At 38.7% G+C, this 57,671-nt stretch carries 50 protein-coding genes (2 of these 50 running past the window's edge); 33 read left to right on the forward strand and 17 right to left on the reverse strand.

Annotated elements, in window-relative coordinates; translation table 11 throughout:
- The 3 genes in view from DSM02_RS08490 to DSM02_RS08500 are tightly spaced (at most 3 nt apart) and all read right to left on the reverse strand, a layout consistent with a single transcriptional unit that may run on beyond the window.
- On the reverse strand, positions 1 to 946 hold the 5' portion of the coding sequence (locus DSM02_RS08490) for a succinylglutamate desuccinylase/aspartoacylase family protein (RefSeq protein ID WP_128765212.1). Its footprint begins 38 nt before the window's first position; 946 of the gene's 984 nt are visible here — the first part of the coding sequence; it begins with the start codon at positions 944 to 946; the stop codon falls past the left edge of the window.
- 3 nt (positions 947 to 949) lie between these two features.
- Entirely contained in the window at positions 950 to 1,822 is an 873-nt protein-coding gene (gene rimK, locus DSM02_RS08495; protein WP_128765213.1) for a 30S ribosomal protein S6--L-glutamate ligase, read from the reverse strand.
- A complete protein-coding gene (locus DSM02_RS08500) occupies positions 1,819 to 2,244 on the reverse strand; it encodes an ATP-dependent zinc protease family protein (RefSeq protein ID WP_128759719.1) in 426 nt (141 codons plus the stop codon). Before DSM02_RS08500 ends, rimK begins: the two co-directional genes overlap by 4 nt.
- A 192-nt stretch (positions 2,245 to 2,436) precedes the next feature.
- On the opposite strand from DSM02_RS08500, the gene uvrC reads away from it, so the two are divergent.
- From uvrC to DSM02_RS08560, 12 genes are all read left to right on the forward strand, one after another.
- Positions 2,437 to 4,233, forward strand: coding sequence for an excinuclease ABC subunit UvrC (uvrC, locus tag DSM02_RS08505; RefSeq protein WP_128765214.1), 1,797 nt, complete (start codon positions 2,437 to 2,439; stop codon positions 4,231 to 4,233).
- A complete protein-coding gene (locus DSM02_RS08510; RefSeq protein WP_128765215.1) occupies positions 4,230 to 6,494 on the forward strand; it encodes a patatin-like phospholipase family protein in 2,265 nt (754 codons plus the stop codon). The genes uvrC and DSM02_RS08510 overlap by 4 nt, the downstream gene beginning before the upstream one ends.
- Before the next feature lie 78 nt (positions 6,495 to 6,572).
- Positions 6,573 to 7,763, forward strand: a complete 1,191-nt coding sequence (locus DSM02_RS08515; protein ID WP_128765216.1) for a homogentisate 1,2-dioxygenase — start codon at positions 6,573 to 6,575, stop codon at positions 7,761 to 7,763.
- Between the two features lie 193 nt (positions 7,764 to 7,956).
- Positions 7,957 to 9,117, forward strand: coding sequence for a 4-hydroxyphenylpyruvate dioxygenase (gene hppD, locus DSM02_RS08520; RefSeq protein WP_128765217.1), 1,161 nt, complete (start codon positions 7,957 to 7,959; stop codon positions 9,115 to 9,117).
- A 135-nt stretch (positions 9,118 to 9,252) separates the two neighbouring features.
- A complete protein-coding gene (locus DSM02_RS08525) occupies positions 9,253 to 10,029 on the forward strand; it encodes a DUF3108 domain-containing protein (RefSeq protein ID WP_128765218.1) in 777 nt (258 codons plus the stop codon).
- Positions 10,029 to 10,982 carry a tryptophan 2,3-dioxygenase family protein gene (locus tag DSM02_RS08530; protein WP_128765219.1) on the forward strand — a complete coding sequence of 318 codons (954 nt, stop codon included), beginning with the start codon at positions 10,029 to 10,031 and terminating at the stop codon, positions 10,980 to 10,982. The genes DSM02_RS08525 and DSM02_RS08530 overlap by 1 nt, the downstream gene beginning before the upstream one ends.
- A 73-nt stretch (positions 10,983 to 11,055) precedes the next feature.
- Positions 11,056 to 12,255, forward strand: a complete 1,200-nt coding sequence (locus tag DSM02_RS08535; protein WP_128765269.1) for a peptidoglycan DD-metalloendopeptidase family protein — start codon at positions 11,056 to 11,058, stop codon at positions 12,253 to 12,255.
- Between the two features lies 1 nt (position 12,256).
- On the forward strand, positions 12,257 to 13,900 hold the full coding sequence (gene pgi / locus DSM02_RS08540) for a glucose-6-phosphate isomerase (protein ID WP_128765220.1): 1,644 nt from the start codon (positions 12,257 to 12,259) through the stop codon (positions 13,898 to 13,900).
- A gap of 168 nt (positions 13,901 to 14,068) precedes the next feature.
- A complete protein-coding gene (locus DSM02_RS08545; RefSeq protein WP_128765221.1) occupies positions 14,069 to 16,621 on the forward strand; it encodes a TonB-dependent receptor in 2,553 nt (850 codons plus the stop codon).
- Between the two features lie 12 nt (positions 16,622 to 16,633).
- Positions 16,634 to 18,334, forward strand: a complete 1,701-nt coding sequence (locus DSM02_RS08550) for a nuclear transport factor 2 family protein (RefSeq protein ID WP_128765222.1) — start codon at positions 16,634 to 16,636, stop codon at positions 18,332 to 18,334.
- Positions 18,335 to 18,420: 86 nt separating this feature from the next.
- Entirely contained in the window at positions 18,421 to 20,076 is a 1,656-nt protein-coding gene (locus DSM02_RS08555) for an Ig-like domain-containing protein (RefSeq protein WP_128765223.1), read from the forward strand.
- A 122-nt stretch (positions 20,077 to 20,198) separates the two neighbouring features.
- On the forward strand, positions 20,199 to 20,639 hold the full coding sequence (locus tag DSM02_RS08560) for a hypothetical protein (protein WP_128765224.1): 441 nt from the start codon (positions 20,199 to 20,201) through the stop codon (positions 20,637 to 20,639).
- Positions 20,640 to 20,728: 89 nt separating this feature from the next.
- On the opposite strand, the gene DSM02_RS08565 is transcribed toward DSM02_RS08560, so the two are convergent.
- The gene (locus DSM02_RS08565; RefSeq protein ID WP_128765225.1) at positions 20,729 to 22,021 is read right to left on the reverse strand and encodes an aminopeptidase P family protein; all 1,293 of its coding nucleotides are present in this window, start codon (positions 22,019 to 22,021) and stop codon (positions 20,729 to 20,731) included.
- 187 nt (positions 22,022 to 22,208) lie between these two features.
- On the opposite strand from DSM02_RS08565, the gene DSM02_RS08570 reads away from it, so the two are divergent.
- From DSM02_RS08570 to DSM02_RS08590, 5 genes are all read left to right on the forward strand, one after another.
- Positions 22,209 to 25,124: a beta propeller repeat protein gene (locus DSM02_RS08570; protein ID WP_128765226.1), complete on the forward strand. Its 2,916-nt coding sequence runs from the start codon at positions 22,209 to 22,211 to the stop codon at positions 25,122 to 25,124.
- A 5-nt stretch (positions 25,125 to 25,129) separates the two neighbouring features.
- Positions 25,130 to 25,519 (forward strand): DUF2721 domain-containing protein, encoded by a 390-nt coding sequence (locus DSM02_RS08575; protein WP_128765227.1) that lies wholly within the window; start codon positions 25,130 to 25,132, stop codon positions 25,517 to 25,519.
- A gap of 262 nt (positions 25,520 to 25,781) precedes the next feature.
- Positions 25,782 to 26,438, forward strand: coding sequence for a succinate dehydrogenase cytochrome b subunit (locus tag DSM02_RS08580; protein ID WP_128765228.1), 657 nt, complete (start codon positions 25,782 to 25,784; stop codon positions 26,436 to 26,438).
- A gap of 3 nt (positions 26,439 to 26,441) precedes the next feature.
- Positions 26,442 to 28,445 carry a fumarate reductase/succinate dehydrogenase flavoprotein subunit gene (locus DSM02_RS08585; RefSeq protein ID WP_128765229.1) on the forward strand — a complete coding sequence of 668 codons (2,004 nt, stop codon included), beginning with the start codon at positions 26,442 to 26,444 and terminating at the stop codon, positions 28,443 to 28,445.
- Between the two features lie 22 nt (positions 28,446 to 28,467).
- Entirely contained in the window at positions 28,468 to 29,214 is a 747-nt protein-coding gene (locus tag DSM02_RS08590) for a succinate dehydrogenase/fumarate reductase iron-sulfur subunit (RefSeq protein ID WP_128765230.1), read from the forward strand.
- Between the two features lie 201 nt (positions 29,215 to 29,415).
- On the opposite strand, the gene radA is transcribed toward DSM02_RS08590, so the two are convergent.
- The 5 genes from radA to panC all read right to left on the reverse strand — a co-directional run bounded on the left by radA (position 29,416) and on the right by panC (position 34,189).
- The gene (gene radA, locus DSM02_RS08595; protein WP_128765231.1) at positions 29,416 to 30,777 is read right to left on the reverse strand and encodes a DNA repair protein RadA; all 1,362 of its coding nucleotides are present in this window, start codon (positions 30,775 to 30,777) and stop codon (positions 29,416 to 29,418) included.
- Positions 30,777 to 31,913: an alpha/beta hydrolase gene (locus DSM02_RS08600; protein WP_128765232.1), complete on the reverse strand. Its 1,137-nt coding sequence runs from the start codon at positions 31,911 to 31,913 to the stop codon at positions 30,777 to 30,779. The genes radA and DSM02_RS08600 overlap by 1 nt, the downstream gene beginning before the upstream one ends.
- 88 nt (positions 31,914 to 32,001) lie before the next feature.
- Positions 32,002 to 32,970 carry a lysylphosphatidylglycerol synthase transmembrane domain-containing protein gene (locus DSM02_RS08605; RefSeq protein WP_128765233.1) on the reverse strand — a complete coding sequence of 323 codons (969 nt, stop codon included), beginning with the start codon at positions 32,968 to 32,970 and terminating at the stop codon, positions 32,002 to 32,004.
- A gap of 1 nt (position 32,971) precedes the next feature.
- Positions 32,972 to 33,322: an aspartate 1-decarboxylase gene (panD, locus tag DSM02_RS08610; RefSeq protein WP_128765234.1), complete on the reverse strand. Its 351-nt coding sequence runs from the start codon at positions 33,320 to 33,322 to the stop codon at positions 32,972 to 32,974.
- Between the two features lie 18 nt (positions 33,323 to 33,340).
- A complete protein-coding gene (panC, locus tag DSM02_RS08615; RefSeq protein ID WP_164918268.1) occupies positions 33,341 to 34,189 on the reverse strand; it encodes a pantoate--beta-alanine ligase in 849 nt (282 codons plus the stop codon).
- Between the two features lie 107 nt (positions 34,190 to 34,296).
- Between panC and DSM02_RS08620 the strand changes: the two genes are divergently transcribed.
- The 6 genes from DSM02_RS08620 (at position 34,297) to DSM02_RS08645 (ending at position 41,318) form a co-directional block, all read left to right on the forward strand.
- Entirely contained in the window at positions 34,297 to 35,106 is an 810-nt protein-coding gene (locus tag DSM02_RS08620) for a glycogen/starch synthase (protein WP_128759739.1), read from the forward strand.
- 18 nt (positions 35,107 to 35,124) lie between these two features.
- Entirely contained in the window at positions 35,125 to 36,726 is a 1,602-nt protein-coding gene (locus DSM02_RS08625) for a DUF4270 domain-containing protein (RefSeq protein WP_128765235.1), read from the forward strand.
- Positions 36,727 to 36,731: 5 nt separating this feature from the next.
- Positions 36,732 to 38,582 carry a glutamine--fructose-6-phosphate transaminase (isomerizing) gene (glmS, locus tag DSM02_RS08630; protein WP_128765236.1) on the forward strand — a complete coding sequence of 617 codons (1,851 nt, stop codon included), beginning with the start codon at positions 36,732 to 36,734 and terminating at the stop codon, positions 38,580 to 38,582.
- Between the two features lie 239 nt (positions 38,583 to 38,821).
- On the forward strand, positions 38,822 to 40,330 hold the full coding sequence (atpD, locus tag DSM02_RS08635) for a F0F1 ATP synthase subunit beta (RefSeq protein ID WP_073096162.1): 1,509 nt from the start codon (positions 38,822 to 38,824) through the stop codon (positions 40,328 to 40,330).
- A gap of 71 nt (positions 40,331 to 40,401) precedes the next feature.
- The gene (locus tag DSM02_RS08640) at positions 40,402 to 40,680 is read left to right on the forward strand and encodes a F0F1 ATP synthase subunit epsilon (protein ID WP_128765237.1); all 279 of its coding nucleotides are present in this window, start codon (positions 40,402 to 40,404) and stop codon (positions 40,678 to 40,680) included.
- A gap of 107 nt (positions 40,681 to 40,787) precedes the next feature.
- The gene (locus tag DSM02_RS08645) at positions 40,788 to 41,318 is read left to right on the forward strand and encodes a hypothetical protein (protein WP_128765238.1); all 531 of its coding nucleotides are present in this window, start codon (positions 40,788 to 40,790) and stop codon (positions 41,316 to 41,318) included.
- Positions 41,319 to 41,320: 2 nt separating this feature from the next.
- Here DSM02_RS08645 and DSM02_RS08650 read toward each other — a convergent pair whose 3' ends face one another.
- The 4 genes from DSM02_RS08650 to DSM02_RS08665 all read right to left on the reverse strand — a co-directional run bounded on the left by DSM02_RS08650 (position 41,321) and on the right by DSM02_RS08665 (position 44,586).
- Positions 41,321 to 42,016: a cyclase family protein gene (locus DSM02_RS08650; RefSeq protein WP_128765239.1), complete on the reverse strand. Its 696-nt coding sequence runs from the start codon at positions 42,014 to 42,016 to the stop codon at positions 41,321 to 41,323.
- Complete coding sequence (locus DSM02_RS08655) at positions 41,995 to 43,770, reverse strand: M61 family metallopeptidase (RefSeq protein ID WP_128765240.1); 1,776 nt, start codon at positions 43,768 to 43,770, stop codon at positions 41,995 to 41,997. The genes DSM02_RS08650 and DSM02_RS08655 overlap by 22 nt, the downstream gene beginning before the upstream one ends.
- A 70-nt stretch (positions 43,771 to 43,840) precedes the next feature.
- On the reverse strand, positions 43,841 to 44,068 hold the full coding sequence (locus DSM02_RS08660) for a helix-turn-helix domain-containing protein (RefSeq protein WP_128765241.1): 228 nt from the start codon (positions 44,066 to 44,068) through the stop codon (positions 43,841 to 43,843).
- A gap of 2 nt (positions 44,069 to 44,070) precedes the next feature.
- Positions 44,071 to 44,586 (reverse strand): DUF2975 domain-containing protein, encoded by a 516-nt coding sequence (locus tag DSM02_RS08665; protein WP_128765242.1) that lies wholly within the window; start codon positions 44,584 to 44,586, stop codon positions 44,071 to 44,073.
- Positions 44,587 to 44,859: 273 nt separating this feature from the next.
- On the opposite strand from DSM02_RS08665, the gene DSM02_RS08670 reads away from it, so the two are divergent.
- The 4 genes from DSM02_RS08670 (at position 44,860) to bioA (ending at position 48,484) form a co-directional block, all read left to right on the forward strand.
- A complete protein-coding gene (locus DSM02_RS08670; protein ID WP_128765243.1) occupies positions 44,860 to 46,128 on the forward strand; it encodes an aminotransferase class I/II-fold pyridoxal phosphate-dependent enzyme in 1,269 nt (422 codons plus the stop codon).
- A 27-nt stretch (positions 46,129 to 46,155) separates the two neighbouring features.
- Entirely contained in the window at positions 46,156 to 46,776 is a 621-nt protein-coding gene (gene bioD / locus DSM02_RS08675) for a dethiobiotin synthase (protein ID WP_128765244.1), read from the forward strand.
- Between the two features lie 91 nt (positions 46,777 to 46,867).
- A complete protein-coding gene (locus DSM02_RS08680; RefSeq protein WP_128765245.1) occupies positions 46,868 to 47,152 on the forward strand; it encodes a GIY-YIG nuclease family protein in 285 nt (94 codons plus the stop codon).
- Positions 47,153 to 47,218: 66 nt separating this feature from the next.
- Complete coding sequence (gene bioA, locus DSM02_RS08685) at positions 47,219 to 48,484, forward strand: adenosylmethionine--8-amino-7-oxononanoate transaminase (RefSeq protein ID WP_128765246.1); 1,266 nt, start codon at positions 47,219 to 47,221, stop codon at positions 48,482 to 48,484.
- On the opposite strand, the gene DSM02_RS08690 is transcribed toward bioA, so the two are convergent.
- Complete coding sequence (locus tag DSM02_RS08690; protein ID WP_128765247.1) at positions 48,481 to 48,927, reverse strand: cytochrome c oxidase assembly factor Coa1 family protein; 447 nt, start codon at positions 48,925 to 48,927, stop codon at positions 48,481 to 48,483. The two genes, bioA and DSM02_RS08690, sit on opposite strands and share 4 nt — an antisense overlap.
- Before the next feature lie 186 nt (positions 48,928 to 49,113).
- Here DSM02_RS08690 and DSM02_RS08695 point away from each other — a divergent pair, with 186 nt between their 5' ends.
- The 3 genes from DSM02_RS08695 to DSM02_RS08705 all read left to right on the forward strand — a co-directional run bounded on the left by DSM02_RS08695 (position 49,114) and on the right by DSM02_RS08705 (position 52,371).
- On the forward strand, positions 49,114 to 50,292 hold the full coding sequence (locus tag DSM02_RS08695; RefSeq protein WP_128765248.1) for a beta-ketoacyl synthase N-terminal-like domain-containing protein: 1,179 nt from the start codon (positions 49,114 to 49,116) through the stop codon (positions 50,290 to 50,292).
- A gap of 115 nt (positions 50,293 to 50,407) precedes the next feature.
- Positions 50,408 to 51,487: a biotin synthase BioB gene (gene bioB, locus DSM02_RS08700; RefSeq protein WP_128765249.1), complete on the forward strand. Its 1,080-nt coding sequence runs from the start codon at positions 50,408 to 50,410 to the stop codon at positions 51,485 to 51,487.
- 17 nt (positions 51,488 to 51,504) lie between these two features.
- Positions 51,505 to 52,371: a cupin-like domain-containing protein gene (locus tag DSM02_RS08705; protein WP_128765250.1), complete on the forward strand. Its 867-nt coding sequence runs from the start codon at positions 51,505 to 51,507 to the stop codon at positions 52,369 to 52,371.
- On the opposite strand, the gene DSM02_RS08710 is transcribed toward DSM02_RS08705, so the two are convergent.
- The 3 genes from DSM02_RS08710 to DSM02_RS08720 form a co-directional block, all read right to left on the reverse strand.
- Complete coding sequence (locus DSM02_RS08710) at positions 52,368 to 52,847, reverse strand: regulatory protein RecX (RefSeq protein WP_128765251.1); 480 nt, start codon at positions 52,845 to 52,847, stop codon at positions 52,368 to 52,370. The two genes, DSM02_RS08705 and DSM02_RS08710, sit on opposite strands and share 4 nt — an antisense overlap.
- A 460-nt stretch (positions 52,848 to 53,307) precedes the next feature.
- Positions 53,308 to 54,846, reverse strand: a complete 1,539-nt coding sequence (locus tag DSM02_RS08715) for an Rne/Rng family ribonuclease (RefSeq protein WP_128765252.1) — start codon at positions 54,844 to 54,846, stop codon at positions 53,308 to 53,310.
- Between the two features lie 300 nt (positions 54,847 to 55,146).
- A complete protein-coding gene (locus DSM02_RS08720) occupies positions 55,147 to 55,443 on the reverse strand; it encodes an HU family DNA-binding protein (RefSeq protein WP_028376886.1) in 297 nt (98 codons plus the stop codon).
- 128 nt (positions 55,444 to 55,571) lie between these two features.
- Here DSM02_RS08720 and mutY point away from each other — a divergent pair, with 128 nt between their 5' ends.
- The 3 genes from mutY to DSM02_RS08735 all read left to right on the forward strand — a co-directional run.
- Positions 55,572 to 56,666 (forward strand): A/G-specific adenine glycosylase, encoded by a 1,095-nt coding sequence (gene mutY, locus DSM02_RS08725; RefSeq protein WP_128765253.1) that lies wholly within the window; start codon positions 55,572 to 55,574, stop codon positions 56,664 to 56,666.
- A 142-nt stretch (positions 56,667 to 56,808) separates the two neighbouring features.
- Positions 56,809 to 57,276, forward strand: a complete 468-nt coding sequence (locus DSM02_RS08730; RefSeq protein ID WP_128765254.1) for a single-stranded DNA-binding protein — start codon at positions 56,809 to 56,811, stop codon at positions 57,274 to 57,276.
- Between the two features lie 27 nt (positions 57,277 to 57,303).
- Positions 57,304 to 57,671: the beginning of a gliding motility-associated protein GldE gene (locus DSM02_RS08735; RefSeq protein ID WP_128765255.1), read on the forward strand. 961 nt of this gene lie beyond the right edge of the window; only the first 368 of its 1,329 coding nucleotides appear in the window; it begins with the start codon at positions 57,304 to 57,306; its stop codon lies off the right edge, out of view.

Raw genomic sequence — 57,671 nt, forward strand, 5'->3', positions numbered from 1 at the left:
TAGCATCGCCTTGATAAACCAGTGAAGCTTCGTTTGTATTTATGATATAACCATCATTTGAAGCCTTAACCTTATGTCTGAAAAATCCATAAGGGTCTGTGATTGTTGCTATGATTTCATTTTTTTCTACAAAGTCGCCGCAGGTGGTTTTAAGATGCAACAAGCCGCTGTATTTAGCTCTAATCCACGTACTGCTTTCAATAGTGATAGTTTTATTATTGAATTCTGGCGGAGTGAAATCTTTAGAAAGCATATTAAGGTGTTCTAATATGCGCATCGCACCATGCACCCCTTCTCTGGCGATATCTTTATCGCTGATTTGAGATTTTCCGCCTTCAAAAAGCAGAACAGGAATATTCATCCTTGCGCAGGTAGAACGATATGATTTTGGGATATTTTTTGAATACACAATAAAGGGGGCTCCAAAAATCTTAGCCAATTCCATCAGTTCAGAATCGCTGGGATCTACGCGTATTTGAGCGACATTAAAACGACTCCCGCCACCAGTATGGAAATCGAGACAATAATTAGCAACCGGTAAAATTTTTGTTGAAAACTGATGCGCAAATCTACTTGCTAGCGACCCGTTTCGAGTCCCCGGAAAGACTCTGTTAAGATCCCGCCCGTCTGGAAATGCACGTTCCATATTGAGAAAGCCAAACACATTTATTACTGGAATACAAATGATAGTACCGCGTGCCGGTTTGTTTATTTTTTTTGAAATGACCTGTCGTACAATCTCTACCCCATTAATCTCATCACCGTGAATCCCTGCGGTTAGCAAAACACAAGGTCCTGGTTTTTTAGAGCGATTAATTATGATGGGCACTTCTACCGAAGTAGTTGTGTAGAGTTTTGCCAGATTAAAATTGAGCGTACGCTTTTCACCGGGTTTGATTTTTTCCCCCAGAATATGCAACACATTTTTATCATCAAATCCTGTCATAAATTAAATTCCGCGTTCTATATAACGTATTACGCTTTTTGCAATATCCTTTCCAGTAGCCTTCTCGATACCTTCAAGACCCGGTGAAGAATTTACCTCAAGAATAAGTGGTCCGCGAGCGCTTTGTAACATGTCAACACCTGCAACTCCCAGACCCATTGCTTTTGCAGCTTTTATCGCAGCATTTTCTTCTTCATCAGAAAGTGTAATAACTTCTGCAGTACCGCCGCGGTGAAGATTAGATCTAAACTCGCCTTCTTTTCCCTGGCGTTTCATAGCTCCCACAACCTGACCATCTATAATAAATGCTCTAATGTCTGCACCTTTAGCTTCTTTGATAAATTCTTGCACAATAACACGTGCTTGAAGTCCATTAAAAGCTTCAATAACAGATTCTGCCGCGTTTTTAGTTTCGGCTAAAACCACACCAAGGCCTTGTGTACCTTCTAGTAATTTTATGATTAAAGGAGCACCACCTACGTGATCTATGATTTCTGCCACGTCTCTGCTGTAGTTAGTAAAAACAGTTTTTGGCAAACCTAAACGTGCTCTTGATAAGATTTGCAAACTTCTCAGTTTATCACGGCTGCGTACGAGCGCTTGAGATTCGGTTGTGGTAAAACAGCCCATCATCTCAAACTGGCGCACAACTGCGGTGCCGTAATAAGTTATAGAAGCACCAATTCTAGGAATTATCGCATCGGTTTCAGAAAGGTATCTTCCTTTGTAATAAACCGATGGTTTTTTCTTTTCTATAATTAAATCACACTTAAGCGGATCTATAACTTCTACGTTGTGCTTGCGTTTTTTTGCTGCTTCAACAAGTCTTGCAGTTGAGTATAAGTTTCCGTTTCGGGATAATATTTTTATGTTCATAAGGCTTTCTGAGCGTGAGAGACATCGGTTAATTCGGTGTCTACAATAAATTTTTTAGTAAGGAATTTGCGACCTATTAATACCGGAAATCGCATATCTTCCCGAGAACTTAACGTCAGGGATATTTTAAAGAGTTTATCAAAAAGCCTGATGTTGCTTTGCACTACATACCGGTATTGTATCTCACCATTACTACTTTTTACAGCTGTAATATCATATGATTCAAAACGCATTTCTTTACCGTTATATTCCGGGTGTTTAGGGTCTAAAAATGTACAAAGTAAAATATTGTCTTCTTCGCGAATGTGGTTGCAGTGAATTGAAGAGGTGTAGGCGCCTGTATCAATTTTAATGTCGATATCATTTAAGCCAAGCGCAGGAAAATCTGCCCGGTCTGTGCGTCCTATTACTATCTTCTCCATGTGTTGCAATTTACTAAAAGCATATTTCTTTTTGAGTTGGGGATATTTAAAACTAGGTTAAACAATTTTAAAGGTAGTTGTAAAGTCTTACAATTACGGTGTAAATATAATACCATAACTCGTTAGCAATTTAATCTGATGCCTTGAGTTTATAATTTTTTAAGCGCGTAAGAAGGCGTAAATTTGGTTTGCATGAAAACCCCTGATTTAGAAATACAATTAAAAACCCTGCCTAACAGTCCTGGCGTTTATCAATACTATGATAAAAAGGGAAAGTTGCTTTATGTTGGGAAAGCTAAGAACTTAAAAAAAAGGGTTTCTTCTTACTTCAACAAGAAGCATGATAATGCCCGAACTCACCTGCTGGTAAAAAAGATTGCAAACATTAAACATATTGTGGTAAACAGTGAGACCGATGCGCTCTTACTGGAGAACAATATGATTAAAAATTACCAGCCGCGGTATAATGTGATGCTCAAGGATGATAAGAGTTATCCGTGGATTTGCATTAAAAATGAGCGATTTCCCAGAGTTTTCCCTACACGTAGATTAATTAAAGATGGGAGTGAATATTACGGTCCGTATACCAGCATGAAGACGGTGCATACTTTGCTCGATCTTATAAAGGGACTTTATCCGTTGCGTACCTGTAACTACGATTTATCTAAAGAGAAGATAGAATCGGGTAAGTATAAAGTTTGTTTAGAATATCATCTAGGCAACTGTCTGGGGCCTTGTGAGGATAAAATCTCTGCGGAAACCTACCACGATAATATTGATGCGATACGTGATATCGTAAAAGGGAACTTTAAAGATTCGCTGCACCGTTTTCGATCTCAAATGAAAGCTCATTCTGAAGCTATGGAATTTGAAGATGCCCAGCGTATCAAAGAAAAAATAGACATTTTAGAAGGCTATCAGGCAAAGAGTACAGTTGTTAATCCTTCGATAAATAATGTGGATGTTTTTAGTATCGTTTCTGATGAAGGTTACGGCTATGTCAATTTTTTACAGCTTTCTCACGGAGCGATTATTCGCTCGCACACGCTAGAACTCAAAAAGAAACTTGACGAGTCTGATGAAGAATTACTGGCAATAGGTGTCATAGAAATCAGACAGCGCTTTAACTCGCAATCTTCAGAAATTTATGTTCCGTTTAAGTTAGATCTGGGAGACGGCATACGGGTTACAGTGCCCAAACTTGGAGATAAAAAACGTATTGTAGAGTTGTCTGAACGCAATGCAAAATATTTCAGGATGGAACGTTTTAAGCAAACCAAAATCATAGATCCTGATCGTCATGTAAACCGACTTATGGCTCAGATGAAGTCTGACTTAAGGCTTTCGGTAGAGCCCAGACATATAGAATGTTTTGATAACTCAAACATACAGGGAACAAACCCTGTAGCAGCTTGTGTTGTGTTTAAAGACGGAAAACCCAGTAAGAAAGATTATCGTAAATTTAATATCAAGACTGTAACGGGACCCGATGATTTTGCGTCTATGGAAGAGGTGGTTTTTAGAAGATACAGGCGTTTGCTCAATGAAGATGAACCGTTACCACAGCTTATTATTGTAGATGGAGGAAAAGGTCAACTTTCTTCTGGTGTTAAAGCATTAGAAGCTTTAGGGCTGAGAGGTAAAATAGCCATTATAGGTATAGCAAAAAGATTGGAAGAGTTATTTTATCCGGGAGATTCTATTCCGTTGTATCTTGATAAAAAAAGTGAGACGCTTAAAGTGATACAGCAATTGCGGAATGAGGCGCACCGTTTTGGGATAACCTTCCATAGAAATAAAAGAAGTAGTGCCGCAATTACCACAGAGCTAGAGACGATAAGCGGGATTGGAGAAAAAACCGTGGTTGACCTGTTACGACATTTTAGATCAGTAAGTAAAGTAAAAGCTGCTACAGAGAAAGCTTTGGCAGAAGTTATAGGTCCGGCAAAGGCAAAAATTATTTTTACGCATTATCATCAGGAAGAATGAAAATATATAAAAGTCTACTCGTTTTAGTTTTATTAAACTGGGCAACTTATGCTCAGGACACTACAACGGTAGATTTTAGCAAGTTTCCAAAAGGTGAGAATCTTAAAGTAGGTTTAGTTTTAAGTGGAGGCGGAGCCAAAGGTCTTGCGCATATAGGTGTACTTAAAGAGATCGAAGCTGCCGGGATCAAAATAGATTATATAGGAGGTACGAGTATGGGTGCTATTATTGGCGGCTTGTATGCTGCGGGATATAATGCACATCAATTAGACTCTATTTTTGAAGCGGTAAATTTTGACAAGCTCATACAAGATGATTTACCCCGGAGTGCGCGATCTTTTTATGAGCGTGCAGACGCTGAGAAATATGCTATTAGCTTACCTTTTGATCATTTTAAGATCTCCTTTCCTTCAGCGTTGTCTAAAGGGCAAAACATTTATAATCTCTTTACCGAATTAACTCATCACGTTCAGGAAGTTGATGATTTCTCAAAATTAGACATTCCGTTTTTCTGTGTAGCAACAGATGCTGAAAAAGGTCAGGCTGTCGTTTTAGATAAGGGGTGTCTCCCGGAAGCTATCACGGCTAGTGGAGCTCTTCCTTCCTTGTTTAGTCCGGTGATTTTAGATGATAAAATTTTAATAGACGGGGGTGTTGTCAACAATTATCCTGTTGAGGAATTGCGCAGAAGAGGTGCTAATTTTATAATAGGGGTTGATGTACAAGATGATTTAAGAGGTAAAAATGAGCTAAAAAGCGCACCAGAAATGCTTATTCAGATCAACAATTACCGCACGATTGAAGCCATGAAAGATAAAGTAGCTCAAACCGATATTTATATCAAGCCAAACATTGCAGGGTACAGTGTTGTTGATTTTGATAAAGGAGCAGAAATAATAGAAGGCGGAGAAGAAAAAGCTAAAGAGTATAAGTCTGATTTTAAAAAGCTCGCAGATCTACAACATAAAGAATTTATAAAGCCTCCTTTAGAAATAAGTGATCAAGATACCCTGATGATCAGAAGTGTGAGTATTAATGGCAACAGGTATTATACGCGCTCGTATATTTTAGGAAAGCTCAAGATCAAAACTCCGGTAGAAACGACGTATGGGGCTTTGTTTGATGGAATCAATAATCTGGCGGCTTCGAATAACTTTCAACGGATTAATCATAAATTAGAGCGTTATGATAACGGGCAGTATCACTTAATTATCAACCTGAGTGAAAGCGAAGCGACCACCTATATTAAGGCCGGTATTCACTACGATGATATTTACAAAAGTGCTGCTTTAGTAAACCTTACTAAAAAGCGAGTTTTGTTTAAAAATGATATTGCCTCATTTGATCTCGCCTTGGGGGATAACATTCGTTATAATTTTGATTATTACAGCGATAATGGCTTTTATATTGGTTTTGGTGTGCGCTCACGATATAACAGTTTTGAGCGTAAAGTAGATGCGCGTTTTGTAGAGCAGGTGAGTGATTTACCTTTGGAGAGTTTTAATACCATTACAATAGATTATACAGATCTTACTAATCAAGTGTATTTGCAAACGTTGTTTCAAAAGCAATTCTCTTTAAATCTGGGATTAGAGCACAAATTTCTAAAGATTGATACAGAAAGTGTGCGCTTAATGGATGACCCAGATAGTAAAGTATATTTTGAAAACAGTCATTATTACAGCACTTACGGTAATTTGTTATTAGACACATTTGATAATAAATACTTTCCTACTTCAGGATGGTATTTTAATGGGGATTTTCATCTTTATTTATTTTCATCAGATTACAATGCCAATTTTGAAGAATTTTCTATAGCTCAGGCACATATCAAATACGCAAAGAAACTATTCCCAAAATTTTCTATGGTTCTTGATGCTGAAGGTGGTTTTAAAATAGGTGCAGCGACAAATTCAACGCTTAACTTTATTTTGGGTGGTTGGGGAAATGATTTTATCAATAACCTGATTTCTTTTTATGGTTATGATTTAATAAGCGTTTCTGGTGATGGTATGGTAAAATCTCAAATCAGTTTTGATTATAATTTCTACCGAAAAAATCATCTCAATTTTGGTGCAAATATCGCCAATCTTGAAGACGATCTTTTTACCTCAGGTAACTGGCTTAGTGCCCCAGATTACACTGGATATTATTTGGGGTACGGTTTAGAGACTTTGGTGGGACCTTTACAAACCAAACTTTCTTACTCTCCTGAGATCGACCGTGTATTTTGGAACTTTAGTTTAGGTTTTTGGTTTTAAGAAAATTTTAGCCCTAAAAGCAGCACTTTTTACGATATTTGCAACGAACGATAACGTTTTCGAAGAAAAATATAAACTATGCCTTTTTATCATAAACTTGGCGAAATACCTCACAAACGCCACACGCAATTTAGAAAGCCAGACGGTAGCCTGTATTATGAGCAGCTTTTTGGCACGATCGGTTTTGATGGGATGTACTGCAATATGTACCACGAGCAGCGTCCCACACAGGTTAAGGAGATTAAAGGCAGCAAAAACATAAAGCCTAAAGTTGCTAAGTCGAACCACATTCAGTCGTATCGTTTTAAAGGTTTTGAGATCAAGCCCGAAGCTGATTATCTTGACAGTCGCAAACCGGTTCTGACCAATAATGATTGTACTATTATTCTGGCTGCTCCGCAAAATAAAACTCAGGATTATTTTTATAAAAACAGCGATGCAGACGAACTCATTTTTGTACATCGAGGCAGTGGTAAATTCCGCAGTCATTTAGGAAATCTGGATTTCAAATACGGCGATTATATTGTGGTGCCACGCGGTACCATTTACAAGATGGATTTTGACGACAGCGACAACCGCCTGTTTATTGTAGAGTCACGACATCCTATGTATACTCCAAAAAGATACCGCAACTGGTTTGGACAACTTCTGGAACATTCCCCTTTTTGTGAACGGGATTTAAGAAGTCCTTATGAATTGGAGACTAACAATGAGACCGGTGAATTTTTGATGAAAATAAAAAAACAGGACGATCTGTTTGATATGATCTACGCCTCGCATCCTTTTGATGTGGTGGGCTATGATGGGTATAATTATCCATATGCATTCTCCATTCACGATTTTGAGCCCATTACCGGACGCATTCACCAGCCACCACCGGTACATCAGACTTTTGAAACCAGTGCATTTGTAGTTTGTAGCTTTTGCCCGCGTAAATACGATTACCATCCTAAAAGTATTCCCGCGCCGTATAATCACAGCAATATTGACAGCGATGAGGTGTTGTATTATGTAGATGGTGATTTTATGAGCCGTAACGATATTGAAGCGGGACACATTTCGCTGCATCCCGCAGGTATTCCACACGGGCCGCACCCGGGAGCAACCGAGCGCAGCATTGGCAAGACCGAAACTGAAGAATTAGCCGTAATGGTAGATACCTTTAAACCGTTACAAATTTGTGAAGATGCGATGTCTATAGCAGACGAGAGTTATTATAAATCGTGGTTATGCACCTCAATCCCCAAAGGGGAAGCAGATCACAAGTAGATTAATAGCAGTACGTCAATTTGATATAATGATGATTAGGAGCTGATACCTGCTTTACGCTGTATCTTTTTAATAGGGCTTCGATACGATTTGCTCTGCGAGCAAATCACTCAGCAACCCTTAAAAAGGATGCCGCTGCAATCAGGGCTAGAATGAATAACAAATACAGAATAAGAAATATAGAATATATATTATGAGTAAAGAATTGAAATCCGTTGATTACGGACTCGAAAAAATATTTGAAGGAGCACAGGATTTTCTCCCACTTATGGGTACCGACTATGTAGAATTTTATGTGGGCAACGCCAAGCAGGCTGCGCATTTCTATAAAACAGCATTTGGCTTTCAATCCTTTGCCTACAGCGGTTTGGAAACCGGTCAAAAAGATCGGGTGAGTTATGTTTTAAAGCAGGATAAGATACGTCTGGTGTTGACTTCGCCGTTAGGGAGTGATTCCCCCATCAATGACCATATAATAAAGCATGGCGATGGGGTAAAAGTGGTAGCACTCTGGGTAGAAGATGCACGTAGTGCTTTTGAAGAAACCACAAAACGCGGTGCAAAACCCTTTATGGAGCCCAAAGTAGAAACCGATGAGCAGGGCGAAGTCGTGTGCTCCGGGATTTACACTTATGGCGAGACAGTGCATATGTTTGTAGAGCGCAAGAATTATAACGGCCAGTTTATGCCCGGCTTTAGGAAATGGGAATCTGATTACAATCCGGAGCCTACCGGCTTAAAATATATTGACCATATGGTAGGTAATGTTGGTTGGGGCGAAATGAACACTTGGGTCAAATGGTATGAAGAGGTGATGGGCTTTGTAAACTTCCTCACTTTTGACGATAAGCAAATCACCACCGAGTATTCGGCTCTGATGAGTAAAGTGATGAGCAATGGCAACGGAAGAATCAAATTCCCTATCAACGAACCGGCAGAAGGCATTAAAAAATCACAGATTGAAGAATATTTGGATTTTTACGAAGGTCCGGGAGTGCAGCATCTTGCTGTAGCGACAGATGATATTGTTAAGACCGTTTCGGCTTTAAAGGCCAGAGGAGTAGAGTTTTTACCGCCACCTCCACAAGCCTATTATGATGATATCCCACGCAGATTAGGCGCGCATATGGATACGATGAAAGAAGATCTTAACAAATTGCAGGAACTTTCAATACTGGTAGATGCCGATGAAGAAGGCTATTTACTGCAGATTTTCACAAAACCGCTTCAGGATCGCCCGACTTTATTTTTTGAAATTATACAGCGTATGGGTGCCAAAGGTTTTGGTGCGGGTAATTTTAAAGCACTTTTTGAATCTATCGAGCGTGAGCAGGCTCAGCGAGGAACGCTTTAATTTAAGTATGTGATAATAAAATTTTAAAATCCCTGTTTGTATTCAAGCAGGGATTTTTAGCTTTTGGCTACTTTTGGAATAACTCTTGTAAAAGCATAAGTTACAACAGTGTTGTTGTGATTAAATCAGATCGCTATGAAAAAATATTATGTTTTATTTCTTATGCTGTTAGTGTTGGTTTCTACCAGTGCACAGGAGCCTGCTTTTGAAGATGGAGAGTGGTTCAAATTTCGTATAAGTTACAGTGGCTGGTGGAAAGCCGGTGAGGCAACTCTTGCAGTTACAAATGATACTTATAAAGGCAAATCGGTATATTATATAAAAGGAAAAGGCGTGACGACGGGTATGACCAAGCTTTTCTTTGGTGTTGAAGATTATTATGAAACTTACATTGATAAGCAATCCACTTTACCCTACCGTTTTATTCGTAAAATAGATGAAGGTGGGCATACAAAAGATAAGGTAATTGACTTTGATCAGAAAGCTCAAGTGGCTACTGTAAATGATAAAAAGCATAATGAGATCACTACCTATAAAACAGACCCGTCCATTCACGATATGGTATCCAGTTTTTACTACCTGCGTAATTCGATTGATACGAAAAACCTGAAAGAAGGTGATGAGACAGTGATCAATATGTTTTTTGATCAGGAAAACTTTAAGTTCAAACTCAAGTTTTTAGGACGTGAAGTTTTAAAAACGAAGTTTGGTAAGGTAAATACCTTAATATTTAGACCGTATGTGCAAGCCGGTCGTGTTTTTAAAGAGAAAGAAAGTCTTACGGTTTGGATTAGCGATGATCAAAATAAAATACCTTTGCAAATCAAAGCAGATTTAGCAGTAGGCTCGTTAAAAGCAGAGATTGAAGCATATAAAGGCCTTAAGCATCCATTCTATATTATACAAGATTAATGACGCATAAAAGCAGTCTGGAGACAGATCAACAATTAGAAGCGCTTAGAGAAAAATTTGATGCAATGGGTCAAAACCTGGACCATCAATTAGAAGGATTCGCACATAGTAAACCCATAAATTATTGGGACTATATTCAGGTTGATTCCCTATTAAGTATTCAAAACCAGCGTACTCTTCTTCCTGATGAAATGGTTTTTATTATGTATCATCAGATCAACGAACTGCTTTTTAAAATGATTTTATGGGAAATTGAGCAGGTCGCTTATGAGAAAGACTTGAATGTTGTTTTCTTTTCAGAAAAGTTAACTCGCATCAGCAGATACTTTGATATGCTTACTTCTTCTTTTAATATTATGCGAGAAGGGATGAATATGGAGCAGTATCTCAAATTTAGAAGAACCTTAAGTCCTGCAAGTGGTTTTCAAAGTGCGCAGTACCGCTTTGTAGAGTTTGGTTCTACTGAACTCATAAATCTTATAGATGCACGCATCCGCGAAAGCTTCAAAAATGAAGAAGTTACAGATGAGAGCTACTACGATAAGGTCTTTGAGCATTTATATTGGCAAGCAGCCGGAAAAGATTATGAGACCGGTGATAAAACGTATACGTTAAAAGCATTTGAATTAAAATATAAGGAAGCCTTCATTCGTTTTCTAAAACAATACAAAACCCTAAATTTGTGGGCCAGATTTAAAACCTTGCCACTTTCTGATCAAAAGGATGCAACATTGCTTGAAGCGATGCGTCACTATGATTATACAGTAAATATCAAGTGGGTTATGTCGCACTACCATACTGCCCTGCATTATTTAAATCAAGGTAAAGAGCCGTTAGAGGCAACAGGTGGTAGTGATTGGGTAAAATATATGCATCCCAAATATCAGAAACGCATATTTTTCCCTGATTTGTGGTCTGAAGAAGAACGCGCAAACTGGGGACAGAATATCTAAATAAAAACATTAAAATTTCAAATACCCTAAATTGAAAAAAATTAGTCTCGTATTGCTGGCCGTACTCACTTTAATGAGTTGCGCCGATGATAAAAAAGCAGAAATAAAACCGGAAGTAAAAGAAGTAAAGAAGCCTGTTAATAAGAAGTTTGGGTATGTGCTTGATGATTATGAGGTGATATCAGATACCGTACAGTCTGGTGATAGTTTTGGTCAGATTTTGTTTGAAAATGGTATTGATTACGGGACTATTCAACAAATTACAGACACGGTACAGTCTACTTTTGATACGCGTAAAATTCTTGTAGGTAAGCCATATACCTTACTTAAAAGTAAGGATTCTGCAAATCAGGCAAAGGTTTTTATATATGAGCAAAACAAGATAGATTATGTCGTGCTTGATTTTGCTGATGAGGTTGTAAAAGCTGCCGCTAAAAAAAGACCAGTTACGGTTAAGGAACGTGTGGTAAGCGGTGTGATAAATAGTAACCTTTCTTCTACTTTTGATGATCTTGGTGTAAATATTTTAGTAGCTTATAAAATGGCAGATATTTATGCCTGGACTATTGACTTCTTCCGTCTTCAAGAGGGGGATAGATTTAAAGTAATTTATACCGAGAAGTTTATCAATGATACCATTCCGGCAGGATTTGGAGAAATAAAAGCAAGTTGGTTTGAGCACAAAGGCAAACCCGTTTATGCTTTTGCGTATCAGAATGATTCGGTGAATGATGGTAACAGAGACTTTTACGATCAGCATGCAGATAACTTAAGAAGAGCTTTTTTAAAAAGTCCGCTTAAATTCGGACGTATTTCTTCTCGCTATAACTTAAAGCGCAGAATTGCATATTATGGTAATCGCATTCGTCCACATAAAGGAACCGATTTTGCCGCTCCTGTAGGAACTCCTATTATGGCGACTTCAGACGGTACGGTAATCGCTTCAGAATACAGAGGTGGTAATGGAAATTATGTGAAAGTTAGGCACAATAAAACTTATGACACGCAGTATTTGCACATGAGTAAACGTGCAGTTAGCAGAGGTGATTATGTGCGACAAGGAGAAGTAATAGGCTATATAGGTATGACTGGTAATACCAGCGGACCTCACGTTTGCTATCGTTTTTGGAAAAACGGCAAGCAAGTTAATCCATTTGCTATAGATTTACCTACTTCAGAGCCTTTAGCAGAAGAACTACAACCTCAGTATTTTGAATTTATAGCTCCATTGAGAGCGCAATTAGATGCAATAACCTTCCAAAAATCAACATAAAATGCAAAAAGTAAATCCTACTCAGACAAAAGCCTGGAAAGCGCTTCAGGCACATTTTGAAGACATTAAAGATGTCGAAATGAAGAACCTCTTTGAAGATCAATCAAGGGCAGCAGCTTTTACTTTGAAGTGGGAAGACTTTTATGTGGATTATAGTAAAAACAGAATCACTGAAGAGACAAAGTCTTTATTGTTGGATCTGGCTAAAGAAATGAATCTTAAGGAAGCTAAGGCAGCTTATTTTGGCGGAGCCGAAATAAATGAGACTGAAGGTCGTGCAGTGATGCATACAGCTCTTCGTCAGCCCAGTATAGCTAGTGTGAAGATCGATGGAGAAGATGTAATACCTGAAGTAAACGAAGTAAAAGCAAAAATCAAGAGTTTTTGCGACATGGTTATTAGTGGTGAACATAAAGGATATACTGGTAAAGCAATTACCGATGTGGTGAATATAGGTATTGGAGGTTCTGACCTTGGGCCTGTTATGGTTGCCGAAGCTTTAGCATATTACCACAACCATTTAAAAGTTCATTTCATTTCTAATGTAGATGGCGATCACGTTCACGAATCTCTAAAAAATTTAAATCCGGAAACAACCTTGTTTGTGATTGTATCTAAAACCTTTACAACTCAAGAAACCCTTTCTAATGCTAATACTGCACGTAAGTGGTTTTTAGATAAAGTTTCTGGTGCTGTAGCAGATGGTGAGGCTGTTGCAAAACACTTTGTTGCCGTTTCTACAAATGAGACTGCTGTTAAAGATTTTGGCATAGACCCTCATAATGTCTTTACAATGTGGGACTGGGTTGGTGGTCGTTTTTCATTATGGAGTTCGGTAGGGCTCTCTATCGCTTTGGCAGTGGGCTATAACAATTTTGAGAGTATGCTTGCTGGCGCTCATAAAGCTGATGAGCATTTCAAAAACACACCACTTGATGAGAATATTTCAGTTATACTGGCGCTTGTAACCGTATGGTACAACAATTTCTTTGGTGCAGAAAGTGAAGCGATTATTCCTTATACACAATATTTGCACCGTTTCCCTGCTTACCTGCAACAGGCAATTATGGAAAGTAACGGTAAAAGTGTAGACCGTAATGGAAAGCACGTAGATTATCAAACAGGACAAATTGTTTGGGGTGAACCGGGAACCAATTCACAACACGCATTTTTTCAGTTGATACATCAGGGAACTAAAATTATTCCGACTCATTTTATTGGCTATAAACATTCATTACATGGTGATGTAGATCATCATAATAAGTTGATGGCCAATTTCTTTGCGCAAACTGAAGCTTTAATGAATGGTAAAACAGAAGCTGAAGCTAAAGCAGAATTAGAAGCTTCAGGTATGGGTGCTGATGCAATTCAGAAACTGGTTCCATTCAAGGTTTTTGATGGAAATAAGCCTACTACAAGCATTCTTATTGATAAGCTAACACCTGAAAGTTTGGGTGCTCTGATCGCGTTATATGAGCATAAGATCTTTACTGAAGGTATTTTGTGGAACATATTTAGCTATGACCAGTGGGGTGTTGAGTTAGGAAAACAGTTGGCGAAAAATGTTTTAACTGATTTAAATTCAGAGGTTATAGCTGCCCACGATTCTTCAACCACAGCTTTAATTAAGGCATTTAAAGCGTAAGTTATACGCTTATTTGAATTTAGGTTTTTAACTGTTAAATATTAATTTAAAATACTTAGGGGTTAAAATAGCACATACGCTGTTGAGATGTTATTCTTAACATTGCGTTAATATTTAATTAGGTCTTTATTAAGACTTTTGCGCAAAATCTAAATTTAAACAAGCACAATGAAAAAAATTACAAGTTCACTAACACTTGTGTTTCTTCTGTTTGCAGCCTTTATGCAAGCACAAGGAACAATTCGTGGTACTGTAGTAGACGGTGAAAATGGTACGCCGCTACCTGGAGTAAACGTAGTTGTTGATGGAACAACTAACGGAGTATCAACTGATTTTGATGGGGTTTTCGAAATTCAGGTTGTTGACAATGCAGGTTCTTTACGTATTTCTTACGTAGGATTTAAGCCTTCTACTATTGCTTTTGATTTGTCTGGTAAAAAAGTAGTAAATCTTGGGACGGTTCAGTTGGAAATGGATTCTGATGCCCTTGATGAGGTAATAGTCAAAGCATATTCACTAGCAATTGATCGTAAAACACCGGTTGCAGTTTCTACAATTAAGGCTGAGACTATTCAGAATGAATTGGGTAGTCAGGAATTTCCTGAAATCTTAAAAACAACTCCTGGTGTTTATGTAACCCGAGGTGGTGGTGGTTTTGGAGATGCAGAATTGCGTGTACGTGGTTTTAACTCTGAAAACGTTGCGGTAATGATTAACGGTATTCCGGTAAACGATATGGAAAATGGTCGTGTATATTGGAGTAACTGGGCAGGTCTATCTGATGTAACTAGCTCTATGCAGGTACAAAGAGGTCTTGGTGCGGCAATGATAGGTCTTCCTTCTATTGGAGGTACTGTAAACATTGTTACAAAAGCTACTGACATCAATAAAGGTGGAAATGTAATCATGACCACAGGTAATGATGGTTATACAAAATATGGTTTTACACTTTCTACAGGGATGTTAGAAAATGATTGGGCGGCTACGGTAAGTCTTTCTAGAACTACTGGAGAGCAGTTTGTAGATGCTACTACAATTGATGCTTATTCTTACTTTTTAAACGTAGCAAAAAAAATAGGTGATAATCACGAATTGTCGTTTACTGCTTTTGGAGCGCCACAACGTCACGGCCAGCGTCAAAATCGATTGTTAATTGACGATTATAGAAGAAGTGATCGTGGTATACGTACCAATACAGATTATGGTTATAAAAATGGTCAGCTGGTAAATATTGAAGACAACTTTTACCATAAGCCACAGATGTCGTTAAACCATTATTGGACAATTAATGATATTTCATCATTAACTACTTCAGTTTACTATTCTATAGGTACTGGAGGTGGCGGAGGTACTGCGGGTACTAATAAATTCGGGAAATATGATACAAACTATCGTGATCAAGAATTTGGACCTGTAAATCTTGATAAGATCGTTGCAGAAAATAAAGCTTTAGGTCAGGCAACAAGTGCTGAAACTTTCTTGAGAGCTTCAAGAAACAACCACCAGTGGTATGGTGCTTTGTCAACATACAATACAGAGCTTTCTGAATATATAGATTTAACTGCAGGTGTAGATTTACGTTTTTACAGAGGGGATCACTATACAGAATTAACTGATCTTTTAGGAGCTGCTTTTTATTTAGATAATAGTGATGTAAATAATCCTAACAGAGTTGTTAGAGAAGGGGATAAGTATAACTATAATGACACCGGTTATACTAACTGGCAAGGGTTATTTGCTCAAGCTGAGTATAACAAAGATGCTATTTCTGCTGTGATTTCTGTTGCAGGTAACAACACTTCTTACAAAAGAGAAGATTATTATAAGTATACACCAGACGATCCGTTAAGAGAAACAGATTGGATAAACTTTACAGCTTTTAGTACTAAAGGAGGTATTAATTATCGTCTGGATGATGTAAATAATGTATTTGCAAATGTAGGGTATTTTGAACGAGCTCCATTTAATGAAGCGGTTTTTATAAACAATCGAAATGTTGTAAATGAGGATGCCGAAAACCAAAAGATATTTAGTGCAGAACTAGGTTATGGCTTAAGAACAGATAAGTTTAGAGCTGACTTGAATGTATATCGTACTCAATGGATGGATAGATCATATACTATAACAAGAACAGCTAACACTATTCAATACACCGCAAATATTTTAGGGGTAGACGCACTACACCAGGGTGTTGAATTAGAATTGCAATACCGTCCTATAGAGACTTTAACCTTGACCGGTATGGCATCTTTGGGAGACTGGCAATGGGATAATAATGTAACTAATGTTCAGGTTTTTGACGATCAACAAAATCCTATTGGAGACCCAATTGATATCTTTTTAGAGGGTGTTAAAGTGGGTAACTCGGCACAGACTACGTTTGCTTTAGGTGCAGATTATGCTGTGCTTGCTTCAACAACTGTAAGAGCTTCATTTAACTATGCAGGTAATTACTATGCCGATTATGACGTAACTGGTCGTAGCGTGGAAGGTTTGCCACAAACCTGGGAGATGCCAGATTACGGAGTATTTGACTTGGGCTTAACACACAGGTTTAATTTTGGTGGATTTAATGCACAAATAAATGCTAACGTGTTCAATGTATTAGGTACTGAGTATATTTCTGACGCGCAAGATGGTGATGGTTCTGTTGCTGAAACAGCATTAGTTTACTACGGTCCTGGTAGAACATACACTGTAGGAGCAAAAATTAATTTTTAATAAAAAATTGAAATGAAAAAATTTAACTATTTAATCGTTGCAATTACCATAGGCGTTATGTCTGTGGGTTGCGATCCTGTAGAGGATATAAATGATAGCCTGGCTGCAAATGAGCCTGGTATCAGCACTGTATTGGATTATACGTTAACTGATGATGACTACGAAGATTTAGAGCTTTCATTTGGTAACTTTAGTAGTCTTGACGATGCTAAGGCTTTAATACCTCAGGTGCTTACAAATAACTTTCCGGTACTAGGAGCTGGTTCATTGGCCAATGTTAGCTTTAATATTTATGATCCTATACGTGTTCAGGATTATGCTGTGAATGCGGCAGATTATGAAGAAGCTGGTCTTTCAGATTCTTATTTTTCTGGGTTGGGCGATATTCAGGATTTTCTTGATCTTAAATATCCTCAAGCTGAAAATGGAGACTATGTAAATCTTTCTTATAAAGTATTAGCTGATGAAATTCAGTATACTTTAGATGGAGATGACTTTGACTTAATTGGTGAAGAGTTAGCAGAAATATATCCTGCTCAGGCTGATCAAGCAGCTTTCCGTTCTAATTTTGAAAGAAGAACTACAAGTGATGCATATTGGACAGAAGAAATGATATTAGCTGCGCTAAATGTTGTATTAGCTGATAATTTTGATAATGTTTCAGGTCAAAAGTACAGTGTTTCTTATGCAATTTATGATGGAAGCGCTGGTGCTGAAAGTATGACTGTTCAGTTTGATGGTAACGCCTATGTTGCAGTTGGTGGTGTAGCTTACGAATTTGTTGATGCAGATTATGAATTGGCAGCTACAGAATTAGCTACAGCATATCCGGGACCTGCAGCTAATGCTAGTCAATTTGGTAGCTTTGATGTTCGTGAAGCTAGCGACAACTATTGGAGTCCTGCAATGTTGCTTGAAGCATTTAATATTGTTCTAGATGCTCAATATCCTAATTCTGTAGAAGGGGATAAATTTGAATTGACTTATGCGATTTACAACGGTGCAGTTTCAACACAAGTTTCTTCTGTAATTAAAGAAGGAGATACCTTTGTAATAGATGAGACTGCTTCAGTTTCTACTATTGAGGCAACTGTAGTTTATGCATATGCAAACAATACCTGGAATGAGCCCTTTACTTTAGAGTCTGAAGATTACACAGAGATGGGGCAAAGATTCCCTAATTTTGATGATGAGGACGAGGCTATCTATAAGCTACAAATTTTCTTAGGTAGAGAGTTTCCTTACGCAGAAGAGGGCGATTTTGTAGCTGTTGCTTACGCTTTTTATGATGGTTCTACATCTACAGAATATGCAAACTTTGTATTTAAAAATGGATCTTTTGTGAATATTCCTAGTGTGGTAGAGTCTTCTTTACAGTTTGGTAATGATGGTACAACTTGGGTGCCAGATAATACTATCGCTTATTCACTTGCAGGTGCAGATTACATATTAATAGCAGATGCTCTTGCTGCAGAATACCCTGCTCAAACAGCAAGTATGGCACAATATGGAAACTTAGATCGTCGTAGTGGTAATGCTGCTTACTGGAGTGATGGTATGATCGTAGAGGGAATGAATGTTCTTCTTGATGAAATTGCCCCTTCAGCTGCAGAAGGTCAGAAATATGCGGTTACATTTGACATTTACAACGGTTCTAATACTACTGAAACATTCTATCTGATCAAAACAGATGGGGCGTGGGTATTACAGTAATATATAAATTACTTTAAGTAAAACCTCCTACACTACTGTAGGAGGTTTTCTTTTCTATAGCTATATTGAAAACCAATATTTTATTTATGAAAAAGATAAACCTTAAAAGAAATGCGGTCCGCTTTTTTAATACCGCTTTTGTGCTTTTACTCTTAAGCTGTAGTGGCGGTGATGACTCTCCAGAAACTCCAGATCCAGAAACTGAAGTTGATAAACCCGTGGCGCAGGCTGATTCTTATACGACAGGTGAAAATGAATCAATTACTTTTGATGACTTATTAGATAATGATACCATCTTTGATTTTGGAAGAGTTTCTGAAATCGATAAAGAGTCTTCAAAAGGTGGAACTATTTTGGATAACAGAGACGGTTCTTTTACTTATACGCCACCTAGTAATTTTACAGGTGAGGATACTTTTGAATATACTTTGTGTGATGCACTGACTCCGGTAAATTGCTCTTCTACTACCGTTACTGTTACTGTAACAGGTTCAGATCCTATTGCTGTAGCTGATAGCTATGAAGTAAAGGAAAATAGCTTTTTTAAAATAAATAACTACCTTCAAAATGATGAACTGCTGGATAATGCAGTAGTCACAGAGTTGGATTTAACAGGTACTAATGGTTCTGCAGTTTTAAATGAGGATGGTTCGATCTTGTATACTGCTTCTAATGGATATGCAGGTGAAGATACATTTACATATACTATTTGCGATGATGATGAAACTCCGGTTTGCTCTACAGCCACTATTACCATCACGGTTATAGACGAAGGTACTCCTGTTGCTGTTGATGACGAGTTTGTGTTTAGACAAGAAAATCAGACGTTAACCTTAGAGGGTTTTACTGATAATGATGATTTGATTGACGATGCTGTTGTGACTGAGATCAGTTACTCGGGATCTGGATCTGCAACGCTTAATGAAGATGGTACGATCACCTATACTTCTTCAAATGATTTTATAGGGGAAGAAACCATTGTTTATACGTTGTGTGATGATGATGAGGCACCGTCTTGTGTAACTGCCACAATAACTATTAAGCTTGTAGATGGTCTTGATGTTAATATTCCAGCGGTACTTGAATACTATTACGGAGATTTAGCGCTTACTACAGATGAAGATTTAAATTTCACTGTGCTCCGCACGCTTACACAGGGGATGCATACTACGATTCTTACTTATTTTGAGCGTCACGAATATTTATATGATGCAGATGCAGATTTAGATAATCCTGCAAATGTTATCCTGATGTATACCGGTGAAAGCAGAGATCGTAGAGAGTATACCTCAGGGAGTAATTCCTACTCACCTCAAACTTTTAATACCGAACATATTTTTCCGCAGTCGCGTTTAGCAACTGCAAACGCAGTTACAGATTTACATCATTTACGCTCTACAGATGACGCGATCAACTCTCTTCGTCTTAATTACCCGTATACAGATGGAAGTGGAGAATATGCGTTGGTCAACGGCAATTCTTGGTTTCCAGGAGATGAATGGAAAGGTGATGTGGCGCGTATGGTACTTTATTTAAATATACGCTACGGAGAAGACTATACTAAAATAGGAACGCTAGATTTATTCTTAAAGTGGAATCGTGAAGACCCGGTTTCAGATTTTGAACGTCAGCGAAACGGAGTAATTGAAGGTGCACAGGGAGTTCGTAATCCATTTATTGACAACCCGTATTTAGCAACTTTAATTTGGGGAGGAACCGCAGCCGAGAATACCTGGGAATAGTTGCCTTTTAGTTTAAAATTTATAAAACCCTTTCAATTTTGAAAGGGTTTTTGTTTTTATGAGATGTAGATTTCAGTGCTTTTAACAGCAAAAACCTATCTTTGAATTTCAAAAATCAGACTATGTATAACACCATTCAATTTGTACACTCCTACTGGGCTTATTTAGTGCTCATAGTACTTACTATAACTACTATCAATTCACTGGTTTCTTATTTTGGAAATAAAGAATTTGGCGCTCGTGATTTCAGATTAGCATTATTTACGTTGATTGTCACGCACATTCAATTACTTATAGGTATTGTGCTATATTTTGTTTCCCCACTGGGAGCAAAAGCCATAGCTTCTGAAGGGATGAGTGCTGCGATGAAAGATCCTAATTTACGTTTGTATGTGGTGGAGCACCCTCTTGCAATGATTATAACAGTTGTTTTGATAACAGTAGGCTACAGCAAGCATAAAAAGAAATTAACATCTAAGCCTAAATTTAAGCTTCTGGCTATTTTTTATACTTTGGGACTTTTGGTGATGCTAACTCGTATTCCGTGGTCTAATTGGTTTTAATTTCTAGTTTGTAAGATTTTAAATTAAAAAAGCTCCGTGATCAATTTGATTACGGAGCTTTTTTGCAAACTGCAAACTGCAAACTGAACCTAACGATTCATCCAGTCTTCAATCTCTTCCACTTCAAGTGGTATGTTACGCATCAGATTAAACGGCTCTCCGTTTTCTTGAATAACTACATCATCTTCCAATCGAATCCCGAAACCTTCCTCAGGAATGTAAATTCCCGGTTCAACGGTAAATACATTGTTTACGTGCATCGGTTCGTGAAGTAGTCCATAATCATGGGTGTCCAGACCTATATGGTGTGATGTACCGTGCATAAAGTATTTTTTATAAGCCGGCCAATCTTTGTTTTCGTTTTGAACATCGGCTTTGTCCAGTAGGCCAAGACCCAACAATTCTGAAGTCATTAGTTTGCCTACTTCTTCATGATAAGGACCCCATAAGTTTCCTGGAGTGAGCATTTTTGTAGCTTCTTTCTTTACGCGTAAAACAGCATTATAAACGTCCTTTTGACGATCGGTAAACCTACCGGATACCGGAATCGTACGGGTCATATCGCTGCTGTAATTTGCATATTCAGCACCAATGTCTAACAGAATTAAATCTCCGGCTTTACATTCAGAATTATTCACAACGTAATGCAATACATTGGCATTGTTGCCTGAGGCTACAATAGGTGTGTACGCAAAGCCTTTAGAGCGGTTACGCAAAAACTCGTGCATAAATTCGGCTTCTATTTCATACTCCATCACACCGGGTTTAGTGAACTGTAAAACGCGTTTAAAACCTTTTTCGGTGATATTGCAAGCTTGTTGCATAATGTCAAGTTCAATTGGGTCTTTTACAGAACGTAAACGCTGCAGGATAGGATTGCTCTTAGCTACACTATGAGCAGGATATTGTTCTTTAATCGCTTTGTTGAAACGAGCCTCTCGAGTTTCGGTCTCTACATTTGCACGGTAATGTTCGTTGGTATTGATGTAAATGGTTTCGGCCTGCGTCATCAATTCATAAAAAATCTTATCCCATTCCTGTAACCAATATACAGTTTCAACACCGCTAACTTCTAGTGCTTTTTCTTTAGTGAGTTTTTCGCCTTCCCATACAGCGATATGCTCATTGGTTTCCTTTAAAAATAAAATTTCGCGATGCTTCGCTTTAGGGCAATCTGGGAAAAGCACTAAGATGCTCTCTTCCTGATCTACTCCACTTAAGTAAAACAAATCACGATTTTGTTGAAAAGGCATCGTGCTATCTGCTCCTATGGGGTAAATATCGTTACTGTTAAAAACGGCAAGGCTATTTGGCTTCATTGCAGCCATAAAATCTTTGCGGTTTTTGATAAATAAGTTGCGATCTATAAGGTCGTATTTCATATCTAAAATTGAATTTTTCCAAAGGTAAAGGAAATTAAAGCGATGCTGAAATAAAGTGACGAGCCTCCCTTTTTAATAGAAGGTTTTTCTTCCGCTAATTAAAGGAGGTATTTGTATTTAAAAACATGGTCATAACTAGGTCTTTGTTGTGCAAATCACTAATTTTAGAAGTATAAAACTCTTCTCTATGCAATCAAGATTTCTACTAATTATCTTATTTTTTAGTTTTCTGCTAAATGTTCAAGCGCAACAACCGGCTACTTCGGAAACTGTCTTACAGGAAACACTGACTTTAAAAGAGCAAATGCTCGAAAATTCTTTAGTAAAAAATATTCCTTTTAAAAATATAGGACCTACTATAATGAGTGGTCGTGTGGTTGATATAGAGGTTAATCCTGAAAACAGTACAGAATTTTATGTCGCGTATGCGACAGGTGGTATCTGGCACACCGTGAATAACGGGAATACGTTTGAATCAGTTTTTGATAGTGCGCCTACTCAAAATGTAGGGGATATTGCAGTAAACTGGACAGAAGGTATAATCTGGGCGGGAACCGGAGAGACGATTTCATCCCGTTCTTCTTATGCCGGAATCGGTATTTTAAAAAGTACAGATAATGGTAAAACCTGGGAACAAAAAGGGCTTTTAGATGCCCATCACATCAGCGATATTGTTCTTGATGCATCGAACCCTGATGTTGTGGTTGTGGGTGCTTTGGGTCATTTATATTCACCTAACGAGCAGCGCGGTATTTTTAAAACAACAGATGGCGGGGACACCTGGGAAAAAAAATTATACATAGGTGATGAAACAGGAATCATATGCCTTGCTGAAGCCCCAGATAACCCCGATGTAATGTATGCTACCGCTTGGGAACGTGAGCGTATGGCTTGGGATTTTAGAGGGTCTGGTGAGAATTCCGGGATTTACAAATCTACAGATGCAGGAGATAGTTGGGAGTTAGTGACTACCGGTAATGGATTTCCGCAGGGAGAAGGGGTTGGTCGTATTGGTGTGGCGGTTGTTGATGAGAATACCATTTATGCCATTCACGATAGTCAGTTTATAAGAGAGGAATCAAAAGAAAAAAATGAAGAGAAGGGAGACGAGTCTTTAAAACCTGAAGCTTTTAAGACGATGACTAAAGCTGCTTTTTTAGCTTTGGATGAAGAGTCGTTGAGTGATTATTTGCGTGATAATCGCTTTCCGAGGCAGTATGATGCTAAAAAGGTTTATAAGATGATTAAAAGCGATGAGCTGAAACCGGCTGATCTCTTCTTATACACTTATGATAAAAATGCTTCTGAATCTAAAGGAGAAGTAGTAGGCGCCGAAATTTACCTTTCTGAAGATGGTGGAGCTACTTGGAGTAAAACTCACGAAGGCTATATTGATGATTTTTTCTATTCTTATGGTTACGTTTTTGCAGAGATGGATGTAAACCCTCAGGATAAAAATGAAATTTACTTAGTTGGTGTTCCGCTTATAAAATCTACAGATGGCGGGAAAACGTTTACCTATATCAATGAGCCCAATGTACACGTTGATCACCACGTGATTTGGGTTGACCCTAAAATGCCAGACCATTTGATTAATGGTAATGATGGCGGACTCAATATGTCTTACGATGCCGGAAAGAGTTGGTCAAAATTAAACTCGATGCCACTGGCGCAATTTTATGCGATAAATGTAGATTATGAAAAGCCCTATAATGTGTATGGGGGTTTACAGGATAATGGTACGTGGAAGGGGCCACATACCTATTCTTACTCTAAAGATTATGAGTCTGAAGGTCAATACCCCTATAAATCTATAGGTGGTGGTGATGGTATGCAAGTGCAAATTGACCGTCGCAACAGCAATATAGTTTATGCGGGTTCACAGTTTGGGTATTATAATCGCGTGAATCTTGAAACAGGAGAGCGTCAATTTATAAAACCCAGTCATGATGTAGGTGAAGCTCCGTATCGATTCAATTGGGAAACTCCTATTCTGCTTTCTTTTCACAATCAGGATATCTTATATATGGGCGGAAATAAGCTGATGCGTTCTATGAATCAGGGTGATGATTGGACGGCGATTTCTCCAGATCTCACAGCTGGCGGAAAAAAAGGAAATGTACCCTACGGGACCTTGACAACGATTAGTGAATCTCCTTTTCAATTCGGTTTAATTTATACGGGTAGTGATGATGGTTTGATTCAGGTGACGCAAGATGCCGGAGGAAGCTGGAGCGTTATTTCAAAAATGCTTCCTCAGAACTTATGGGTGAGTAAGGTTACAGCTTCGGTACATAAAAAAGCTAGAGTTTACGCTACGCTAAACGGATATCGCTACGACGATTTTGCACCTTATGCTTATGTAAGTGAGGATTATGGAAAAAGCTGGAAAGACATCAGCGGTAATTTACCCCTGTCTCCTATTAATGTAATTATTGAAGATCCAGTAAAAGAAGATATTTTGTATTTAGGTACAGACGATGCAAGTTATGTGAGTTTAAATAAAGGAAACACCTGGCAATTATTAGACGGAAGTATGCCTAATGTAGCGGTTCACGATATGGTTGTTCAAACCGAAGCAAACGATCTGGTTGTGGGTACTCACGGAAGATCAATTTACATTACAAATCTTAATGATATTCAAAATTTTGATTTTCAAAAAGCTGAAGATTTACAAGTTTTTAAAATTGACCCAGTAAATTATTCAACAAATTGGGGGCGTTCTTGGAGTGCGTGGAGTTCAGCAAATACTCCTGAGATCACTTTCGGTTTTTATACACCACAAAGTGGAAATGCCATGATAACTCTTAAGAGTACAGGGGGTGAAACCTTAAAGACTTGGCAGGTTGAAGTGAGTAAAGGCTTTAATTATAGTCCTTACGATTTGAGTATTTCAGAATCAGGGAAGAAATATTTAGAAAAAGAGATTAAAGATTTACAAATCAAAAAGGCTCAAAATGGAATTTTTTATCTTCCGCCCGGCTCTTATGAAGTTGAGATTAAAGCGGCAGGAAATACAGAAACTACAGCTCTAAAAGTAGAAGAAGGAAGTCGTCGCAGAGATCGTGCTGAGGCAGCTGCAAATGCACCAGAAGAAGATTAAATAGGATGGAGCTGAACTTAAGTATACCGGCATTGCTGTTTCCGGCAATATCACTAACTATGCTTGCTTATAATGCCAGGTATTTAGCAATAGCAGCATTAATTAGAGCGTTGCACAAGCGGTATCAGAACCAGTCATCGAGTCCCGTAAAAAAGCAAATCAAACAATTGCGCAAACGTCTGGGCATTATAAAAGCTATGCAGGCGATGGCGATCGTGAGCTTTCTTCTGGCCGTAATCACGATGTTTCTAATCTACATTGAAAAGTCAATTTGGGCTAATATTTTCTTCGGGGTCAGTTTGATTGCGCTTATAATTTCTTTGACATTGTCTTTTATAGAAGTGCAATTGAGTACTCAGGCTCTTGAAATTCAGTTGAATGATATGGATGATTGATTTGAATCTTTAGTTATTCAAGTCTCCATGTAATCGATTTTATAATATTTAATCTTTTACGTTTCAGAAAGGGATTCAATTTTCTTATTAGCTCACTTGATTCCAATTCTTTGTTTAAGGGAACTCTTATATTTCAAAGGTTTTCGTGTGAACTCTTAAACATTTTTGGCTTTATTTAAAACCATTCCAAAAGGGGGGGTAAAGTTTGTGAAACAACCTGCTGAGCCGTATTTTTGTGCCACTAAATAAAAAACGTAATTAAATGGGAATCATTTCCTCTTCTATCGCCCGAAAAGTTGCCATGGCACTTTCAGGTTTGTTCCTTGTATTGTTTTTAGGTCAGCATTTTACAATTAACCTCACGTCGACCTTCAGTCCTGAAACATTTAATGAGTTTTCTCATTTTATGGGAACCAATTTTCTGGTACAGGCAATTCTTCAACCCGTGCTAATTTTTGGGGTTATTTTTCACTTTGTAATGGGTTTTATTCTTGAAATACGTAACCGTTCTGCTCGTCAGATCAGTTATGTGAGCTATAAGGGTAGTGCAAACTCTAGTTGGGTAAGTCGTAATATGATTTATTCAGGTATAGTAATTCTAGCCTTTTTAGGGCTTCACTTTTATGATTTCTGGTTTCCGGAAATCGCTTACAAATACATTGAAGGTAACCCGGCTGATGCTACCCGTTATTACGGGGAGTTGGTTGAAAAATTCCACAGTCCTGTAAGAACAGGTTTGTATGTGCTTTCGTTCATATTCTTAGCGCTTCACCTGTATCACGGTTTCGCGTCTTCGTTTCAATCAGTTGGCTTCAATAACAAATACGCGACTGCTTTAAAGAAATTTGCAAAGGTTTATGCTATAGCTATTCCTGCAGGATTTATTTTCATCGCGTTGTTTCACCATTTTAATCACTAGACGATGTCAGAATTAAAATCAAATATACCAGAAGGACCACTTGCAGATAAGTGGACTCAACATAAAAACGATATCAATCTCGTTAACCCGGCTAACAAACGTAATATAGATGTTATCGTTGTAGGTACCGGTTTAGCAGGAGGTAGTGCCGCTGCAACTTTGGCAGAATTGGGCTACAATGTAAAGACTTTTTGCTACCAGGATTCTCCGCGTAGAGCGCACTCTATTGCTGCTCAGGGAGGTATCAACGCGGCAAAGAATTATCAGGGAGATGGGGATTCTAACTACCGTTTATTTTACGATACGGTAAAAGGTGGTGACTACCGTTCTCGGGAGTCAAATGTTTACCGTCTTGCGGAAGTTTCAGGTAATATTATTGACCAGTGTGTGGCACAAGGTGTGCCTTTTGCACGAGAATATGGAGGGTTATTAGACAACCGTTCTTTTGGTGGAGTTTTGGTTTCCAGAACATTTTATGCTAAAGGACAAACCGGTCAGCAGTTGCTTTTAGGAGCATATTCTGCGATGAACCGTCAGATCAACCGCGGTAAGATAAAATCATTCAACCGTCACGAGATGTTAGATCTTGTTTTGGTTGATGGTAAAGCGAGAGGTATTATAGCTCGTGACTTAGTTACCGGTGAGATAGAAAGACATGCTGCTCACGCAGTTGTTTTAGCTAGTGGAGGTTATGGTAATGTGTTCTTCCTTTCAACTAATGCAATGGGAAGTAATGTAATGGCAGCTTGGAGAGCGCACCGTCGTGGAGCATATTTCGCAAACCCTTGCTATACGCAGATTCACCCAACGTGTATTCCGGTTTCTGGAGATCATCAGTCAAAATTGACGTTGATGTCAGAATCTTTGCGTAATGATGGTCGTATCTGGGTTCCTAAGAAGAAAGAAGATGCGATTGCAATTAGAGAAGGTAAAAAGAAACCTACTGATCTTTCTGAAGACGAAAGAGATTATTATTTAGAGCGTCGTTATCCTGCTTTTGGTAACCTGGTTCCTCGTGATGTAGCTTCAAGAGCTGCAAAAGAACGTTGTGATGCCGGATTTGGTGTTAACAAAACAGGAGAAGCAGTTTACTTAGATTTCTCAAGTGCGATTGAACGCTACGGAAAAGAAAAAGCATTTACTTCAGGGCATAAAAATCCTTCTAAAGAAGAAGTGATTAAGCTTGGTAAAGAAGTGGTAGAGGCTAAGTATGGTAACTTATTCCAGATGTATGAGAAAATCGTAGATCAGAATCCATACGAGACTCCGATGATGATCTATCCTGCAGTTCACTATACGATGGGAGGTCTTTGGGTAGATTACAACTTACAAACTACCATACCGGGTTGTTATGCAGCGGGAGAAGCAAACTTCTCTGATCACGGTGCTAACCGGCTTGGAGCTTCAGCATTGATGCAAGGTCTTGCAGATGGATATTTTGTGCTTCCTTATACAATAGGGGACTATCTTTCTAAAGATATAAGAACAGGAAAAATTCCAACAGATTCTCCAGAATTTGATCAGGCAGAAAAAGATGTACGCGACCGTATGCAAAAGCTTATGAATGGTAGCGGACAGCATTCTGTAGATTATTACCATAAGAAATTAGGTAAGATCATGTGGAATAAATGTGGAATGGCTCGTAATGCAAAAGAGCTTCAGGAAGCAATGGATGAAATCGCTGAATTGCGTGCAGATTTCTGGGCAAATGTAAAAGTGCCAGGAACGCTGGATTCTAAAAATGCTGAGCTTGAAAAAGCCGGAAGAGTAGCAGATTTCTTAGAATTAGGAGAACTTTTTGCTAAAGATGCATTTACTAGAAATGAATCTTGTGGAGGTCACTTTAGAGAAGAATATCAAACTCCGGAAGGCGAAGCTTTACGGGATGATGAGAATTTTAGTTTTGTATCTGCTTGGGAGTATAACGAGAATCCACGCGAAGCAAAACTGCATAAAGAACAGTTGACCTTTGAGAATATCGAGGTAAAGACACGTTCATATAAATAATAATTAAAAGATAACTTTTACTATGAAGTTAACACTCAAAATATGGCGTCAGGAAAACGCTAAGGCAAAAGGAGCGATGAAAACCTATCCGATAGATGGGATTGAAGGCGATATGTCTTTTCTTGAAATGCTTGATGTTCTTAACGAAGAGCTTATAAATAAAGGAGAAGTTCCTGTAGAGTTTGATCACGATTGCCGCGAAGGTATTTGCGGAAGTTGTTCTTTGCAGATTAACGGTGAGCCTCACGGGCCAGACCGTTTAGTGACTACCTGCCAGTTGCACATGCGTAAATTTAATGATGGAGATACCATCGTTATTGAGCCGTTTAGAGCAACTGCATTTCCGGTAGTAACAGACCTTATTGTAGATCGTACTGCTTTTGATCGTATTCAACACGCAGGTGGTTATATCTCTGTGAACACTTCAGGTAATACTATTGATGCAAACAGTATTCCGGTAAATAAGCACGATGCAGACGACTCGTTCAACGCAGCTACATGTATAGGGTGTGGCGCTTGTGTTGCTGCTTGTAAAAATGCAAGTGCGATGTTATTTACTTCGGCTAAAGTTTCTCAATATGCATTGTTGCCACAAGGTCAGGTTGAGGCTGTAGAACGTGTAGAGAATATGGTACGCCAGATGGATTTAGAAGGTTTCGGAAACTGTACAAATACCGGGGCTTGTGAGATAGAGTGCCCTAAAGGAATTTCTTTAGAAAACATCGCTCGTATGAATCGTGAGTACTTAAGCGCTACGTCAAAAGGATAATTTTTTCGCAAAGCGGAAAGCATAAAAACACCCGATAGTTTTAAAACTATCGGGTGTTTTTAGTTTTATTGGTGCCGCCAAAGGGTTTAATATCCTGAAGCTAGCCTCGAATTTAAAAATATATTTCTGACGAATGCCTTTTGGGCTTGTCTCTATATAGTTTACTGGTTTCCAGTCTATAAGAAATTCAGTAGTTGTGTTTTATCCAAACAACCACTCCACCACATCATTCATCTTAGCGACGCGTATGATAGTAATACCATAATTATTCTTAGGAACTTTGCAGTATTTTGAAATCATTATCGTGCCAAAGCCAAGCTTTTCAGCTTCTAGAATGCGTTGTTCTACGCGAGTTACCGGTCTTATTTCGCCAGCTAGACCCACTTCCGCTGCAAAGCAAATATCTTTTGCTACCGAAATATCTTCATTACTTGATAATATAGCGGCAACTACAGCGAGGTCAATCGCAGTATCATCTACTGAAATTCCACCGGTTATATTTAAAAACACATCTTTAGCCCCAAGTCTGAATCCCGCACGTTTTTCAAGCACTGCCAAAATCATATTGAGACGCTTGGCATTGTAGCCCGTAGCACTGCGCTGTGGGGTGCCGTAAACTGCGGTACTTACCAAAGCTTGTATTTCTATCATAAGCGGTCGCATGCCTTCTAAAGTTGCAGCAATGGCTGTTCCGCTTAAATCTTCATCATTTTTAGAAATTAGAATCTCAGATGGATTGGAAACCTCTCGGAGTCCGCTGCCTTGCATTTCATAAATACCCAACTCATTTGTTGATCCAAAACGGTTTTTATGAGCTCTTAAGATGCGGTAGACATGGTTGCGGTCACCTTCAAACTGAAGAACGGTGTCTACCATATGCTCCAGAATTTTAGGCCCGGCAATGTTTCCATCTTTTGTGATATGCCCAATTAAAATTACCGGCGTGGCGGTTTCCTTAGCGAATTTAATGAGCTCTGTGGTGGTTTCTCGTATTTGAGAAATACTTCCCGCTCCACTTTCTATATAATCGCTGTGCAGCGTTTGAATAGAATCTATAATTACAATGTCTGGTTCTACTTCTTCAACCTGCTTAAAAATATTCTGAGTTTTGGTTTCGGTAAGAATGAGGCAGTTATCAGCATTGGGATTTATACGTTCTGCGCGCATTTTAATTTGTTGTGCACTTTCTTCTCCAGAAACATAAAGGGTTTTATAAGGAAGGGTCAATGCAATTTGTAGCATCAGTGTGCTCTTACCGATACCGGGTTCGCCTCCTAAAAGCGTCAAAGAGCCCGGAACCAAGCCCCCTCCTAAAACCCGATTCAATTCTTCGTTTAGGGTGTTTAATCTGGCATCTTTAGTGGTGTCAATCTCCCGAATGCGTTGGGGTTTTGCCACACGTTTTGAAGTGGGCACTTCGGTTTTCCAGCTTGATTTTTCTGCTTTTTGTACAACTTCTTCTGCGATAGTGTTCCATTCTTTGCAGGAGGTACACTGCCCTTGCCATTTTGCAAATTGTGCACCGCAATTTTGACAGAAAAAAGTGGTTTTAGTTTTTGCCATTAATATCCAAAATCATCTTTAATTTGCTGCGCTCGGGCAACAAGTATATCTTTATTAATATCTCCAATTTCTTTAAGAACTAGCGCTCCTTCATAAGTACGCATTGCTTTTTTAGGTTCCCCGTTTCCTTCGTAAGATCTTCCTAAGTAGTAAGCTCCCAGAATCGTTTCGGGGTATTCTTTACGGGCTAGTTTGCCTAAATTTTCAAAGCCATCCCAATCTGATTTTTGCTCTAGAGCAGCAGCTACAGCAATAAAGTCATTAATGCGGATCTGATCTTTTAAACCGAAAAGATTTTCGATAATCGCATATTTTTCAATCAGATAATTATACGGAGAATCAGATTTGAGTATAACATCTGTAAACTCTTTTTTAGTAACCGGTTTGTATACTGAAAATACCTTTCCTAGGGCATTCGGGATCGCACGGCCAACTAAAGAATAATGCGTAGCGTCGTCAAAATCGTCAAAATAATAGTGAAACTTATCATTTTCTATGGCTTTTAGAGACTGGTCTAATGCGAGCACATCTTCCCGTAGGGATTGAATGTCTTCACTTGCGGTGGCTTGATAGTAAAAAATTTGTTGTTCGGTGCGGCTCAAAACATTAGTAAGGCGCTCTGCCATTTGAGGTGCTAAATCTGGACTTAACGAAATATACGCATTAAACAGGGGTGGATTTTTCATCAAATAATAGTTGGCAAAACCTGCTGTAGCATCGTGCCCAACGATTACATTAAAAGGAGCAAGCCGGTATTGTTTATTCAGCCAAGGAAATAATTCCATTCCTATAAATTCAAAAAAATCGGCACTCTGGTTTGTAGGTAAAAAATTAGTCTCGTCGTATACCGAATCATCCATTCGGTTAGGTTGCATAATACCTACAACTATAGCTTGAGGCATATCTTCCCAATAGCTGTAGTAATCTGCACTACCGGCAACCGGTTCAAAAAGATAATCGCCATCTAAAGTGATGATTACGGGGTAACTTTTGTCTTTGTTTGCTTCGTAATTTCGCGGCAGCTGAATCTTTACATTTCTCGGTTCATTAAATTTAACCGAAGGCACAGATTCATAAATTACTTGTGCCTGGAGGCTGCTGTAAAAAAGCAGGAATAGAAGTAGTGTTTTTTTCATGGAGAATAGATTTGGGAACGTGAATTTAGTCATTATGCTTAAGTATTCCTTAAGCTTTAACGTGACGGATTCAATTATGCTGTAAAAGCTATTTTTTCTGATTGTAAAGCGGAAGGAGGAGAAAAGACAGAGCTCCTAGAATAAGAACTAAAAGGGTTTGTGAACCCCAGACGATCCAGCCAAAAGCTTCGCCGCCCTGTTTGCTGTAATCGAAGAAAATAAAGAGAGCACCAATGGCGATGGGGTAAACGCCTATCCCACCATTGGTAACCGAAATGGAAAATGAGCCTATAACAAACGCAGCAAGAATTACTCCTGTTGAAGCATCAGCGATCTCAGGAATGGTAAACTTTATGACCCAAAACATCAAAACATACATCACCCAGATAAATAAGGTGTGGGCAATAAAAGCCAGTTTATGTTTCATGTTAAGAATGCTGCGCATACCTTCAACTAGGCCGGTCATAAATTGCTGAATCTTGTGTAAAAATCCACTTTTAGCATTTTTTACAATTCTAAAACCGACCCAGATTCCGCCGACGGCGAGGGCTAAAAAAGCTACCGTGTAAAGCGGATTGATGTTTTGATCGTTAAGGTATTCAAGCAAAGTATCTGTTTGCAAAAAAATAGCGATAGCAACAACAAGCAAAAGCATCAAAAAATCTGCAATACGTTCTGAAATGATGGTGCCAAAGGCTTTTTCAAAAGGTACCTCTTCGTAAGTCGTGAGTAAAGCACCACGCAGCAATTCTCCACTTCTGGGAATTCCTAAATTGGCTAAATATGCTGCCATCACCGCCATAAATCGGTTGGCAAGTTTGGGTTTATAACCCATAGGTTCTAGTAAAAATTGCCAGCGCCAAGCTCTTGATAGGTGACTTAAAATCCCAAAGAGTAAAGATACCGCTATGTAAAATGGGTTGGCTTGCTTTATATTTTTCCAAAGAATTGCGCGTTCTTCTTCGGTGGCTGAACTCAGCGAATAATAGATGAGAACAATCCCAATTCCTAAAGGGATTATGACTTTAAGAAGCTTTATGAGAGTTTTTTTGCTCAACTTAATTGAGCAAATTGGTTTCTTCATTAGGAAAAACCAATGAAGGTTTAAAAGCTTTTGCTTCATCAACTTCCATAAAAGCGTAGGTGATTAAGATCAAGGTATCACCTTTAGCAACTTTACGAGCTGCAGCACCGTTAAGTGTAATTTCGCCACTATTGCGCGGTCCGGGAATCGCATAGGTCTCTAAGCGCTCTCCGTTTGTTACATTTACGATCTGAACGCGTTCACCTTCAATAATACCGGCTGCATCCATAAGATCTTCATCTATGGTGATGCTGCCAATATAGTGCAATTCTGCTCCCGTAACTTTTACGCGGTGTATTTTAGATTTTACAACGTTAACTAACATGGTGTAAAAATAGGGTTTTTAATTTAGGGCAATATTGTCAATAAGTCTTACTTCTCCTGCAAATACGGCTATAAAGGCTCTGTATTTTTCGCTTTCTTTCTTTGTGCTCGCATGAGTAAGGGTTGATGCGTTTGCGATTTCAAAATACTCCAACTCGAGATGCTTATTATCTTTAAACTGATGCACTACAAATTTCTGAACTTCATCAACTGTTTGGTCGTTAAAAAGCTCTTTTGCTTGCATTAAGGTTTTGTAAATAAATGGAGAAGCATCGCGCTGATCTTTTGTGAGTCTTTTGTTTCTTGAACTTTCTGCGAGACCGTCTTTGTGGCGACTTATAGGGCACCCAATTATTTTTACTGAAAGCGCTTCGATCGCTACTAACTTGTTTATGATTTGTAACTGCTGGTAATCTTTCTCTCCAAAAAATGCAAAATCAGGATTTACAATTTCAAATAAATGTTTGAGAACGGTGGCAACTCCTTCAAAATGGCCTGGTCTAAAAGCTCCTTCCATGACTTGATTAAGTCCGTCAAAACTATAATTAATAGATTCAACCTTAGAGCCATAAATCGTTGTAGTGCTAGGAGCAAAAACAAGTAATTCGGGGTTTGTAGATTCTAAAAACTCAAGATCTCCTTGTAAATCGCGCGGATACGTTTCTAAATCTTTAGGGTTATTAAATTGTGTAGGGTTGACAAATATACTTACCACAACAATATCACAATTTTTCGAAGCAAAGTTGAACAGGCTTGCATGCCCGCGATGCAGGGCGCCCATGGTAGGTACGAAACCTATTTTTGCGCCATTTTTTTTGTGTTTTGCAACAGCAGCAGAAATTTCTGGTCTATTGGTATATACGTGCATCAGGATTTATTTAACAGGCGGCAAAATTACTATATTACTGGCAATCTGCATAAAATTTCGTAATTTTGCGTGTTTTTTAGCCTTAACAGAAACTTAGAAGCACATTTATGAAAAATAAGAGGATATTGTACGTATCATCTGAAGTTATTCCATATCTACCTGAGACAGAGATTGCATCAATGTCTTTTGAAGTACCGCAAATGGTCAATAGCAAAGGAGGTCAAATTAGAATTTTTATGCCTAGATACGGCAATATCAATGAAAGACGTCATCAGCTTCATGAAGTGATACGACTTTCAGGTATGAATTTGGTCATAAATGATTTTGACATGCCGCTTATTATTAAAGTAGCCTCTATACCTAAAGAGCGTATTCAGGTTTATTTTATAGATAACGAAGAGTATTTTAAACGTAAAGCAACTTTTACTGATGAAGAAGGAAAGCTTTTTGCAGATAATGACGAGCGAGCTATATTTTTTGCAAAAGGTGTTGTTGAAACGGTGAAAAAATTGAATTGGGCGCCAGATATCATTCACGTCCATGGTTGGTTAGCGTCTTTATTGCCTTTGTATTTAAAACAATATTATGCTAGTGAGCCGTTGTTTAAACAAAGTAAAATTGTGACTTCGGTTTACAATACAGGTTATGAAGGTGCGTTAAATGAGCAAATGATAGACAAGATTGCTTTTGATGGTATTGATAAAGAAGCTATTTCAGAATTAGAAACTCCTTCTTATGACAACCTTATGAAGGTTGCTATTAAAAATTCTGATGCAGCGATTATAGGTTCGTCTGATTTAAGGGAGGAGCTTACTGCATATTTAAATGCAACAAAAATTCCTGTACTGCCTTACAAGAAAAAAGAAGAGTTTGCTCAGGCTTATGAAGAGTTTTATACCACAAAGGTATTAGACTAAAAAACAAATAAAAAAAGAATGAAATTGAATACGGTGTTGACGAGAACATTAGTAGTACTAATGCTTCTTTTTATCTTCTTTTCTTGTGAAGATGATATACAAGGAATAGGTAGTGGACTGGTGGATGAAAGTAATTTTACTTCTGGTAGTGAGACTTATCCTGTGGTCGCTTATAGCGAGCGTTTTTTTGATTCAGTTGGAGTTCAAACCAATGGATTTAGTACAGGAGCTCTAGGATATTATCAAGATTCTATTTATGGTACGACTAAGGCTTCTACGTTGAGTCAGGTGGGGTTAAGTGTCTATAATTCTTCATACGGTACAAATCCGGTTATTGACTCTGTGGTTTTTGAAATGCCTTATTTCAGTACAGAGAGTATTAATAGTGATAATGAGAATGTGTACACACTGGATTCGGTTTATGGTTCTGATCTTATTAAATTAACAGCTTTTAGATCTAACTATTTTTTAAATAGTAATAGTGCTCCTGACTTAGAAAATGGGGCGGTTTATTATTCTGATGATATAGCTGAGTTTAATGGTGTAGAGGGTGATACACTTTTTAGCGAAACCTTTACGCCTTCAAATGACCCTTTTGTCACTGTTGTGCCGGCTGATTCTGAAGATGAAGATGATACCAGAACAACGCTTTCTCCAAGATTGCGCCTGCGATTAGACCAAAATTCTTATGGTGAGACCTATTGGCAAACAAACATTTTAGATAAGGGTGGTGATGATGAATTGTTCAACGGAAATGCTTTTAGAAACTATTTTAGGGGAATTTATCTAAAAGCAGAGCCTGTATCTAATAAAGGAAGCTATTTTCTTTTTGATAAATCAAATACTAATATTATAATATATTATAAAAACGGAGCAGAAGGTTCGCGTAGGTCTGCAAGTCTTACATTGTCGTTTAGTGGAGGGTCTGTTATAGGGTATGATAATGACTTTAACGCTTCGATTAAAGCTGAACTTACTGGCGTAGATAAGGAAAATGGCGAAGAAAACCTTTATTTAAAAGGCGGTCAGGGCAGTATGGCGGTTATAGAACTGTTTGGCCCTGATGATAATAATGATGGTATTCCTGATGATTTAGCTTTTATGCGTACTGAGCAACGTTTGATTAGAGAAGCTAATTTAGAATTTTTTGTTGATCAGGATAAGATTAATTCTTTTGCAGGAAGTTCTGTTTCAGAGCCAGAGCGTATTTATATCTATAATTTAGAAACAAATCAGCCTTTAGAAGATTTTTTTAGAGATGCGACAGCTCCTAATAATGGTCCAATTACAGCAGTTGGAACCACGCATTTAGGTCCTTTAACAAGAACTGAAACTGGCGAAGGAATCAGTTATAAAATAAGAATTACTGAATATTTGAAAAGATTGTTAGATGAAGATAATGATAATCCGGCAACAAAACTTGGTGTTGTGGTGAGTCAAAATTTACTTTCAACAGCTACAGGAAGTATAGAAGGAAAAACATCTTCAGATATTCCCAGCAGAGTACCTTATTCTTCGATTATTTCTAATAGAGGTACAATTCTTTATGGAAGTTCTGAAAGTGTTCCCGAAGCCAAACGACTTAAACTGAAAGTTTTTTATTCGGAAGCATCTAACTAGATTTTATGTGTGGAATTGTAGGTTACATAGGTCATAGACAAGCATACCCAATTGTAATAAAAGGGTTGCAGCGACTTGAGTATCGCGGTTACGACAGTGCCGGGGTGGCGGTTTATGATGGAGAGAACATTCAACTCTGCAAAACGAAAGGTAAAGTAGATGATCTAAAAACTAAAGTTGAAACTTCAATAAAGACGGAGGGAACTTTAGGAATAGGTCATACGCGCTGGGCGACTCACGGCGTTCCTAACGATCTGAATTCACACCCGCATTATTCAAATTCTGGAGACCTTGTAATCATTCACAATGGTATCATTGAGAATTACGATGCAATAAAACAAGAGCTTACTAAACGGGGTTACACTTTTCAATCAGATACTGATACCGAGGTCTTGGTAAATCTTATAGAAGATGTGCAGATCAAACAAGGTGTAAAATTGGGTAAGGCGGTTCAAATCGCTTTAAATGAAACTGTTGGCGCGTATGCAATTGCAGTTTTTGATAAGAAAAAGCCTAATGAAATTGTGGTTGCTCGTTTGGGTAGTCCGCTAGCAATAGGTATCGGCGAAGATGAATTTTTTATCGCTTCAGATGCTTCCCCTTTTATAGAATATACAAATAATGCACTTTACCTTGAAGATGGTGAGATGGCTGTTGTGCGTAGAGGTAAAGAGATCAAAGTCTTTAATATTAAAGATGATGCGATTGTAAGTCAGCCTTACATTCAAGAATTAAAATTAAATCTTGAGCAAATTGAGAAAGGCGGTTATCCGCATTTTATGCTCAAAGAAATATATGAACAACCTCAGGCTATTCGTGACACCTTTAGAGGTAGGATGCGCGAAAATAAGGGCATCGTAAAAATGGCTGGCGTAGATGATCATATAGATAAATTCATCAATGCCAAGCGACTGGTTATTTTAGCTTGTGGAACTTCCTGGCATGCAGGCTTGGTTGCAGAATATATTATCGAAGAACTGGTTCGCGTTCCTGTGGAGGTTGAATATGCTTCTGAATTTCGGTATCGTAATCCAGTTATTGAAAAAGATGATGTTGTGATTGCGATTTCTCAAAGTGGAGAAACAGCAGATACAATGGCGGCTATGAAGCTCGCTAAAGAAAAAGGAGCTTTTGTTTTTGGTGTGTGTAATGTGGTTGGGTCTTCTATTTCAAGAGAAGCACACGCCGGTGCATATACCCATGCGGGGCCTGAAATAGGTGTAGCATCAACTAAAGCATTTACAACACAAATTACAGTTCTTACGTTGCTGGGTTTAAAAGTAGCTAAAGCCAAAGGTCGAATTTCTACCTCAGACTTTCATATGCACCTAGAAGAGTTGCGCTTGATTCCTGAAAAAGTAGAGGAAGCTTTAAAGAGCAATGACCGTGTCAAAGAGATAGCAGCCGTGTATAAGAATGCTTCTAATTGCCTGTACTTAGGTCGCGGATTTAACTTTCCTGTAGCTTTAGAGGGGGCTTTGAAGCTTAAAGAAATCTCTTATATTCATGCTGAAGGTTATCCGGCTGCAGAGATGAAGCATGGTCCTATTGCTTTGATTGACGAGCAAATGCCAGTTGTGGTTATTGCTACCCGTCGTGGTCATTACGATAAAGTAGTGAGCAATATTCAAGAGATCAAAAGCCGAAAAGGTAAAATTATCGCAATTGTTACCAAAGGTGACGTCACCGTAAACGAACTCGCAGATCACGTGATTGAAGTGCCAGAAGTGATGGATTCTATGTCTCCGTTGTTAACTACTATTCCGCTTCAGCTTTTATCGTATCACATTGCGGTGATGCTGGGTAAAAACGTAGATCAACCTCGTAATTTGGCGAAGTCTGTTACGGTTGAGTAATTCCCTATAAATTAATATTCTGAAGAATTTATTTGTTTTTTAGTTTCCTGTGCATCTGTTGTTTAATGAGGTGGTGAGGTTGATTTGTTATGTTTTTTCAGAACCAAATAAATTCAATAAAAGTCTTTTAGGTTTTTAAATATTAAAAACTATCTTTGCACGACGAAAAAAACGAGGGGTATTTATGCTTAATTTATTTTTTTCGACTACATATTTTGCTAAACATTAAATAGTTAAGAATGTCAAAAGTTACAGGTAAAGTTGCCCAGATTATCGGCCCTGTTGTAGATGTTGAATTTGCAAACAATGCAGATCTTCCTAAAATTTATGATTCGCTAGAAATTACTAAAGCAGACGGAAGCCTTTTAGTACTAGAGGTGCAATCTCACGTAGGTGAAAACACCGTTAGAACTATCGCTATGGATTCTGCTGATGGTTTGAGCAGAGGTACAGAAGTAGTTGCTACTGGTGCACCTATTCAAATGCCAATAGGTGAAGATGTTTATGGGCGTTTATTTAATGTTATTGGCGATGCTATCGACGGTATTGGAAACCTTCCTAAAGCAGGAAAAGATGGACTTTCAATTCACCGCGAAGCACCAAAATTTGAAGATTTATCAACTTCTACAGAAGTTTTATTTACAGGTATTAAAGTGATCGACTTAGTTGAGCCTTATGTAAAAGGGGGTAAAATTGGTCTTTTTGGAGGTGCTGGTGTAGGTAAAACCGTATTGATTCAAGAGTTGATCAACAATATTGCAAAAGGTCACGGTGGTCTTTCTGTATTTGCCGGAGTAGGTGAGCGTACTCGTGAGGGTAACGATTTACTTCGTGAGATGCTAGAATCTGGTATTATTAAATACGGTGAAGACTTTATGCACTCTATGGAAGAAGGCGGTTGGGACCTTACTAAAGTTGACAAGGCTGCTATGAAAGAGTCTAAAGCAACTTTCGTATTTGGTCAGATGAATGAACCACCTGGGGCACGTGCTCGTGTGGCGCTTTCTGGTCTTACTATTGCTGAGTATTTCCGTGATGGAGCTGGAGACAGTCAAGGTAAAGACGTTTTATTCTTCGTAGATAACATTTTCCGTTTTACGCAAGCGGGTTCTGAAGTGTCTGCACTTTTAGGTCGTATGCCATCTGCGGTAGGTTACCAGCCTACATTAGCGACAGAGATGGGTGCAATGCAAGAGCGTATTACGTCAACTAAAAAAGGTTCTATTACATCTGTACAGGCGGTTTACGTTCCTGCGGATGACCTTACTGACCCGGCACCGGCTACAACTTTTGCCCACTTAGATGCTACTACTTCATTATCTCGTAAAATTGCAGAATTAGGTATTTATCCTGCTGTTGATCCATTAGAGTCTACATCAAGAATTATGTCTTCTGCTGTTTTAGGTGAAGCACATTATAACTGTGCACAGCGCGTAAAAATGACGCTGCAGAAATATAAAGAATTGCAAGATATTATTGCGATCCTTGGTATGGAAGAGCTTTCAGAAGAAGATAAATTGGTTGTTAGTCGTGCACGTCGTGTACAACGTTTCTTATCTCAACCGTTTCACGTAGCTGAGCAATTTACCGGATTACAAGGAGTGCTTGTAGATATTAAGGATACTATTAAAGGATTTAATATGATTATGGATGGTGAGTTAGATCACCTTCCTGAAGCAGCATTCAACCTTAAAGGTACTATTGAAGAAGCTATTGAAGCTGGAGAGAAAATGCTTGCAGAAGCATAAACTGAGTCTACCGTTATCAGTCTCAGTATAAAGTACTGTAAACTGTAACTGTTCTCTGTAAACTAAAAAATATGCATTTAGAAATAGTAAGCCCTGAAGCAACCTTATATAGCGGAGAAGCTACTTCGGTTATTTTACCTGGAGCTGACGGAGCATTTCAGTTATTAGACAATCACGCAGCTATCGTTTCTCTTTTAGAAGAAGGAGTTGTGAAAGTTAAAGGAGCTACGCTTTCAGATAAAGCAAAAAAGCATTTCACTGCCGGTAAAGAAGCAGGTGAGTTTGTACTCGCTATCAAATCTGGAACGGTTGAAATGAAGGATAATAAAGTAATTGTTCTGGCTGACTAAGTTGAACAATCAAATAATAAAAAGCGCTTAATCATTTTTTGATTAAGCGCTTTTTTATTGGCACCGCCAAAGGGTTTAATACCCCGAGGTAGTTTACTTTAGCAGTTATGAAATCTACTGATCGGCTTATTATAAATCAGACGGAGCGCTCTTTTCTTATTAAAGTGATTGCTGCGTTGCTCTTTACTGCTACGGCTTTTTTAATCTTTTTAGTTTATTGGATAACCTTTCAGGGAGGTTTTGATTTTGGCAAAGAACGTGATTTTAAGGAGTGGGGTAAACAACTTAAAAGTGTTCTGGTTCTAGGGGTGTTTGCTTTTGGAATAGGTTCTTATCTGGCTAAACGCAAACGTATTATTTTTGACCAATCGTCTAAAAAGTATAAGCTAGAATACTATATAGGTCCTTTTTATTGGGGAAGCTGGTCGAATTACGAAGCACTTAAAATGATTGGCATATTTAAGAATTCAAAAGGTATTTACGAGTTAAATATTTGGTTTTCAAATTCACGACATATTAAGTTTGAGAAGTTCCTTTCTTTTGAAAATGCATTAGCAGAGGCAAAATATATAGCAGAGATCTTATCTCTTAGAGTATGGAATACTTCAGATCCTAAAAAAGGATTTTATATTGAATGAGTTTAAAATATAGCAACTGCACGTACAGGAGAACCGGTGCCGCCTTTAATTTTTAACGGAAGTGCTATAAACTGAAACCTGCCGCGATTTATCAACTGATAAAGATTTACCATATTTTCATAATGTGTAAAGCCAAGCTCACCACAAATTTTATGCACTTCGGTATTACTGATTTTTGGCACTCCGGGAGACATGGTTTCTACGCCAAAAGCAGCAATCTTTAAATTACCTAAATACCTTGCTGCTTCAGCGGTTAATCCCGGTCCTTTGTTCCAGTTTTTTGTATTGAAATGCTTGCGATAATGATCGGTATAAATAAGAACAGTATCTCCTTTTTTAATGCTTAAATCAGCTTTTTTACAAGCCTTCTGAAGTTCTTCAGGGGTTATCAATTCCTGTAAACCTTTATGGGAACAATCAAGGCAGATTCCATCCGTATAAAACATAGACAAAGGCATCGTATCTATAGATTGGCCTTTGTTTTTGCGATCCATATGATTGAGCGCATCTACGTGAGTGCCTGTATGCTCTCCCATTGTTAGCTTGTGAACGCTGGGGGTTTGTGTTGTGGGACTCTCATCACCATCCCATTGTTCATGCGTAGCGTAAATTTCCATTGAGACAGAAGGCAAACTTTTATAAACCGGCATCCCATCATATATTTCTTGACTCAGGTCTATGATTTCTTTGCCAGCCATGCTTCTCGTGCTTTTACAGTATTGTTCTTTGCGTCTTTATCAATACTTATACTGTAAGCAGGATCAGCAACCAGACGTACGGAGGTCTTTAATTCATTTCCGAATCGCAAAAAACTAACCTCAAGCATATCGTCTATATTCATTTCGTCAAGCAACTGGTTAAAGACTTCGTTTGAAGTCATTTCAATGCCGTCAATAGCTGTAATGACATCTCCTTTATCAAGCTCGGCTTCATAAGCCGGACTTCCTTTAAATGTGTTCTTGCTGATTTCCAGACCCGATGCGGTCTCTTTAAACGAGGCTCCAAAATAAGCTTTGTCAGTATCTTGTTCCAGTTTAAGGCCAACAGAGGCCAGCAGGTTTTCATAATCTGGCATCTTGCTGTTATAAATATAATTTTCAAAAAAGTTTTGAGCGAAATCGCTGCCGGCATAATCAGCAAGCGTATTTAGAATATCTGCATCTGTGTAGGCTACTTCGGTTTTACCGAAACGCTTCCACATCAATTGCATAAAATCGTCTAAGTTCAGGCCTTTTTCGCGTAGGCTTAAATCTAAAGCAAGACCCAAAACGCTTCCGTAGGAATAATAGGAGATAAACATATTCTCGCGGTTTACAGGATCAACCGAAGTTGCGGCATCTACAAAGGGTGCCTGATTGCTCATTTCAATCGGGTTGAAATACTCCAGAGCCGGTGAATTCCATACATAATTAAAGGTGCCGTTCAGGCTTTTTACATACTCTTCCGCAGAGATGATCCCTGCACGTTCTAAGATCAGGTTGGTGTAATAACTGGTAAATCCTTCGGCAAACCAAAGGCTGTTGCTCATATTGGCTTTATCAAACTGAAAGGGTTCTAAATCTGCAGGGCGAATGCGCTCCACATTCCAGCTGTGAAAATATTCGTGAGAAACAGTACCTATATTGCCTTTCATTCCGCCATTGGCAAGTGTTTCAGTATCGGTAAGAATGGTGCTGTTGCGGTGTTCCATCCCATCGCCGGAAACATTGGGCATATAACAGGCGAGAAAGGTGTAGGTGCCGTAATCGTATTTAGGCAATTCGCCATAAACGGCCTTTTCCTGCAAGACAATTTCTTGGACCTTATCCCAATATGCATCAAATTCGGCTTCGGTACCCGGATCGTGCAATACAAACTTTATCGTCTGACCGTCGACTTCAAATTCTCGCGCTTTGTAGTCGCTTATTTCGGTAGGGCTGTCCATAAAATAGTACAGGTTTGGGGCGGAAAACGTATTTCCTTTCTCGTGCTTGAGTTGAGTAGCGACCTTCCAATCCAAATCTTCCCGTGCGTCAAAAGTTATTTCGATGGGACGTTCCTGTAAGCCTTTGGCATACATAAAAGTTGCCGGCATATTCAGATGCGCGTGGGTTGCATCTACCTGTGAATAGGTGCCTCCGCCCCGATTGGCAAAGAGAATGTATTCTATGTTGATTGTGCCATCTGTATTGGTGATGATCCAGCTATACGGGTTGTCTCGTTTGACCTCAAGCAGTTCTCCAGCTGCATTGGTTGCTTTAAAACCGTAAACATTTTTGGCAAACTCGTGAATGGCGTAACGACCCGGCGAAGATCTACTCATTTCAACGCGCAACGTGTTTGATTTAATATTCGGAAATGTTGCTTTTACTACCGCCTCGTGGTGCACGGCATTATCAAAAGAAATTTCATAGGTATTGGTCTGAGCCTGAATAGAAAGGCTTACAAGTAAGAAAGCAATCCAAAGTTTCATGTAAAGCAGTTTGAGAATGAACTTTAAAAATACTCATAAAACCAAGATTTTTCTAGAAACAGAGCTATTTCTATTCCCCACCTTTGGAGGGGGCAGGGGAGGAAAAGGCTAAAATATCTCCCGGCTGACAATCTAAAGCCTGGCAAATGGCCTCTAAGGTTGAAAAACGTACCGCCTTGGCCTTACCCGATTTCAGGATCGAAAGATTGGCTTCGGTAATGCCTACAATTTCTGCCAGGTCTTTACTTTTCATATTGCGGTCTGCCAGCACCTGATCTAAGTTGATGATGATGGGCATAGCTAGACGGTTAAATCGTTTTCTTCTTTTAGGGCTAAAGCTTTTCTAAAAGCGTCACTAAGCAATAAAAACAGGACGCCCACAATCAGCAGAAATAACAGCAAATTGAAATTAGACGAGCCAAAAGTGATGCTGAATTTCCCTGAGTTTGTTAGTATAGCATTTACACCAACAAAAAGAAACGAGCCCAGAGCGCAGGTGGTAAAAAAACGTCCGGCTTTATTCGTGCACAACACCACTTCTTTGGAGAACAGCTTTCCTTTTAACAGCAATCCCGCAAATTTGCGCAGCTGGTAAAACCCAAAGAAGAACAACAGAAATAATGCGAAAAAAGCAAGTGTAAAAAGTAAGGCTTTCCCTCCAAAACCAGTTGAGGTAAACGGAATATTCACATTAATGATGCTTTGCTCTGGAAAAATCAGGATGTACAAAATAGTTCCGGGAAAAAAGACCACAATGGGAATCATCAGAAAGAAAGCCAGATCAATAAGCAGCTTAAAGAGTTTGTTAAGATTCATCCTTTTAATAATGGGTTACTCCAATAACAACTTTATCTGCAATAAAAGCCATGATTGTAAAGAGAATTACAACTGATGCGGCTACAATGAATAATACATTTTTAGTTTTCATACGTTTAAATATTATCGTTTTACGATAACAAATATAGCTTAATTATTGAAAAACAATAATTATTTTAAAAAAAATACCTCACAGGTTTCAAAAACCTGTGAGGCCTATAGAATTCACACGCTTACTTTGGAGGGGCTGGGGGAGGAATGTATCTTTGTGGGATGCTGCCCAAAAAATTACAGGACAAACTCGATACGCGTAGAGAGAATAACTCTCTGCGCGAGTTAGGTTCCCCTCCACTGGAGGGGTTAGTGGAGGCTGTAGATTTTTCTTCAAACGATTACCTGGGTTTTTCTAAAAACGAGACCATTTTTCTCCGTGCCAGTGAAATCTTAGAAGAACAAAACCTGAAACAAAACGGAGCTGCCGGTTCGCGTTTGCTTTCGGGAAATCACAAAATTTACCATCTGGCTGAAGATTATATCGCAGAAACACACGGAGTGGCGTCGGCCTTGATTTTTAACTCGGGTTATGATGCGAATGTGGGTTTTTTTAGCAGTGTACCCCAGCGGGGTGATGTGATTTTATATGATGAATTCATACACGCCAGCATTCGTGATGGGATTCAGATGAGCCATGCAAAGGCTTATAAATTCAAGCATAACGATTTAGAAGACCTGGTATCGAAATTGTCACTTCGAGCGCAGTCGAGAAGTCGAGCGGGTCACACTGAGCTTGTCGAAGTGCAGTCGAGAAGTCAAGTAAATACAAATCAAAGCGAAATTTACGTAGTTACCGAATCGGTTTTTTCTATGGATGGTGATAGTCCCGATCTTAAAGCAATGAACGATTTATGCGAAAAGTACGGAGCTTATTTTATAGTTGATGAGGCTCACGCCCTCGGTGTATTTGGGTTGGGATTAGTCGATAATTTGGCACTAGGGCACCGAGTTGTGAGGTTGGTGACTTTTGGGAAAGCTATGGGTTGCCACGGAGCCGCTATTTTGGGATCTGACCAACTCAAGTCTTATCTGGTTAATTTCGCCCGCAGCTTGATTTATACAACCGGTTTGCCGCCGCATAGTGTAGCCACCATCTTAGCTTCTTATAAACAGCTTGCAAATGTCACCCCGAGCGGTTCTGCTGAGCATCGCCGAAGTACAGTCGAGGGGCTTTCCGATGAAGTGAAAAAGCTTAATAAAATTATTCAATTCTTCCGTAAAGAAATCAAAACTAAAAAGCTTCAGTCTTATTTTATAAGCAGTGATTCCGCGATTCAATCGGCAATAATTTCAGGAAATGAACGCGTTAAAGCCATTTCGCGAAAGCTTAAAGAAAACGGTTTTGACGTCAAAGCGATTCTTTCGCCCACGGTACCTGCGGGACAAGAGCGCTTGCGATTTTGCCTACACAGTTACAATACGCAAAGTGAAATAGAAACCGTTCTGGAGCTTCTGGCAAAATCTTTAGAGGGATTCTCTGCAGATTAAACTTGCGGTAGTACCTTTGCAAGCACTATGAAAAAACAGACTTTTTTTATAACCGGTATTTCTACAGAAGTAGGAAAAACCGTGGCTTCGGCAATTGTGACAGAAGCTTTGGAAGCTGATTACTGGAAGCCTATTCAGGCGGGTGACTTAGACGATTCTGACACCCATAAGGTTAAGCGGTTTATCAGTAATACTAAAACGCATTTTTTTGAAAATGCCTTCAGTCTGCAAACACCTATGAGTCCGCATGCGGCGGCAGTCATTGACGGCGTTTCTATTAAAGCTTCAGCAATACAAAGACCGGAAACTAATAATCATTTGGTGATTGAAGGCGCGGGCGGACTGTTGGTTCCTATTAGTGATACCGAAACCATATTAGATTTAATTCAGGTTGAAGATAAAGTGATTGTCGTTTCGAGACATTATTTGGGCAGTATCAATCACACCTTGCTAACCATTGATAAATTGAAACAAGAAGGAAAAACCATTTTCGGAATTCTTTTTAGTGGCGAAGAACATCTCACTACCGAAGCTGTAATAAAAAAGATGAGCGGAGTACCAGTTTTAGGGCGTATTGATGAAGAACCCTATTTTGATAAAATGGTGGTTAAAGAATATGCAGAGCTTTTGAGGGAGAGACTTAGATGATATCCGTCACCCTGAACTTGTTTCAGGGTCTCGCAAGTTGATTTTTAGAATTGGGTCTCGACTTTTAGATAATAAAATTAAGTTTGATGCTATGCAAAATAGTTATGTTTATATCGTAACTAATACTTACAGGACAACCTTTTATATTGGCGTGACCTCAGACTTAAAACAGCGTATGTTAGATCATCTGGAAAATAGAGGATCTAAGTTTACTTCAAAATATAACCTACATGACTTGATTTATTTTGAAGAATTTACAAATATTGATCAAGCAATTTTAAGAGAAAAACAATTGAAAAACTGGAGAAAGAGTTGGAAATTGAATTTGATTAAGGAGAAAAATCCAACACTTCAAACATTAAATATTTTTGAGTAGAAAACACGCTATTCAAATGTGATGCTGAAACAAGTTCAGCATGACGCTAAATAAAAATTCACTATTTTGAATCTAACCGAACGCGATAAAAAACACATCTGGCATCCTTTAACGCAGCATAAGCTGCATCCGGAATCAAAACCTATTGTCAAGGCAAAAGGTGCTTTGCTGTATGATGAAGACGGGAAGGAATATGTAGATGCGATTTCGTCCTGGTACACGGCGATGTATGGGCATTGTAATGATTTTATCATTGAGCGTGCACACAAACAAATGCTGCGGCTGGATCAGATTATTTTTAGCGGATTTACTCATGAGCCTGCGGTAGAATTGTCTGAAAAATTAATGGCTATTCTCCCTGATAATCAGCAGAAGCTGATGTTTAACGATAACGGTTCTACTGCTACCGAAATCGGTATTAAAATGGCGTTGCAGTTTCATCACAATAAAGGCACAAACCGCAAAACCTTGCTGGCTTTTGAAGAAGGATTTCATGGCGATACATTGGGGGCGATGTCTGTAAGTGGCTTATCGGTTTATAATGGTCCGTTTGAAGACTATTTTATTGATGTAAAACGAATTCCGTTGCCTAATGGCGAAAATGAAACGGCTATTTTAAAAGCTATAGAATCTTTTCACGCCGAAACTCCGTTAGCCGGTTTTATCTACGAGCCGCTTGTGCAAGGTGCAGCCGGAATGAAAATGTATCAGGCAGAACATCTTGAGTCTGTTTTGCGGAAATGTAAAGAACTTGGGATAATCACTGTGGCAGACGAAGTGATGACCGGCTTCGGTAAAACCGGAAGTTATTTTGCTTCAGACCATATTACTGTAAAGCCTGATGTAATGTGCTTGTCAAAAGCACTTACGGCAGGTCTTGTACCGATGGGAATCACCACCTGCACGCAGGAAATTTACGATGCCTTTTACGATGATGATATCGGCAAGGGGTTGTTTCATGCGCATACCTATTCGGCAAACCCTATTGCCTGCGCGACTGCTATCGCCGGTATCGAATTGTTGCAATCTGAAGAAATTCAGTCAAATATCAAACAGATTGAAAGTTGGCATCAGCAGTTTGCTAAAGAATTAGAACAGCATCCTAAGGTTCATTTAACGCGTCAGCAAGGTGTGATTTTTGCGCTAGAATTGGCCATCGAAATGGAGCGTTATGGTAATCTGCGCTATCAGATATACGAGTCTTGTATGGCAGAAGGAGTGTGTTTACGACCTTTGGGAGCGACAATTTATATTTTAGCACCTTATGTAACAACGCGCGACCAAATGGAACGGGTGTATGCGGCGATCAGGAAAGTATTGGACGTGTTTTAATAATCTCCCTCATCCAATTGGTTTTCTCTCAGATCAATAATTTCACCTGTATTTTCTAACTGAATTTCAAAAACCTCATAGACCTTATCATCGTCACTACCTGAAGTCTTTACAGTCAGTGTAGCTTCACCATTTGGGCCATTAATAGGTATGGTTGCTTCAGTAGTTTTGTGGCCGTTGTTGTATTTTACATTGTAGTTAGAGCCAAAAGTTCCTTTTTCAATAGGTTCTCCTAAGGCTTCGATTACTTTAGTATTGTTTTGAGCAATTTCAAAGGCATCATCTCCACCTGATCCAGATTTTACAGCGCTAAAAAAGCTAAAAAAAGCTCCGCCAATTAAGATGATTCCTAGGAGAATTACGGTAAAGCAACCGCCTACAGGTATTACCCATTTCCAGTTGCGAGACCACCAGCTACGTTCTTCATTTTCTAATTCGTTCATTGTTTGATTTTTGAACTGTGAAGCTAAGAATTTTCTGCATAAACATGCATATTTAAGATATTGTCCGTTACCGAAATATTAATTTTGCTTGATAAAATAGATTTTGAATTTGAGAGGTTTTCTTAGAAAACACGGTCTTTTTAAGATGTGTGTTTCAAATTAGCCTGCTGAATCAAAAAAATAAATGTGAAACAACCTATTTCAATAACCGGAATTTCAGCAATTTCAGCAGAGAAAAGCACTGGATCTCTAGGGTCGCATGCGCTATGTTTTGATAAAGGATTAGAGACCTGGGTAGGAAAAATCCCTGAAGAAATCTTAGCTGAAATTGAAGCCATACGTGATGAAAATCGGAATTATCAGGCTTTAGACGCTTCGGTCTTGTATGCTATGTACGTGTCAAGATTAGCTGTAAAACAATCCGGTTGGGAGGTAAATTCTGATTTTGGAATAAATATCGGTTCCTCACGTGGAGCCACTCAGCTTTTTGAAAAGTATTACGATGCATTTTTAGAAACCGGTAAAAGTGAGACCCTGGCTTCTCCAAGCACAACCTTAGGAAATATTTCATCTTGGGTAGCTCAGGATTTACAGAATAACGGCCCGGATATTTCACATTCAATAACGTGTTCTACGGCCCTACACGCAGTGCTTAATGGAGTTGCCTGGTTGCAATCCGGGATGTGTAAGAAATTTTTGGTAGGCGGTAGTGAAGCGGCTTTAACGCCATTTACCATTGCGCAAATGAAAGCTATCAAAACCTATACGAGAGCTTCTGTTGATGCTGAATTTCCGTGTTTAGCATTAGATCTGGATAAGACTGAAAATACGATGGTTTTAGGGGAAGGTGCTGCGGCTGTTTGTTTAGAAATCGGTATAAAGGAAAATGCATTGGCCTACATCAACGGAGTAGGTTACGCTACCGAAAAATTAAAGCATGCGGTTTCAATTTCTGCAGAAGCTACCTGTTTTCAAAAGTCGATGGAGATGGCGATTGAAGATGCTTTCGGGGAAACCGGAAATGATGGTATTTCCGCCTTCGCGGAAATGACTAAAAATGTTGATGCGATTGTGATGCATGCTCCGGGAACAATTGCCGGAGATCAAACAGAATATAAAGCCATTCAGAAACTATTTGGTGCAAATCTTCCGTTATTAACAACCAATAAATGGAAAATAGGACACACCTTTGGCGCCAGTGGCCTACTCAGTTTTGAGGCAGCTGTGCGTATGCTACAAAGCGGTAACTATGAAGAAGTTCCTTTTGTTTCGCAGCAAGCACAACCTAAAAAATTAAAGAATATATTAGTAAATGCTGTTGGTTTTGGAGGAAATGCGGTGAGTATTTTGATTACCGGAACTTAGTTTTTCGCAATTATAAACATCAGATTTAGTATTTTTGAAATCGCTATTGGCGATATAGAATTGCTTTTTCTAAATTGAAAAAATATCTTTTCGCTAAAGAATTAAAAAAAGACCCATGAAACACGATTGGACTCGCGAGGAAATCCTCGATATATACAATAAACCTTTAATGGAGTTGCTTTATGAAGCTGCAACAGTTCACCGTGAGTTTCACGATCCAAATACTGTGCAGGTTTCTACCTTGCTGTCTATAAAAACAGGAGGTTGCCCTGAAGACTGCGGGTATTGCCCACAAGCCGCTCGATATCATACTGATATAGAGGGTAATGATTTGATGGGTGTTCAGCAGGTAAAAGCTCAGGCTTTACGAGCAAAAGCTTCGGGAAGTTCTCGTGTTTGTATGGGGGCTGCATGGAGAAATGTAAAAGACGGCGAAGAGTTTGATCAGGTTTTAGAGATGGTGCGTACCATCAATAAGCTGGATATGGAGGTGTGTTGTACCTTAGGTATGATTACCGAAAATCAGGCACAACGACTGGCTGAAGCTGGTTTGTATGCGTATAACCACAACTTAGATACTTCAGAAGATTATTATAAAGATGTGATTTCTACTCGTGCTTTTCAAGATCGTTTAGATACGATAGGAAATGTGCGTAAAACCAATGTTACCGTGTGTAGCGGCGGGATTATAGGGATGGGCGAAAAGATTGAAGATCGTGCAGGTATGCTGGTTGCACTGGCTACTTTAGATCCGCAACCCGAGAGTGTGCCCATCAATGCTTTGGTAGCCGTTGAAGGTACGCCGATGGAAGATATTGAACCTATTTCTATCTGGGAAATGGTGCGTATGGTTGCAACTACACGTATTGTAATGCCTCAAACACAAGTGCGACTTAGTGCAGGACGTACACAAATGAGCAGAGAAGGGCAAGCGATGTGTTTCTTTGCCGGAGCCAATTCTATTTTTGCAGGTGACAAGCTTTTAACGACTCCTAACCCTGATGTAAATGAGGATATGGAAATGTTTAAATTGCTTGGCTTAAATCCACAGGCTCCATTTGTGAAGAAATCACAGCCAGAAACGGTTGAAGCTGCTGAGTCTAGACATTTGCCTAAAGGTGAAAAGCCAAAATGGTCAAGACCTGGACACACAATTCCGCGTAACGAAGAAGCTAAAGCAAAGGCAAAAGCTTAATTTAATTTACAGCATACTTGAAACTTACCGAAATACATAGGGTAAAGAATATTACCAAAGAGGAGTTTGTTAAGAATTACCTCAAGCCACAAAAACCTGTTGTAATCGAAAACCTTATAGGGGGTTGGCCTGCTTATGACAAGTGGAGTTTAGATTATATCAAGGAGATTGCTGGTGATAAAGAAGTGCCTTTGTATGATGATCGCCCGGTAACTCACAAAGATGGTTTTAACCAGGCGCATGCTACAATGAAAATGGCAGATTATGTTGATTTGCTAAAGCGTGAGCCTACTAATTACCGTATTTTTCTTTATAATATTATGAAGGAGGTACCTTCGTTGAAGAAGGATTTTAAGTTTCCTAAAATTGGTCTGAGGCTCATAAAACAAATCCCGATGGTGTTTTTTGGAGGTGAAAACTCTAAAGTATTTATGCACCACGATATTGACTGGGCAAATATTTTACACTTTCATTTCCACGGAAAAAAGCAGTGTATTTTATTTCCTCCAGATCAGACCGAAAACCTGTATAAGGTACCACACTCCTTGATCACAAGAGAGGATATTGATTTTGATCATCCGGATTATGAGAAATTTCCGGTATTGAAAAAAGCCGAAGGCTTTATCTGCGAACTCAACCACGGTGAGACGCTTTATATGCCGGAAGGCTATTGGCATTATATGAAGTATGTAACACCTGGTTTTAGTATGAGTCTTCGTGCATTGCCACGCAAGCCTAAACATCTCTTAAAAGCCGTTTATAACGTTTTTATTATGCGTCATTTTGATAATCTGATGCGTCGCAGAAAAGGTCAGGCGTGGATTGATGAGAAAAACGAGCGCGCGATTGCTGAAACTCACAAAAAACATGGATTAGCGGTTTAAGGTATTAATTCTTTAGCCTTTTCATAAACCCAATCCCCCGGCCAGCCACGATAGAGGAGATAGTCGGCTAGTTTTTTACGCTTTTTGTATTTGTCTTTTTCGGTGAGTTGGTCAAAACGTTTTTGAGCCAGTGTGTCAAACGTATTTCGATATTCTTCTTCGGGGATTTCTGTAAAAGCTTTATTAATGAGGTAGGTGCCTATTTCGCGTTGCTTCAGTTCTTGTTTGATGCGGTTTTTACCCCATTTTTTATGACGAAATTTTCCGCGTGCAAAACTTCTTGAAAAACGTTCTTCATCTAAAAATTTATGCTGTAAAAGGTGATATACAATTGCATCTATCGCATCAGGAATCATACGCATTTGATAGAGCTTTTCGCGCACTTCTTTATGACACCGATCTTGATAGGCACAATACGCTTCAAGCTTGCGCTTGGCTTCTTCTACAGTATAGGTTTTTGTGGGTTGTTGATCCAAAATAGGCTTGTAGTGGTAGAGTTTTGTTTGAAGTTCGGTAAAAGTACGAATTTGTGGTGATTGGAACGGAGGGCTGGCATAGTAATCATAATCATTATATGTTTTGAGTCGTTAAGCTAGGTTAGGCATCTGTGTGGTTTGGAACCTAGTCGTTTGAATTATAGAAGGGGTAAGGATTCTAAATAGATAATCAATAGCATTAGTGATATGATACCACAATGGATCTATGGTTTGCTACACTTTTTGTGGAAAAGTGTGGTTGCACTGTGGTTGCATTGTGGTTGCACTTTGAACTTACTGTGGATTAATCATAGAGTATTCTGTGTGCAAAACGGAGATGCGGTATGGTTAACTGGATGTTTGTATGGTATTTAAATGTGCGCTTAATACGTGATAGGGTTTTAAACAAAGTCTAAGAAATAAAAAACCCCCACCGTTTGCACGATGAGGGTTATTTCAGTTATCTAATTTCTTTCCCGTTCTTATCTGTAAAACGGTACTCGAGATACGTGTAAGCATCTCTGGGCATTATTTTTACCCATTTTTTGTGTTCCATAAACCATTTAGAACGCGGTGATGGGAAGCCTTTTGTCAAGAAGGCTGCTATAAAAGGGTGCGTATGTAACGTGATCTTTTTATAGTCTTTTTTTAATAGTTTGGTCAAGTCTGCCTGAATGCGATTTACCACACTAATAGGGGCTTCTATCTCACCATCTCCATTAGGGTCTTTCTCCCGGGTTTTGATATTCATTTCGGGACGCACACGTTGCCGTGTGATTTGTATAAGACCAAATTTACTTGGGGGTAAAATTTTATGCTTGGCGCGGTCATCACTCATCTCATCACGCAAGTGATTAAAGAGTTTTTTACGATTTTCGGCCTTACCCATATCGATAAAGTCTATAACAATAATACCTCCCATATCGCGCAGACGTAGTTGTCTGGCTATTTCGGTAGAGGCGATCAAATTAACTTCTAATGCTGTCTCTTCCTGGCTCTTAGCCTTACTCGAGCGGTTACCGCTGTTTACATCTATTACGTGTAGTGCTTCTGTGTGTTCAATAACCAGATATGCACCGCGACTCATAGATACGGTCTTGCCAAATGAAGTTTTTATTTGACGCTCTATGCCATGTTTTTCATATATAGGCACGTTGTTTTGATATAGTTTTACGATACTTTCTTTATTAGGTGCAATCTCTTGCAGGTATTCTTTGATTTGGTAGTACAATGTTTCATCATCTACACAGATGTTTGTAAAGGTGTCATTAAAAAGGTCTCTTAACATAGAAGAGGCTCTGTTCATCTCACCTAAAACTTTACTGGGTAAATGAGCATTGTGTAATTTTTTACACATGGCGGTCCAGCGGTCCACCAAGTTTTGTAGATCTTTGTCTAGTTCTGCAACCATTTTTCCTTCAGCGACAGTACGTACGATCACTCCAAATCCTTTGGGGCGTATACTTTGCATCAAGCGTTTAAGACGTGCCTTTTCTTCTTTAGATTCTATTTTTTGTGAAATAGAAATGCGATCAGAAAATGGTACGAGAACCACATATCTTCCGGCGATAGATAGCTCACTGCTAATTCTGGGGCCTTTTGTAGAAATGGGTTCTTTAACTACTTGAACAAGAAGAGACTGGTTTGATTTAACAGCATCTGCTATCTTACCATTTTTGTCTATGTCTTTGTCTGCAGGAAAGTTTTTTAAAGAAAAATCTTTTAATTTACCTGTGCTTACACGTTTTACAAATTTCAAAAGTGTGGGAAGCTGCGGTCCTAAATCGTGATAATGCAAAAATGCATCTTTCTCGTAGCCAACATTGACAAATGCGGCGTTTAGACCAGAAACCGTCTTGCGTATTTTAGCAATAAAAATATCGCCTACGCTAAACTGATTGTCTTCCTCATCCTTATGTAATTCTATTAGTTTACCATCTTTTAAAAGGGCAAAATCAACTGAAGTGGAACTGGATCGAATTATTAATTCATTATTCACGCTTCATTAAATTATATCCATCCCGCGAATACGGGACAAAAGATTAAACATTATTTTTCACAGGATTTTGTGTTTCCGGTAGGAGGTATGTGTTCCCAAAAAAATAAATGGGAAAATAGCTCCAGATGTCAATGAACGTTTTATTATACTAACGGTATAATAAAAGAAAAAAGTAGTACTAGACTACTTTTTCTTTTTGTGACGGTTAGCACGACGGCGTTTTTTACGCTTGTGCGTCGCTACCTTGTGTCTTTTTCTTTTCTTACCACTTGGCATAAGAGCTCAATTTAAAATTAATAGTTAGTTTTCGTCTACAGATACATTAGACTTAACGCCTTCTACAAAAACCTTAGCAGGTTTAAAAGCAGGAATGTTATGTGCAGGTATCTTTATAGTAGTGTTCTTAGAAATGTTACGGCCGGTTTTCTCAGCACGTGTTTTAATGATAAAACTTCCAAAACCTCTTAGGTAAACATTGTCTCCGCTTTCTAAAGAGTTTTTTACCTCTGTCATGAAAGTTTCAACAGTTGCTTGTACATCGTTTTTTTCAATTCCTAGTTTTTCAGAAATTTTGGCAACAATATCTGCTTTTGTCATTACTTGTTATTTTAGGGGGTTAAAAATTTTCAAGGGTGCAAATATACACATTATTAAATCAATATTTCAAACGTAAAAGATTAAAATATAACTAGATAAACGCATAAATTGACCAAAAGGTATTTTTTGTGTTAAACTTTTCTAATAAACTCATAAACTGGTATTTACAAAACAAGCGGGAGTTGCCATGGCGGCAAATTAATGATCCGTATCGCATTTGGCTATCAGAAATTATACTTCAACAAACGCGAGTTGAGCAGGGAACACCCTACTATTTTAAGTTTACGGAGGCTTTTTCTGACATAAAAGCGTTAGCTGATGCTCATGAAGATGAAGTTTTAAAACTTTGGCAAGGACTGGGCTATTATTCACGGGCACGCAACCTGCACGCAACTGCAAAAAAGGTTGCTTATGAACTGGATGGAAAATTCCCCGATACCTACTCTGAAATAAAGAAATTAAAAGGAGTAGGAGATTATACGGCAAGTGCAATTGCTTCTATTTGTTTTGATGAAGCTACAGCTGTAGTAGATGGTAATGTCTATCGCGTACTTTCTCGAATTTTTGGGATAGACACTCCTATAGATAGTACGCCGGGTAAAAAAGAATTTAAAGCTTTGGCTCAAAATTTAATTGATGCTGACGATGCTGCAAATTTTAATCAGGCGATTATGGAATTTGGAGCTACGCAGTGCAAGCCCAAAAATCCGTATTGTTTGCATTGTCCTTTTAATGAAGATTGTGTGGCTTTTCAGCATGGAAAAATCGATAAGCTTCCGGTGAAGAAAGGAAAGATCAAAGTGAAGAATCGGTTTTTTAATTATCTCTTATTTATAACTACAGAAGGAGAGACGGTTTTAAATCAACGCGAAGATAAAGGGATCTGGCGTGGACTGTTTGATTTTCCGTTATTAGAGACCGAGGCAGACTTGACGAAAGAAAATTTTCGCGACAGCGTAAAAGATCTGAAGATTACAGGAGAGACAAAGCCGGTTGTATTCGCAGAGCTTCCTGTAATCGATATAATCTTACAACAGCAAGATCCTATTATTCACAAATTATCGCATCAAAAGCTTCACGTAAAATTTTGGGTAATAAAACTGAAAAATAAATCAGGCCTTAAAACCGTTTCTTTCGATGATTTTGAGAATTATGCCGTACCTCGCGTAATAGACCGTTTTATGGAAGGGTTTGATTATAAATGTTTTGTTTCTGTAGGCTAAGAATAAATACGGCTGTATTTGCCTTAAGTTAGTTTGCTTGAAATCGGCTATTCTGCGTGTGTCTTTATTGTGAGGGTTAACTTGTTTTTAGTTGAGCAACTCCTTAATTTTAGTTACTTTTGACCTTTAAAATATAGAGAATATGTCTGGTACGTTAAATAAAGTAATGCTCATAGGGCACACGGGGGATGATGTAAAGATGCACTATTTTGAGGGTGGTGGCGCTATAGGGCGTTTTCCGCTTGCTACAAATGAAACGTATACAAACAGAACTACCGGTGAGCGTGTGAGTAATACCGAGTGGCACAATGTTGTTGTACGTAACAAGGGTGCAGAAATTTGCGAAAAATATTTAAAAAAGGGTGATAAAGTCTATGTAGAGGGGCGTATTAAAACCCGTAAGTGGCAAGATGAGTCTGGTACAGAACGGTATAGTACAGAAATACAATGTACAGATTTTACATTCTTAACACCAAAAGACGCCAGTGGAATGCCACAGCAAGGTGCGCAACCTGCGCAAAAATCTGCTGCACCAGCAGCTCCAAAGGCGAGTCCGTCTCCTGTGTCTCCTGCTTATGATGATGAAGAGGAAGATGATTTACCATTTTAATAATGCCTACCAACTAAATTAATTTCATTGGATCCTGACCCCCCAAGTTTATTAATTATTCAGCAAGGTTTTTCTGTAACTTCGGTTGTAGAAATTATTGCCGTTCTTATTTTACTGGTTTGTTCTGCGCTTATAAGCGGTACTGAGGTTGCCTTTTTTGCCCTTACACCATCAGATCTTGAGCTCGATGTAGAGAAACAAACCAGACAACAAAATCTGGTTGTACGTTTGCTAGAAAAGCCTAAGAAACTTCTCGCTACCATTCTTGTTGCCAATAACTTTATCAATATTGCAATTGTTCTCATTTTTGCCAATCTGGGAGAGACGCTTTTTTCAGGTCTTGAGAAATACCAGTTCTGGATCATTAATCTGCGTTTTCTGGTAGAAGTTGTTGC

Origin of the sequence: Leeuwenhoekiella polynyae, assembly GCF_004104075.1 — a bacterium.
Lineage (GTDB): Bacteria > Bacteroidota > Bacteroidia > Flavobacteriales > Flavobacteriaceae > Leeuwenhoekiella > Leeuwenhoekiella polynyae.

Excerpts from the sequence above, each read along its gene's own strand:
- radA (WP_128765231.1), bottom strand. The coding sequence starts at position 30,777 with ATGGCAAAAACTAAAACCACTTTTTTCTGTCAAAATTGCGGTGCACAA.
- pgi (WP_128765220.1), top strand. The coding sequence starts at position 12,257 with ATGCAAAAAGTAAATCCTACTCAGACAAAAGCCTGGAAAGCGCTTCAG.
- rimK (WP_128765213.1), bottom strand. The coding sequence starts at position 1,822 with ATGAACATAAAAATATTATCCCGAAACGGAAACTTATACTCAACTGCA.
- DSM02_RS08650 (WP_128765239.1), bottom strand. The coding sequence starts at position 42,016 with ATGGCTGGCAAAGAAATCATAGACCTGAGTCAAGAAATATATGATGGG.
- DSM02_RS08525 (WP_128765218.1), top strand. The coding sequence starts at position 9,253 with ATGAAAAAATATTATGTTTTATTTCTTATGCTGTTAGTGTTGGTTTCT.
- DSM02_RS08625 (WP_128765235.1), top strand. The coding sequence starts at position 35,125 with ATGAAATTGAATACGGTGTTGACGAGAACATTAGTAGTACTAATGCTT.
- uvrC (WP_128765214.1), top strand. The coding sequence starts at position 2,437 with ATGAAAACCCCTGATTTAGAAATACAATTAAAAACCCTGCCTAACAGT.
- bioD (WP_128765244.1), top strand. The coding sequence starts at position 46,156 with ATGAAAAAACAGACTTTTTTTATAACCGGTATTTCTACAGAAGTAGGA.
- DSM02_RS08720 (WP_028376886.1), bottom strand. The coding sequence starts at position 55,443 with ATGACAAAAGCAGATATTGTTGCCAAAATTTCTGAAAAACTAGGAATT.
- DSM02_RS08530 (WP_128765219.1), top strand. The coding sequence starts at position 10,029 with ATGACGCATAAAAGCAGTCTGGAGACAGATCAACAATTAGAAGCGCTT.
- DSM02_RS08500 (WP_128759719.1), bottom strand. The coding sequence starts at position 2,244 with ATGGAGAAGATAGTAATAGGACGCACAGACCGGGCAGATTTTCCTGCG.
- DSM02_RS08555 (WP_128765223.1), top strand. The coding sequence starts at position 18,421 with ATGAAAAAGATAAACCTTAAAAGAAATGCGGTCCGCTTTTTTAATACC.
- DSM02_RS08730 (WP_128765254.1), top strand. The coding sequence starts at position 56,809 with ATGTCTGGTACGTTAAATAAAGTAATGCTCATAGGGCACACGGGGGAT.
- bioB (WP_128765249.1), top strand. The coding sequence starts at position 50,408 with ATGAAACACGATTGGACTCGCGAGGAAATCCTCGATATATACAATAAA.
- DSM02_RS08570 (WP_128765226.1), top strand. The coding sequence starts at position 22,209 with ATGCAATCAAGATTTCTACTAATTATCTTATTTTTTAGTTTTCTGCTA.
- DSM02_RS08580 (WP_128765228.1), top strand. The coding sequence starts at position 25,782 with ATGGGAATCATTTCCTCTTCTATCGCCCGAAAAGTTGCCATGGCACTT.
- DSM02_RS08620 (WP_128759739.1), top strand. The coding sequence starts at position 34,297 with ATGAAAAATAAGAGGATATTGTACGTATCATCTGAAGTTATTCCATAT.
- DSM02_RS08535 (WP_128765269.1), top strand. The coding sequence starts at position 11,056 with ATGAGTTGCGCCGATGATAAAAAAGCAGAAATAAAACCGGAAGTAAAA.
- DSM02_RS08680 (WP_128765245.1), top strand. The coding sequence starts at position 46,868 with ATGCAAAATAGTTATGTTTATATCGTAACTAATACTTACAGGACAACC.
- DSM02_RS08670 (WP_128765243.1), top strand. The coding sequence starts at position 44,860 with ATGCTGCCCAAAAAATTACAGGACAAACTCGATACGCGTAGAGAGAAT.
- atpD (WP_073096162.1), top strand. The coding sequence starts at position 38,822 with ATGTCAAAAGTTACAGGTAAAGTTGCCCAGATTATCGGCCCTGTTGTA.
- panC (WP_164918268.1), bottom strand. The coding sequence starts at position 34,189 with ATGCACGTATATACCAATAGACCAGAAATTTCTGCTGCTGTTGCAAAA.
- DSM02_RS08600 (WP_128765232.1), bottom strand. The coding sequence starts at position 31,913 with ATGAAAAAAACACTACTTCTATTCCTGCTTTTTTACAGCAGCCTCCAG.
- DSM02_RS08665 (WP_128765242.1), bottom strand. The coding sequence starts at position 44,586 with ATGAATCTTAACAAACTCTTTAAGCTGCTTATTGATCTGGCTTTCTTT.
- DSM02_RS08590 (WP_128765230.1), top strand. The coding sequence starts at position 28,468 with ATGAAGTTAACACTCAAAATATGGCGTCAGGAAAACGCTAAGGCAAAA.
- DSM02_RS08575 (WP_128765227.1), top strand. The coding sequence starts at position 25,130 with ATGGAGCTGAACTTAAGTATACCGGCATTGCTGTTTCCGGCAATATCA.
- DSM02_RS08515 (WP_128765216.1), top strand. The coding sequence starts at position 6,573 with ATGCCTTTTTATCATAAACTTGGCGAAATACCTCACAAACGCCACACG.
- DSM02_RS08655 (WP_128765240.1), bottom strand. The coding sequence starts at position 43,770 with ATGAAACTTTGGATTGCTTTCTTACTTGTAAGCCTTTCTATTCAGGCT.
- DSM02_RS08585 (WP_128765229.1), top strand. The coding sequence starts at position 26,442 with ATGTCAGAATTAAAATCAAATATACCAGAAGGACCACTTGCAGATAAG.
- DSM02_RS08640 (WP_128765237.1), top strand. The coding sequence starts at position 40,402 with ATGCATTTAGAAATAGTAAGCCCTGAAGCAACCTTATATAGCGGAGAA.
- DSM02_RS08565 (WP_128765225.1), bottom strand. The coding sequence starts at position 22,021 with ATGAAATACGACCTTATAGATCGCAACTTATTTATCAAAAACCGCAAA.
- DSM02_RS08510 (WP_128765215.1), top strand. The coding sequence starts at position 4,230 with ATGAAAATATATAAAAGTCTACTCGTTTTAGTTTTATTAAACTGGGCA.
- DSM02_RS08660 (WP_128765241.1), bottom strand. The coding sequence starts at position 44,068 with ATGCCCATCATCATCAACTTAGATCAGGTGCTGGCAGACCGCAATATG.
- panD (WP_128765234.1), bottom strand. The coding sequence starts at position 33,322 with ATGTTAGTTAACGTTGTAAAATCTAAAATACACCGCGTAAAAGTTACG.
- DSM02_RS08690 (WP_128765247.1), bottom strand. The coding sequence starts at position 48,927 with ATGAACGAATTAGAAAATGAAGAACGTAGCTGGTGGTCTCGCAACTGG.
- DSM02_RS08645 (WP_128765238.1), top strand. The coding sequence starts at position 40,788 with ATGAAATCTACTGATCGGCTTATTATAAATCAGACGGAGCGCTCTTTT.
- glmS (WP_128765236.1), top strand. The coding sequence starts at position 36,732 with ATGTGTGGAATTGTAGGTTACATAGGTCATAGACAAGCATACCCAATT.
- DSM02_RS08550 (WP_128765222.1), top strand. The coding sequence starts at position 16,634 with ATGAAAAAATTTAACTATTTAATCGTTGCAATTACCATAGGCGTTATG.
- DSM02_RS08545 (WP_128765221.1), top strand. The coding sequence starts at position 14,069 with ATGAAAAAAATTACAAGTTCACTAACACTTGTGTTTCTTCTGTTTGCA.
- DSM02_RS08560 (WP_128765224.1), top strand. The coding sequence starts at position 20,199 with ATGTATAACACCATTCAATTTGTACACTCCTACTGGGCTTATTTAGTG.
- hppD (WP_128765217.1), top strand. The coding sequence starts at position 7,957 with ATGAGTAAAGAATTGAAATCCGTTGATTACGGACTCGAAAAAATATTT.